The organism is Roseibium sp. RKSG952 (genome assembly GCF_009711355.1).
This window is the reverse complement of record NZ_SMMF01000915.1, coordinates 1-56,771: the sequence shown is the minus strand read 5'-3', so window position 1 is coordinate 56,771 and position 56,771 is coordinate 1. Positions and strand designations below refer to the sequence as shown.

At 57.1% G+C, this 56,771-nt stretch carries 58 protein-coding genes; 43 read left to right on the top strand and 15 right to left on the bottom strand.

All coding sequences use genetic code 11. The features are described from left to right. The first annotated feature begins 285 nt into the window (after positions 1–285). The 7 genes from E1297_RS20035 (at position 286) to E1297_RS20005 (ending at position 8,110) form a co-directional block, all read left to right on the top strand. Positions 286–1,347 (top strand): flagellin, encoded by a 1,062-nt coding sequence (locus tag E1297_RS20035; protein ID WP_155141547.1) that lies wholly within the window; start codon positions 286–288, stop codon positions 1,345–1,347. Positions 1,348–1,475: 128 nt separating this feature from the next. Continuing rightward, the gene (gene fliF / locus E1297_RS20030) at positions 1,476–3,119 is read left to right on the top strand and encodes a flagellar basal-body MS-ring/collar protein FliF (protein WP_155141545.1); all 1,644 of its coding nucleotides are present in this window, start codon (positions 1,476–1,478) and stop codon (positions 3,117–3,119) included. After that, entirely contained in the window at positions 3,119–3,751 is a 633-nt protein-coding gene (locus E1297_RS20025; RefSeq protein ID WP_155141543.1) for a hypothetical protein, read from the top strand. The genes fliF and E1297_RS20025 overlap by 1 nt, the downstream gene beginning before the upstream one ends. A 5-nt stretch (positions 3,752–3,756) precedes the next feature. Continuing rightward, positions 3,757–5,163 carry a MotB family protein gene (locus tag E1297_RS20020; protein WP_155141541.1) on the top strand — a complete coding sequence of 469 codons (1,407 nt, stop codon included), beginning with the start codon at positions 3,757–3,759 and terminating at the stop codon, positions 5,161–5,163. Beyond that, positions 5,160–6,371 (top strand): chemotaxis protein, encoded by a 1,212-nt coding sequence (locus tag E1297_RS20015; RefSeq protein ID WP_155141539.1) that lies wholly within the window; start codon positions 5,160–5,162, stop codon positions 6,369–6,371. Before E1297_RS20020 ends, E1297_RS20015 begins: the two co-directional genes overlap by 4 nt. A 1-nt stretch (position 6,372) precedes the next feature. Then, entirely contained in the window at positions 6,373–7,578 is a 1,206-nt protein-coding gene (locus tag E1297_RS20010) for a flagellar hook-length control protein FliK (protein WP_155141537.1), read from the top strand. Further along, positions 7,532–8,110, top strand: coding sequence for a transglycosylase SLT domain-containing protein (locus E1297_RS20005; RefSeq protein WP_155141535.1), 579 nt, complete (start codon positions 7,532–7,534; stop codon positions 8,108–8,110). Before E1297_RS20010 ends, E1297_RS20005 begins: the two co-directional genes overlap by 47 nt. A gap of 64 nt (positions 8,111–8,174) precedes the next feature. Here the strand turns inward: E1297_RS20005 and E1297_RS20000 are convergent, their stop codons facing one another. After that, positions 8,175–8,807: a heme-binding protein gene (locus E1297_RS20000; protein WP_155141533.1), complete on the bottom strand. Its 633-nt coding sequence runs from the start codon at positions 8,805–8,807 to the stop codon at positions 8,175–8,177. A gap of 189 nt (positions 8,808–8,996) precedes the next feature. On the opposite strand from E1297_RS20000, the gene E1297_RS19995 reads away from it, so the two are divergent. The 13 genes from E1297_RS19995 to E1297_RS19935 all read left to right on the top strand — a co-directional run bounded on the left by E1297_RS19995 (position 8,997) and on the right by E1297_RS19935 (position 19,023). Then, complete coding sequence (locus E1297_RS19995; protein ID WP_155141531.1) at positions 8,997–10,214, top strand: flagellar hook protein FlgE; 1,218 nt, start codon at positions 8,997–8,999, stop codon at positions 10,212–10,214. A 34-nt stretch (positions 10,215–10,248) separates the two neighbouring features. Continuing rightward, entirely contained in the window at positions 10,249–11,727 is a 1,479-nt protein-coding gene (gene flgK / locus E1297_RS19990) for a flagellar hook-associated protein FlgK (RefSeq protein WP_155141529.1), read from the top strand. Between the two features lie 6 nt (positions 11,728–11,733). Then, entirely contained in the window at positions 11,734–12,783 is a 1,050-nt protein-coding gene (locus E1297_RS19985; protein WP_155141527.1) for a flagellar hook-associated family protein, read from the top strand. Positions 12,784–12,809: 26 nt separating this feature from the next. Then, on the top strand, positions 12,810–13,169 hold the full coding sequence (gene flaF, locus E1297_RS19980) for a flagellar biosynthesis regulator FlaF (protein WP_155141525.1): 360 nt from the start codon (positions 12,810–12,812) through the stop codon (positions 13,167–13,169). Continuing rightward, positions 13,166–13,612: a flagellar biosynthesis repressor FlbT gene (gene flbT / locus E1297_RS19975; protein WP_155141523.1), complete on the top strand. Its 447-nt coding sequence runs from the start codon at positions 13,166–13,168 to the stop codon at positions 13,610–13,612. Before flaF ends, flbT begins: the two co-directional genes overlap by 4 nt. 20 nt (positions 13,613–13,632) lie before the next feature. Continuing rightward, a complete protein-coding gene (gene flgD, locus E1297_RS19970) occupies positions 13,633–14,040 on the top strand; it encodes a flagellar hook assembly protein FlgD (protein ID WP_155141554.1) in 408 nt (135 codons plus the stop codon). A 2-nt stretch (positions 14,041–14,042) separates the two neighbouring features. Next, a complete protein-coding gene (fliQ, locus tag E1297_RS19965; RefSeq protein ID WP_155141521.1) occupies positions 14,043–14,309 on the top strand; it encodes a flagellar biosynthesis protein FliQ in 267 nt (88 codons plus the stop codon). A 102-nt stretch (positions 14,310–14,411) separates the two neighbouring features. Further along, a complete protein-coding gene (gene flhA, locus E1297_RS19960) occupies positions 14,412–16,502 on the top strand; it encodes a flagellar biosynthesis protein FlhA (RefSeq protein WP_155141519.1) in 2,091 nt (696 codons plus the stop codon). After that, positions 16,499–17,275: a flagellar biosynthesis protein FliR gene (gene fliR / locus E1297_RS19955; protein ID WP_368669621.1), complete on the top strand. Its 777-nt coding sequence runs from the start codon at positions 16,499–16,501 to the stop codon at positions 17,273–17,275. The genes flhA and fliR overlap by 4 nt, the downstream gene beginning before the upstream one ends. A gap of 4 nt (positions 17,276–17,279) precedes the next feature. After that, the gene (locus tag E1297_RS19950) at positions 17,280–17,669 is read left to right on the top strand and encodes a flagellar biosynthesis protein R (protein WP_155141517.1); all 390 of its coding nucleotides are present in this window, start codon (positions 17,280–17,282) and stop codon (positions 17,667–17,669) included. An 88-nt stretch (positions 17,670–17,757) separates the two neighbouring features. Then, complete coding sequence (locus E1297_RS19945; protein ID WP_155141516.1) at positions 17,758–18,177, top strand: rod-binding protein; 420 nt, start codon at positions 17,758–17,760, stop codon at positions 18,175–18,177. 98 nt (positions 18,178–18,275) lie between these two features. Next, positions 18,276–18,578, top strand: coding sequence for a hypothetical protein (locus E1297_RS19940; RefSeq protein WP_155141513.1), 303 nt, complete (start codon positions 18,276–18,278; stop codon positions 18,576–18,578). Beyond that, positions 18,571–19,023: a hypothetical protein gene (locus tag E1297_RS19935; RefSeq protein WP_155141511.1), complete on the top strand. Its 453-nt coding sequence runs from the start codon at positions 18,571–18,573 to the stop codon at positions 19,021–19,023. Before E1297_RS19940 ends, E1297_RS19935 begins: the two co-directional genes overlap by 8 nt. Before the next feature lie 172 nt (positions 19,024–19,195). Here E1297_RS19935 and E1297_RS19930 read toward each other — a convergent pair whose 3' ends face one another. From E1297_RS19930 to motA, 7 genes are read right to left on the bottom strand one after another with little or no spacing between them, the layout of a single operon-like run. Continuing rightward, a complete protein-coding gene (locus E1297_RS19930) occupies positions 19,196–19,654 on the bottom strand; it encodes a hypothetical protein (protein ID WP_155141509.1) in 459 nt (152 codons plus the stop codon). Positions 19,655–19,678: 24 nt separating this feature from the next. Continuing rightward, a complete protein-coding gene (gene flhB, locus E1297_RS19925; RefSeq protein ID WP_155141507.1) occupies positions 19,679–20,755 on the bottom strand; it encodes a flagellar biosynthesis protein FlhB in 1,077 nt (358 codons plus the stop codon). Positions 20,756–20,814: 59 nt separating this feature from the next. Further along, positions 20,815–21,855 (bottom strand): flagellar motor switch protein FliG, encoded by a 1,041-nt coding sequence (locus E1297_RS19920; protein ID WP_155141504.1) that lies wholly within the window; start codon positions 21,853–21,855, stop codon positions 20,815–20,817. 17 nt (positions 21,856–21,872) lie between these two features. Beyond that, positions 21,873–22,286, bottom strand: a complete 414-nt coding sequence (gene fliN, locus E1297_RS19915) for a flagellar motor switch protein FliN (protein ID WP_155141502.1) — start codon at positions 22,284–22,286, stop codon at positions 21,873–21,875. Further along, on the bottom strand, positions 22,286–22,834 hold the full coding sequence (locus tag E1297_RS19910; RefSeq protein WP_155141500.1) for a hypothetical protein: 549 nt from the start codon (positions 22,832–22,834) through the stop codon (positions 22,286–22,288). The genes fliN and E1297_RS19910 overlap by 1 nt, the downstream gene beginning before the upstream one ends. Beyond that, positions 22,815–23,771, bottom strand: a complete 957-nt coding sequence (locus tag E1297_RS19905; RefSeq protein ID WP_155141498.1) for a flagellar motor switch protein FliM — start codon at positions 23,769–23,771, stop codon at positions 22,815–22,817. Before E1297_RS19905 ends, E1297_RS19910 begins: the two co-directional genes overlap by 20 nt. Before the next feature lie 3 nt (positions 23,772–23,774). Continuing rightward, on the bottom strand, positions 23,775–24,677 hold the full coding sequence (gene motA, locus E1297_RS19900; protein ID WP_368669620.1) for a flagellar motor stator protein MotA: 903 nt from the start codon (positions 24,675–24,677) through the stop codon (positions 23,775–23,777). 196 nt (positions 24,678–24,873) lie between these two features. On the opposite strand from motA, the gene E1297_RS19895 reads away from it, so the two are divergent. From E1297_RS19895 to paaZ, 13 genes are all read left to right on the top strand, one after another. After that, a complete protein-coding gene (locus E1297_RS19895; RefSeq protein ID WP_155141496.1) occupies positions 24,874–25,662 on the top strand; it encodes a DUF1217 domain-containing protein in 789 nt (262 codons plus the stop codon). A 6-nt stretch (positions 25,663–25,668) separates the two neighbouring features. Then, positions 25,669–26,397, top strand: a complete 729-nt coding sequence (gene flgF / locus E1297_RS19890) for a flagellar basal-body rod protein FlgF (RefSeq protein ID WP_155141494.1) — start codon at positions 25,669–25,671, stop codon at positions 26,395–26,397. Further along, on the top strand, positions 26,394–27,131 hold the full coding sequence (locus tag E1297_RS19885) for a hypothetical protein (protein ID WP_155141492.1): 738 nt from the start codon (positions 26,394–26,396) through the stop codon (positions 27,129–27,131). The genes flgF and E1297_RS19885 overlap by 4 nt, the downstream gene beginning before the upstream one ends. After that, a complete protein-coding gene (locus E1297_RS19880) occupies positions 27,100–28,440 on the top strand; it encodes a FliI/YscN family ATPase (RefSeq protein ID WP_155141490.1) in 1,341 nt (446 codons plus the stop codon). Before E1297_RS19885 ends, E1297_RS19880 begins: the two co-directional genes overlap by 32 nt. Positions 28,441–28,849: 409 nt before the next feature. After that, complete coding sequence (locus tag E1297_RS19875; protein WP_368669619.1) at positions 28,850–29,623, top strand: response regulator transcription factor; 774 nt, start codon at positions 28,850–28,852, stop codon at positions 29,621–29,623. A gap of 118 nt (positions 29,624–29,741) precedes the next feature. Then, entirely contained in the window at positions 29,742–30,593 is an 852-nt protein-coding gene (locus E1297_RS19870) for a PaaX family transcriptional regulator C-terminal domain-containing protein (RefSeq protein ID WP_155141486.1), read from the top strand. A gap of 275 nt (positions 30,594–30,868) precedes the next feature. Continuing rightward, positions 30,869–31,855, top strand: coding sequence for a 1,2-phenylacetyl-CoA epoxidase subunit PaaA (gene paaA / locus E1297_RS19865; protein WP_155141485.1), 987 nt, complete (start codon positions 30,869–30,871; stop codon positions 31,853–31,855). Positions 31,856–31,859: 4 nt separating this feature from the next. Continuing rightward, entirely contained in the window at positions 31,860–32,324 is a 465-nt protein-coding gene (locus E1297_RS19860) for a DUF3291 domain-containing protein (RefSeq protein ID WP_209015881.1), read from the top strand. Between the two features lie 11 nt (positions 32,325–32,335). After that, entirely contained in the window at positions 32,336–32,620 is a 285-nt protein-coding gene (paaB, locus tag E1297_RS19855; RefSeq protein ID WP_155141481.1) for a 1,2-phenylacetyl-CoA epoxidase subunit PaaB, read from the top strand. Beyond that, positions 32,620–33,396: a 1,2-phenylacetyl-CoA epoxidase subunit PaaC gene (gene paaC / locus E1297_RS19850; protein WP_155141479.1), complete on the top strand. Its 777-nt coding sequence runs from the start codon at positions 32,620–32,622 to the stop codon at positions 33,394–33,396. Before paaB ends, paaC begins: the two co-directional genes overlap by 1 nt. Positions 33,397–33,400: 4 nt before the next feature. Beyond that, on the top strand, positions 33,401–33,913 hold the full coding sequence (gene paaD, locus E1297_RS19845) for a 1,2-phenylacetyl-CoA epoxidase subunit PaaD (RefSeq protein WP_155141477.1): 513 nt from the start codon (positions 33,401–33,403) through the stop codon (positions 33,911–33,913). Between the two features lie 27 nt (positions 33,914–33,940). After that, positions 33,941–35,017, top strand: coding sequence for a 1,2-phenylacetyl-CoA epoxidase subunit PaaE (gene paaE / locus E1297_RS19840; protein ID WP_155141475.1), 1,077 nt, complete (start codon positions 33,941–33,943; stop codon positions 35,015–35,017). An 81-nt stretch (positions 35,018–35,098) separates the two neighbouring features. Then, complete coding sequence (gene paaZ, locus E1297_RS19835; RefSeq protein WP_155141473.1) at positions 35,099–37,174, top strand: phenylacetic acid degradation bifunctional protein PaaZ; 2,076 nt, start codon at positions 35,099–35,101, stop codon at positions 37,172–37,174. A gap of 121 nt (positions 37,175–37,295) precedes the next feature. Here the strand turns inward: paaZ and E1297_RS19830 are convergent, their stop codons facing one another. From E1297_RS19830 to paaG, 4 genes are read right to left on the bottom strand one after another with little or no spacing between them, the layout of a single operon-like run. Continuing rightward, on the bottom strand, positions 37,296–37,898 hold the full coding sequence (locus E1297_RS19830; RefSeq protein ID WP_155141471.1) for a TetR/AcrR family transcriptional regulator: 603 nt from the start codon (positions 37,896–37,898) through the stop codon (positions 37,296–37,298). A gap of 54 nt (positions 37,899–37,952) precedes the next feature. Next, a complete protein-coding gene (paaK, locus tag E1297_RS19825) occupies positions 37,953–39,266 on the bottom strand; it encodes a phenylacetate--CoA ligase PaaK (RefSeq protein ID WP_155141469.1) in 1,314 nt (437 codons plus the stop codon). A gap of 29 nt (positions 39,267–39,295) precedes the next feature. Further along, positions 39,296–39,739, bottom strand: a complete 444-nt coding sequence (gene paaI, locus E1297_RS19820) for a hydroxyphenylacetyl-CoA thioesterase PaaI (protein ID WP_196223368.1) — start codon at positions 39,737–39,739, stop codon at positions 39,296–39,298. 5 nt (positions 39,740–39,744) lie between these two features. Next, the gene (gene paaG / locus E1297_RS19815; protein WP_155141465.1) at positions 39,745–40,539 is read right to left on the bottom strand and encodes a 2-(1,2-epoxy-1,2-dihydrophenyl)acetyl-CoA isomerase PaaG; all 795 of its coding nucleotides are present in this window, start codon (positions 40,537–40,539) and stop codon (positions 39,745–39,747) included. A gap of 212 nt (positions 40,540–40,751) precedes the next feature. Here paaG and E1297_RS19810 point away from each other — a divergent pair, with 212 nt between their 5' ends. The 3 genes from E1297_RS19810 to E1297_RS19800 all read left to right on the top strand — a co-directional run bounded on the left by E1297_RS19810 (position 40,752) and on the right by E1297_RS19800 (position 45,439). After that, a complete protein-coding gene (locus tag E1297_RS19810) occupies positions 40,752–42,857 on the top strand; it encodes a 3-hydroxyacyl-CoA dehydrogenase NAD-binding domain-containing protein (RefSeq protein WP_368669623.1) in 2,106 nt (701 codons plus the stop codon). Between the two features lie 166 nt (positions 42,858–43,023). Continuing rightward, the gene (locus E1297_RS19805; RefSeq protein ID WP_155141461.1) at positions 43,024–44,424 is read left to right on the top strand and encodes a cytochrome ubiquinol oxidase subunit I; all 1,401 of its coding nucleotides are present in this window, start codon (positions 43,024–43,026) and stop codon (positions 44,422–44,424) included. A gap of 4 nt (positions 44,425–44,428) precedes the next feature. Further along, on the top strand, positions 44,429–45,439 hold the full coding sequence (locus tag E1297_RS19800) for a cytochrome d ubiquinol oxidase subunit II (RefSeq protein ID WP_155141459.1): 1,011 nt from the start codon (positions 44,429–44,431) through the stop codon (positions 45,437–45,439). Positions 45,440–45,460: 21 nt separating this feature from the next. Here the strand turns inward: E1297_RS19800 and E1297_RS19795 are convergent, their stop codons facing one another. After that, entirely contained in the window at positions 45,461–46,276 is an 816-nt protein-coding gene (locus tag E1297_RS19795) for a lytic transglycosylase domain-containing protein (RefSeq protein WP_155141457.1), read from the bottom strand. 223 nt (positions 46,277–46,499) lie between these two features. On the opposite strand from E1297_RS19795, the gene E1297_RS19790 reads away from it, so the two are divergent. From E1297_RS19790 to hflX, 6 genes are all read left to right on the top strand, one after another. Beyond that, positions 46,500–48,749 (top strand): PAS domain-containing sensor histidine kinase, encoded by a 2,250-nt coding sequence (locus E1297_RS19790; protein ID WP_209015880.1) that lies wholly within the window; start codon positions 46,500–46,502, stop codon positions 48,747–48,749. Continuing rightward, positions 48,739–50,106, top strand: coding sequence for a sigma-54 dependent transcriptional regulator (locus E1297_RS19785; protein ID WP_155141455.1), 1,368 nt, complete (start codon positions 48,739–48,741; stop codon positions 50,104–50,106). Before E1297_RS19790 ends, E1297_RS19785 begins: the two co-directional genes overlap by 11 nt. 58 nt (positions 50,107–50,164) lie before the next feature. Then, the gene (trkA, locus tag E1297_RS19780; protein WP_155141453.1) at positions 50,165–51,541 is read left to right on the top strand and encodes a Trk system potassium transporter TrkA; all 1,377 of its coding nucleotides are present in this window, start codon (positions 50,165–50,167) and stop codon (positions 51,539–51,541) included. A 141-nt stretch (positions 51,542–51,682) separates the two neighbouring features. Then, on the top strand, positions 51,683–52,552 hold the full coding sequence (locus tag E1297_RS19775; RefSeq protein WP_155141451.1) for a D-amino-acid transaminase: 870 nt from the start codon (positions 51,683–51,685) through the stop codon (positions 52,550–52,552). A 149-nt stretch (positions 52,553–52,701) separates the two neighbouring features. Continuing rightward, positions 52,702–52,962, top strand: a complete 261-nt coding sequence (gene hfq, locus E1297_RS19770) for an RNA chaperone Hfq (RefSeq protein WP_155141449.1) — start codon at positions 52,702–52,704, stop codon at positions 52,960–52,962. A gap of 27 nt (positions 52,963–52,989) precedes the next feature. Continuing rightward, positions 52,990–54,336, top strand: coding sequence for a GTPase HflX (gene hflX, locus E1297_RS19765; protein ID WP_368669622.1), 1,347 nt, complete (start codon positions 52,990–52,992; stop codon positions 54,334–54,336). A gap of 185 nt (positions 54,337–54,521) precedes the next feature. On the opposite strand, the gene E1297_RS19760 is transcribed toward hflX, so the two are convergent. Then, positions 54,522–55,412, bottom strand: coding sequence for a DMT family transporter (locus E1297_RS19760; protein ID WP_155141447.1), 891 nt, complete (start codon positions 55,410–55,412; stop codon positions 54,522–54,524). 73 nt (positions 55,413–55,485) lie between these two features. Between E1297_RS19760 and E1297_RS19755 the strand changes: the two genes are divergently transcribed. Beyond that, positions 55,486–55,815, top strand: a complete 330-nt coding sequence (locus E1297_RS19755; RefSeq protein ID WP_155141445.1) for a helix-turn-helix domain-containing protein — start codon at positions 55,486–55,488, stop codon at positions 55,813–55,815. A gap of 179 nt (positions 55,816–55,994) precedes the next feature. Here E1297_RS19755 and E1297_RS49205 read toward each other — a convergent pair. Then, a partial coding sequence (locus E1297_RS49205; RefSeq protein ID WP_196223366.1) for a vanadium-dependent haloperoxidase occupies positions 55,995–56,771 on the bottom strand: 777 nt, incomplete at its 5' end.

Sequence of the window (56,771 nt, the reverse complement as noted above, 5' to 3'; positions counted from 1 at the left end):
GAGTGGCCCTGAAAATCGGGGCAGGTCACGCGTTAGCCGATTATTGTAAGCTCCTGCTGCCATTGAATTCAGATGTATCTATTATCAATGTACTGGACATCGGGAAAACTGGGTCGTATCTCTAACGTGCAAGTTTCGGGCAAGGTGGTTCGTATAACTTGCAGATTACACGGCGGGTTGAGCCCCCACCTCTATGGCTCAAAAGCATGATGCTGCCCTGCCGTTCCGGTGAAATTCCGGAATGTCCCACCGTCAATATCACTTTGGATTTGAAAGGGACATATAATGTCTAGCTTGCTTACAAACAGCTCTGCAATGACTGCTCTGCAGACATTGACCTTGACCAACAAGAACCTTGAAACGACCCAGAACCGCATTTCCACGGGTCTGCGCATCAACGATGCTTCCGATGGTGCTGCTTACTGGTCGATTGCGACAACCATGCGCTCTGACAATGAAGCTCTTTCGGCTGTGCAGGATGCTCTTGGCCTTGGTGCCGCGACTGTTGATACCGCGTTCACTGCAATGAACAATTCTATCAGTCAGGTGAATAGCATTAAGAAGCTGGTAACGGCAGCGTCAGAGGGTACACTGGACAAAAGCGACCTGCAAAAGGAAATGACGCTGACGCAGGAGCAGCTTCGGACCAATGCGGAATCCTCAAGCTTCAATGGCGTGAACTGGGTTGCCCAGAACACGGATGATGCTTCCAACAACACTGTCAAGGATGTTGTCGGTGGCTTTACCCGTGACACTTCCGGTAATGTTGCTGTTCAAAAGATTGAGGTTGAAACCGAGAACTCAATCCTGGTCGATGCCGCCAGCCTGACCGGGACGGGTACCAACATCGGTATTCTTACTAGGGATGTGTCCGCCGATTTGCAGACTTTGGCTAATGCAAAATTGCATGAGCTGAATGGTACAACCACAGCGACCGCCGATTTGGCGAACCTGCAGTTTCTGAGAGACGGTTCTCTGGGCTCCGTAATGAGCGGTACGACTCTGCAAGAGTTCTCCTTCCTCGAAATGGACATTTCGGGTCTGGATGTTACGGACAACGACAAGGCGGTTCTGGCCGCCGTCAGCCAGTTGGTGGATGATACCTTGTCCGATATGACGGATGCGGCGACGAACCTTGGTTCGACCAAGTCCCGGATTGATGCTCAGGCAACGTTTACCCAGGCTCTGATGGATTCAATCTCTCGCGGCATCGGTCAGCTGGTTGATGCGGACATGAATGCTGAATCAACCCGTCTGCAGGCGCTTCAGACCCAGCAGCAGCTCGGCATCCAGGCTCTGTCGATCGCCAACCAGGGTGCGTCCAACATCCTGTCGCTGTTCCGTTAATTCCTCTGGTTTTTCAGAAGGATGGAAGCCGCGCTCTTCGGAGCGCGGCTTTTTTCATGCGCAACCCTCGCGCAAGCTGAGGTCCCGATAGTGAGCCTCGACGATTTCTGCTCTTCAAGGGGTGTTACATGCCTGGCCGCGAACAAGCTGAGAAAATTTGGGCGAACCTGATGGAACTTGGGGTCAAGCGCCTGATTGCCTTGGCCTTTATCGGACTTGCGACGATCCTGACCGTCGGCCTCGGCGCCTACTATCTGAGCCGTCCGGAACAAACGGTCCTTTATACCGGTCTGGATGCCGAGGACGTGACCCGCATTGGCGCGGCGCTGCAGGATGCCGGTCTGTCCTACGACATCAGTTCCGATGGTACGGCCGTCATGGTCAACCATGCCGCAGCCGCAAAGGCGCGGATGCTGCTGGCCGAGCGCGGTTTGCCGCGTGGCGCTGATGCAGGATATGAGCTTTTTGACGAACTCGGATCGCTGGGTCTGACGTCCTTCATGCAGGAGGTCACAAGGGTCCGTGCGCTCGAGGGTGAACTCGGGCGGACCATTCAGTTGATGCAAGGGGTGCGGGCCGCGCGCGTTCATATCGTTTTGCCTGAAAAGGGGTCCTTCCGGCGTGACCAGCAGCCGCCGTCTGCTTCCGTTGTCATCCGGTCGGATTCGCCCGACGATGTGCGAACGGCGGAAGCGATCCGGCATCTGGTTGCGGCCGGTGTGCCGGGGATGACTGCGGACAAGGTGACTGTGCTTGACACCACAGGCGGGGTGCTGGCGGCCGGTGACGATCCGTCAAAGGCCGGGGCAGGGCAGCTCGCCAATCTTGAGTCGATTGTCAGCAACCGGATCCAGGAGAATATCCGAAAGACACTGACGCCTTATCTTGGGCTGCAGAACTTTCAGGTAAGTGTGGCTGCGGATCTGAACACCGACCGCAAGCGGATCGCGGAAACGATCTATGATCCGGATTCCCGGATCGAGCGGTCGGTCAGAACGGTCCGCGAAAACGAGAACGCCCAGAATTCCAGTCTGCAGGCGCCGACCACCGTGGAGCAGAACCTCCCCGAAGAAGAGGTCAATGCCGACAATGGCGAGCGTTCCAGCGAGGAGAACGAGCGGCGTGAAGAAACCGTCAACTACGAAATCTCGTCCAAGCGCATTGAAACGTCTCAGGACGGATACAAGGTCGAGCGCCTGTCGATTGCGATTCTGGTTGATCGGTCAAGGCTGTTCGATTCCCTTGGCGGGCAGCCGACCGACCTTCAGGTCGAAAACCAGTTGACGGAAATCAGCGAACTCGTCGCGTCTTCGGCCGGGGTGAACGTGGCGCGTGGCGATACGGTCAAGGTTTCGGTGCTCGACTTTATCGATGGTGGCCGCAACATGCAGCCGATCCCGCCACTCACGATCTCGGAATACTTCCTGCGCCAGTCCGGCAACCTGATCAATGCAGCCGCCATTCTGGCGGTCGCAGGGCTCGTGGTCTGGTTCGGGCTGCGGCCGGCAATTCAGGCGCTGGTCCCGCAGGTTCAGACGGCGGAAGTCGAGACAGGCAATATGGAGATGATTGCCGAAGCCGCCGAGCATCCGGAGGCCTCCTTCAGCACGACGAACATGCTGATGGCCGCCAATCACGAGGACATGATCAAGGAGCTCACGAGCAAGTTCAACGAGTCGCCTGTACGCAAACTCGAATCCCTTCTGGAACTGAACGAGGAACAGTCGGCCGCTATCCTGAAGCAGTGGCTCTATGAAGGGGAAAATGCCTGATGACGAGCCCGGTCGCATCTCATCTCAGGCGGCTTCATCATCCGCAACTCCAGGATTTTGACACCAAACAGGAGCAGCTGGTTCCGATCGTCCTGGAGGAGGTTTCCGAAGAGGAGGCTCCTTCTGTCGAGGAGCAACTCGCAGACGCCTATCAACGTGGTGTAACCGACGCTGAAGCTGCGGCTGCCGAGCGTGAAAGGGTGGCGGCAGAAAAACGGGCGGCAGATTATGAGGCCGAAAGTGCCGCGCTCCGCAACACGCTGATGAACGAGCAGGCCGTTCAGTTGGCTGGTCAGGTCCGCGAAGCGGTCCAGGCACTGGAATCCAGGCTGGCTGAGTCGGCGGCAGCGGTGCTTTCGGAAGTCGTCGAAGACGGGGTGCGTCAGCGCATGGTCGTTTCGTTTTCCGAAACCGTCAAAAGCCTTCTGGAAGATGAAGAAGACGGGGTGCTGGAGATTTCGGGACCTGCTGTCTTTCTGGGTTCGCTCAAGGACGCCTTGGGGGCATTGGCGGGCAGGGTCAGGCTGCAGGAAGCGGATACTCCCGAGCTTCAGGTCAAGATTTCCGATACGCGGATTGAAACGCGTTTTAACGATTGGATGGCGCAAGTGCGCCAGGTGCGTGAGGGCTGAAAGTCATGCAAGAACCTCTTGCCGGTGATGTTGTCGTTGTCCGCCGGAAGAACGCCTGGGAGCACGACGAGCATCCGCATGGCGTCTGGAAGATCGCCTACGCCGACTTTATGACCGCGATGATGGCGTTTTTCCTTGTCATGTGGTTGATCAACGTGACCGATGACAGCGTCAGACGCGGTGTTGCCCAGTATTTCAACCCGGTCAAACTTGCCTCCACGGCCCCCAACCAGAAGGGTCTGAACGATCCGAGCATCAATGGACCGACCAATGAAGCGGGCAGCGGTCAGCAGGTTGGCGATCTTGCACCTCCGGTGCGCGAAGGTGACAGGCCGGATGCGATGGGCAACCTGAAGGTTGCCACCGATCCGGCTACCGGTGGCGGCGGTGGCGAAGACCGGACGGGCCAGTTCACGCAAGTCCATTCCGAAACCCAGATTTTCATCGATCCCTATGCCGTGCTCGACCGGTTGGCGCAAAAGGCGCATATGCGCGATGCGGATGAAATGGGCCAGAGCGCAATTGGCTCGGGCCTCGACAAGGAAGCGGGTGCAAAAGGCGGAGAAGCTTACCGGGATCCGTTTGACCCGCTTTACTGGCAGTTTGTACCCAATCGGGGGATAGAGGAAGCCAACCGCGTCGAGCCGCTCCAGCAGACCCGAAACATTGAAATCGACACGGATCTTGCGTCCGGCGGTATCGGTGAAAGCCAAACGGCGGACGGTCTGGTGCGGGCTGCTCAGGAGAACGGTCAGGACGGTTCATCCAAAACGGAGGCAGCCGAAAACGCGGAGATGGCCGGGACCCCGGGCGAAGCGTCTGAAACGGCCCAAGACGGCAGTGCCGGTAGTGCTCAGCCGGCGGGCCACGGCGGCGATGTGACACAGCAACAGGCCGCTCGGGAAATGCCGCAAAACGGCGAGGTTCCGGAAACTGCCGGCAACGACAACACAACTGTCCGGCAGATCGAGACGGAACTCGCAGCCGCAAAGGGAACTTCCCTTGAACAGACCGCTGCGCGTGTCAACGTGCGGCAAACGGCTCAAGGCGTACTGCTAAGCCTGACGGATGACCAAAGCTTTGAGATGTTCGCGATCGGGTCGGCGGAGCCGCGTGCGGAGCTTGTTGCGCTGCTTGAAAAACTCGGCAAGATTCTTGCCGAAAAGCCGGGTCAGATCATCATCAAGGGGCACACCGACGCGCGCCCATTCCGTTCCAGGACTTATGACAACTGGAAACTGTCGACGGCGCGTGCGCACATGGCGCTCTACATGTTGACCCGTGGCGGAGTTGAGCAGGGCCGGTTCGGCAGGGTGGAAGGCTATGCCGATCGGGAGCTGAAGGATGCCGGGAACCCGAACGGGGCTGTAAACCGGCGCGTCGAGATCCTGCTTCTGGAGCCAGAACAATGACAGCGCAATTCATGATGCGGATCCTGTTCCGTGCGATCGCTTTGGGAGTTTCGTTTGTGGCATTGCAGTTGCCTGTAAGTGCACAGGTTCTGCCGGAGAAACAGCCCTACGAGATGGTGCGAACCCTTCAGTCGCTTCAGGCGGAAGTGGCTCAGGGAAACACGCACGCGCTAGCCGCACAAAGAGCGCTTCTGCTTACGATGGATGAAGAATTCCTGCTGATGCCGAAGGAGTGGTGGCAGGAACCGCGCAACGCACGGGCTGCCGTCATCCATCTCCTGAGCGGCGGTCACCCGAAAGTCATGCGGATGTTGATGGTGCTTGAACCGGCGCCGAACATCGACCAGCGTCTGACGAAGGCGGCTCTGGCGTATGTCGAGGGCAGGGAGCAACAGGTTCTCGACAACCTGAAGGACATTGATCCGATCGATTTGCCGCCAAGCCTCGGTGGTCATGTGGCCGTGATCAAGGCCGCGGTGATCCTGCAGACCGATCCGCCTGCGGCACTCAAACTTCTGTCGACAGCCCGCTTGCTGATGCCGGGCTCCCTGGTGGAGGAAGCGGCACTCCGGCGCGAGGTGTTTGTGTCTGCGTCGCTTGGCGATGTCGAACGGTTCAACATGCTCTCCATGCGGTATCTGCGCCGTTACGGCAAATCCCTCTATGCCAGTGATTTTCGCCGCCGGTTTGCCCATGCAATCGATACACTCGGTTTCGGGCAGAATCCGGAGCGCTTCGTCATCATCGAAAGCCTGATTTCCGAATTTGACCGCGATACCCAGCGCAATCTCTATCTCAGACTGGCCCGGTCGGCTTTGCTGAGTGGCAACCTCTCGATCGTCGAAAAAGCGACCGCGAGAGGTATGCCGCTTGCCATAGCGGAAACCCATGAGGCGGAGGTGTTCAAACTCTATCGGGCGGGCGCCCTGATTGACGTCGAAAACATCAAGAAGACCCGCGATTTGCTGTGGTCCATCGATCAGAAGAAGCTGACAGAAAGCGAAAAGAAGCTGTTGGAGATGGTCTATTCCGTCGTGAACAATATACGGCATTTCCCGGATCCGCCGGAGAATGTCATCGGCGATTTTTCGATCTATCTGCGGATGGATGACCCCAGGGATCCCAACTGGGTGACACCGGTCATGAGTGATGCGGCAACCATATTGCGTTCGTCCGGGGCATTGATGGAACGGATGGGGAGCAACTGACATGGCGATGAGTACTCCAGCCTTCCTGCAGTCGCTCAAGACCGCAGCCAAGCCGTCAGCCGGAGGGCAGAGGTCGGGCGACGCCGGCAATGCGGCGTCACCGGATCAGGAAAATGCGTTCAAGGATCTGGTAAAGGGCATGGGAAAGCCCCGTGAGGGCATAAAGACTTCCGCTGGGGGCGATGGCAATGCTGAGGCGTCCGGGTCCGAATCGGCGGGACAGGCCAAGGATAGCACTATCAGTGCTGCGCAAGGTGCGAAGCTGAAAGAAGGAGAGGAGACGGTTCTCTCGCTTCTGAATGGTTCTGGTGGCAACAGCGTGCAGGGAACGCTGGAGCAAGCCCTGGAGCGTTTGGCCGGGGCCGTCATGCCGGGGAATGGCGCACCGGTAAAAACCATCCATGGGCAAGGCGTATCCGCAAACGGGCAGGCGGCAGCAGGCTTGCCCCAGGCCCAACAATTACTATCCCAAGCCGAGGCTGCGGCGGCAGGACGCGATGGCAAGACCGGCCTTTTCGCAAAATTCGCAGTTGAGCCTGAAACCGCCGGAGATGGTACAAAAGCAAAAAGCGGAGTTGCGGGAAAGCTTGCCGTTGATATCGGTACGATCACGGTTCTGAAGCAGGAAACCCATTTTGCGCCAACCTTGCGCCTGTCGCCCATTCAGCAGATCGGTGACGCACTGACAACAGTCCTGAAAGAGCAGGCGGCGGAAATGCGTCAGGCTTCCTCCGCCTTTTCAATAAAGTCCGAAGGACCGGTCCTGAAGACGCTCGAAATCCAGCTGAAGCCAATCGAGCTCGGCACCGTCAAAGTGTCCCTCAAGATGATTGGTGATCAGGTAGAAGTCACACTGAAAGCGAGCAATCCGCAAACCGTAGAGCTTCTGAAAAGCGATCGCCAGCTGCTCGACCAGATGTTGCGCGCAACCGGCTACAAGCCGGACATGATTGCGATTCAGGCAGCAGATGATCGGCCGCTCACTCAAATTCATCCTGCCTCTTCGTCGCAGAACGCACAATCTGGACAAATGGATGCCCAAACACAGGGACAGCATTTGGCCAATGGCGGTCAACCGGGTGGCGAAGGCCGGGCAGGCAATGGGGGGCAGGATGTGTTTGAGCTGGAGCCGGGAGACGACTTTCAACGGAGCGAACGGGATGCCGGCGAAAGCGATACGCACCGCGGTGGCGATCTGTATCTTTAGCATTCTGGGTGTGCTTGGTAGTCTTGGAACGCGAGCCCAGGCCGCCAACATCTGCGAAGGTGAAATGACCGCTGCGGCCGCTCAATATGGCGTGCCTTTGGGTGTTCTCTATGCGGTCGGGTTGACCGAAACCGGCCGCCGGAATTCGCTCCATCCTTATGCACTCAACATAGAAGGCAGGCCTGTATTTGCTGCAAACAAGCGTGCCGCGATCAGGGAATTCGAGACTGCACGGAAGGAGGGGAGGAAACTGATCGACATTGGCTGCATGCAGATCAACCACCACTACCATGGGTCCGAGTTTGTGTCCGTGTCTCAGATGTTTCAGCCGCGTGCCAATGTCCAATATGCAGCCCGTTTCCTGAAGCAATTGAGGTCCAGCCATGGATCCTGGACGATGGCTGTCGCCCGTTATCATGCCGGGCCGGACAATGACCCTGCCCAAAAACGGTATGTCTGCAAGGTGATTGAAAACATGGTCGCAAGCGGTTTTGGCAAGTGGACCGGCAACGCACGCGCATTCTGCAAATAGAGCGCTGGCACCTCGCCACTTTCAATGCCCTTTCCTTCGGGTTTTGGCTGTTGGCTATGCAATTCTATTGGGCAATGGGTATCTGCACCTCGTTATGGCGGAAGGGCGGCGGCATAAAAGGTGCATTGAAATAGGCGTAAACGGCGGGGCCGGAAGGTTTGTATGACTTCTCCTTCAAATAGGCCTCCAGTTTGCGTGCATGACTTTCGAAATTTGCGTTCGTCCACCGCCCGGAAAACGAGATGGCCGCGATGCGCTGAGCCGGTTTGGTAACGATTGAGATCTCCGGATTATCGGGTTGCGGAGCCGTTTTGGCTGTGTATTGGGCAGGCAGGTAAAAGGCGATGCTCCATTCATCGTCGCCGCGCGCCGCCTGGGTTACCGTTGCAGTCATCGGGATTTCAACCGGGGCCTGACTGACAGGCGCGGTCATTGCGATTTTGGTATTCGCCTTGTTCGCTCCGGAGATGTATTTGAAAAGAATGTTGAACGCCTGACGCGACGTCTCGGAACGTGTTCCCTTGAGCGTAACCTCAGCCGCCGTCACAGGGCCATACTGACGGATTTCGATGCTTTCATCCTTTGCAATGACACGGTGCTCCACCTGTTCGAGACTGTCTGCGGTCTTGGCTGGCAGGACAGACAGCAGGATGGTTGTGACTGGCAACAGCGCTGTCGTTCGAATGATGCGGTTCATGGCGTTCCTTCCCTGGCCCGGTGGTCTACCGGTCAGATAGAGCAACCCAACATTCGGAAAAGGAGCGGTACGCGGTCAGATCAGGAGACATGCTCCAAGCGAAATTGCCATCCGGCCCTGGCAACAGCCTCGCGCAAGATAGGTCCGATTGAATGGTCTCCAATAAGGTTTGGCAACTGGAGACGGTCCATGGGTCTTTTCGGCGTAATGCGCACTGGCGTATCAGGAATGAACGCACAGGCAAGCAAACTCGGCACAGTCGCCGACAATATCGCCAATTCCGCTACCACCGGTTACAAGCGGGCAGAATCCGAGTTCAGCTCGATGGTGCTCTCACAGGGCAAGGGAGGGTACAACTCCGGCGGCGTTGAGGCTCACACCCGTTATGCAATCTCGGATCAGGGGCCAACGAGCTATACGACCTCAAGCCTCGATCTTGCTGTTCAGGGCAACGGGTTTTTCGTTGTGGCCGATTCTGCCGGAACAGCGACATTGACCCGGGCCGGTGCCTTTGTTCCCACAGGAGAGGGTTACCTCGTCAACACCGCCGGTTATCGTTTGCAGGGCTATCCGATTGCAAATGGCACAACGCCGAATCTCGTTGCCAATGGTCTTGGCGGGCTCGAAGACGTCAATGTGTCACAGAACAAGCTTGAGGCGACGGCAACCGACGCTGCGACATTCTGGGCGAATATCCCCGACGACGAAAATCTGGCAATCGGCGACAGTGTGCAGACGTCTCTGGTGGTTTATGACAATCTCGGCAACGAGAAGAAGCTGGACATCACCTATACAAAGCAGACGGCTACAAATGTCACGCCGATGCCGGCAACCGTGGATTGGGATGTCACGGTAACAGGTGATGTTACCGGTGCGCCGACCGCGACGCTGGTATTTGATACCGCGACCGGTGAGCTAGCAGCCGGTAGTCCTGACAGCGTCAACGTAACAGTAGAAAACGGTTCAACATTTGATATTGACCTAAGCGGGTCAACATATCTTGCGGCAGGCTTTGAACCGACTGAAGTGGCTGCAAACGGCAATGCGCCAAGCTCTGTCGAAAACGTCGAATTCGATACGGACGGTACGCTTTATGCCGTCTATGAAAACGGCGCCCGCAAGGCGATTTACAAGATTCCGCTTGCCGATGTCGCAAGCCCCGACCGGTTGCGCCCTGCCTCGGGCAACACTTTCGAAGTCACCACCGATTCCGGTGATGTGCGTGTGGGGTTCCCGGGGGATGCGGGTCTCGGCAGCCTCGGTGTCGGGCAGCTTGAAAGTTCCAACGTGGATCTGGCGACCGAGCTGACAGCGATGATCGAATCGCAGCGAACCTACACCGCCAACTCCAAGTCCTTCAAGGCCGGGTCCGACCTGCTGCAGGAACTGGTGAATCTGGTGCGTTGATGGCGGCCATGCCCAATAAGGTGAGAAAAGAATCATGAGCCTTTCCGTTGCGCTTCAGGTTGCGCAGTCCGCTCTTTCTGCGCGGCAACTGGAAACCTCCACGATTTCCCGCAACATCGCGGGGGCACAGCAAGCCGGGTATTCTCGTAAATCGGTTTCGCTCAGTACCCAGGTGAACGGCTACGGACAATCCGGCGGTGTCCGGATCGACGGAATTGCGCGCATGACGGACAGCGCGCTTTACGGTTCGTTGAGGTCGTCGACGGCCATAGGAACGTCGCAGGAATCCGTTCTGGATGGGCTGACGCGCATGGCCGACACGATCGGTGACACGGCGCTGGAGATGTCTCCCGTCGCTCAAATGGGATTGCTCAAACAGTCGATCCAGACCTATTCGGCCGAACCCAACAATACGATCCTCGCAGCTGATTTCCTGCGCTCTGCCCAGGATATGGCACGGTCCCTGAATGATGCGTCCAGCGTTGTTCAGGAAGTCCGTGCAGATGCCGATCGTGATATCGATCTGAGTGTGTCTGAAATCAACAAGTTGCTCGGGCAACTTGAAGGGTTGAATGATACGATCGTCAAAGGGTCCCAGTCCGGTGCGGATGTCACCGATGCGCTCGACAGCCGGGATCAGGTGTTGTTGGCCCTTTCGGAAGAGATCGGTATCAAGACACTTGATCGTTCCAATGGGGATATTGTCGTCTACACAGACAGCGGCGTGACGCTGTTTGAAACATCGGCCCGGGTGGTCGAATTCGCACCCACTTCGACCTATTCAGCGGGCACAATCGGAAACGCAATTTTCGTTGACGGGATCCCGGTGGCAGGGCCGGGGGCCGTGATGCCGATATCTTCGGGCCGGATACATGGTCTGGTTCAGATCCGGGACGACCACTCTGTGACCTATCAAAGCCAGCTGGATGAGATGGCGCGCGGGTTGATCGAAGCATTTGCCGAGAGTGATCAGGTCGGGACCGGCGCCGACCAGACCGGGATTTTCACTTACACGGGCGGTCCGGCCGTGCCTGCTGCCAGCACACATGTGGTGGGTTTGGCTTCAGAAATTTCAGTAAGTACAGCGGTTGACCCGGACCAGGGCGGGAGCTTGGATCTTCTGCGCAATGGCGGTATTGCAGGTGCAAGCTATGACTACAACCCATCCAATCTTGGTGGGTTCAATGATCGCCTCAATGGTCTCTTGACCGAAATGGACGCCCAGCGGGTGTTTGATGGTTCGGTGGGTCTGGATCCGACCGACAGTCTGACCGGGTTCGGGGCCTCGTCCGTCAGTTGGCTGGAATCCTTGCGCAAAAGCACCACCAGTGACCTTGAGGTTCAGGCGATTGTCGTTACCCGGACAGCAGAAACCCTTTCCAACACAACCGGTGTGAACATCGATGAAGAGATGACCCTGCTCCTGGACATTGAGCGGGCATATGGCGCTGCGGCAAAGCTGATTACAGCGGTTGACGCAATGCTCAACGATCTCATGGCCGCAACGAGGTAATCAAAGATGAAGACATCCTTTATTTCCACGCTGACGCTCTCAAACACTGCGCGGTCCCAGATCATGTCGCAGACAGCGACGGTCAACAAGCTTCAGTTTGAGCTGGCATCCGGGCGGAAGGCGGATGTAGGTCTCGATCTGGGGGGGCGAACCGGTGAAACCGTATCACTGCGCAGCGAGTTCAATTTCCTGAACGCGATAGTCGATACCAATGCGCTGGCCAAGGCCCGGCTGGACATCGAGCAGGCTGCGCTGACCGATGTCAGGTCAAGTGCGGAGAATTTGCAAGGGACCCTTCTCGCCGTACGCGATGTCAACGGATCTGCCGGGAGTGTTCTCGCCGAGGCCGAGGCGAGCCTCGAGCTTCTGGTGTCGCGTTTGAACACACAGCTCAATGGATCCTATCTGTTTGCCGGTCAGAATACAGATCAGCCGCCCCTGACCCCATACGAAGCCGGTTCGCCGAATAAAGCATCGTTGGACACCGCTTTTTCGACCTTCTTCGGTGTGACGGATCAAGATGATCCCGCCGTTGCGAACATCTCGGCAACTGACATGGATACCTTCCTGAATGGCGGGACCTTCGATGCGTTGTTTGCGTCGCCGGACTGGGAGGCGGATTGGTCAAGCGCTACCGATGAAACCGTTTCAACCCGCATTTCCACACGCGAAGACGTGTCCACGTCCGTAAGTGCGAATGAACAGGTGTTTCGCGACCTGGCAGCCGTTTACACCATGCTCAGTGAGCTGGGTAACGAGCAACTAGATCACGAGACCTACAAGGTCGTCGTCGACAAGGCTTCCGAGATGCTGGGCGGGATCACAAGCGATTTGGCTGACCTTCAGGGAAAGCTTGGCGTATCCCAGGAGCGTGTGACCTTGGCAAGCGAACGGCTGGACATTCAGACCAATCTGCTGAACGAGCGGATCAACGGCCTTGAAAACGTCAACAAGGAAGAAACCGCTGTTCGGCTGAATTCGGCAATTACCCAGTTGGAAGTGTCTTACTCCATCAGCGCCCGGATCCAGCAGCTCAGCATCATGAATTTCCTGTAAAACGCATCAGCTCTTCGTGAGGACAAATGTATAGTCAATCCTATGCCGAAACCGCTGAAGAGTTCGGCGCGAATGATCGGCAAAATGAAGCAGAAGCGCTGAACATAGTCATTTCAAAACTTGAAATGGCAAGGGCGAGCGGTGCCAATTCACCGGAAGCGGCGGATGCGCTGTTTTATACCCGGCGTTTATGGGCCTATTTTCTGGAAAATCTTGCAGGCGAGGAGAATGCTCTCCCGGAGAACACCCGTGCCGAATTGATTTCCATCGGGATTTGGGTGCTCAAGGAGGCAGAGAGGTTGAGGCAGGGCGAAGTAGAGAGCTTTGATGGCATCATCGATATCAATGAGATCATCCGCGACAGCCTGAGCGGGAAGATCGCATGAAGATCGGGCTCAAAGCAGGTGAGCGGCTTTTCATAAATGGTGCGGTCTTGCGTGCTGACCGGAAGACGAACATCGAACTCATGAATGATGCGGTGTTCCTTCTTGAAGGGCATATTTTGCAGGCAGAGGATGCCACGACACCATTGCGTCAGGTCTATTTCATTTTGCAGACGATGATTATGGACCCGGCTTCGGCAAAAAACGTGAACGGGCTGTTTGAATCCGTCATGGGATCGGTTCGTCAGGCCTTTTCGAACCCCAATGTTCTTGAGCGTCTTGAGGTGGTCGACAATCTTGCCGCATCGGGAAAGTGGTTCGAGGCGATGAAGGTCATTCGAAGTCTTTACCCGATTGAAGAAGCCTTGATGTTTCGTCCGAAGAAAAGCGGCGGCCAAGCGGCGCAAGCAAGTGAAACCAGTGAACCGCAAGCGGCGGTGGGATAAGTGGAGTACAGCTCATGAGCATGGAAGTTCCGACAGCCACTGCGGTGAACGTTGACAGTACCTATACCGGTTCCAAGGCAGATGCGGCCCGGGACAGCCTGACAATGGATTACGACGCCTTTCTGAATTTGATGATGGCGCAAATGCAGAATCAGGACCCAACTGATCCGGTGGATGCCACCGAGCAGCTGTCCCAGCTGGCCAGTTTTTCGCAGGTCGAGCAGGCAATTGAAACCAACGCGAAACTCGAATCCCTTCTGGCCAACATGGCGTTCGGTCAGGTGGATGATCTGATCGGGCGCACGGTGACCGATCAGAACGGCACCACAGGCGTCGTTACGTCTGTTGAAGTCTATAGCGACGGGACATTGCTCGAACTCGACAGCGGGCAGGGGATATTGCTGGCCCCAGGCGTTAAAATCTCCTGACCATGAATGAAGTTGATGCACTTGATCTGGTGCGGTCGGCGATGTGGACGATCCTCATCGCCTCCGCGCCGGCAATCGTCCCGGCGATGGTTGTCGGGATCGCCATTGCTCTCCTGCAGGCGCTGACGCAGGTGCAGGAGATGACGCTGACCTTCATTCCCAAGATTGCGGCGATCCTGATCATGATCATTGTGGGTGGCCCGTTTATCGGCAGCCAGATGCAGGTCTTGACGACCCTGATTTATGGCCGGATCGAAAACGGCTTCTAAAGCTCTGGCGGCCTGTTAAATCAGCGCGGGCCGCTTTGCTCCATCCTCGGACAAGCTTCAAGAGCGAATTTAAGGTCAACCAGATCCTCATCGAGAGTAGGCATGACCGACGTTCTTGCACCCGTCTCCAGTTCCGACAGCCCTGAAAGCCGCCGTGATATCGGATTTGCCGTCGGCATCGTTTTGATACTGGCGGTCTTGTTCTTGCCGATCCCGCCATTCCTGATCGATATGGGATTGGCGTTGTCGATTGCCTTGTCGGTCCTGATCCTGATGGTTGCCTTGTGGATCCAGAAACCGCTGGATTTTTCATCCTTCCCGACGATCCTCCTGATTGCGACCATGCTCCGGCTGTCGCTCAACATCGCCACGACGCGTGTCATTCTCGCCAACGGGAATGAGGGGTTGAATGCGGCCGGCTATATCATCAACGGGTTTTCCCAGTTTGTGATGAGTGGTGACTTTGTCATCGGCCTGATTGTCTTTGCGATCCTCGTGACCGTGAATTTTCTTGTGATTACCAAAGGCGCGACCCGGATTGCAGAAGTCGGTGCGCGCTTTACGCTTGATGCCATTCCGGGCAAGCAAATGGCGATCGACGCGGACCTTAATGCCGGCTTGATCAATGAAAAGGAAGCTCAGCGCCGGAGGGCCGAGCTTGAAGAGGAAAGCTCGTTCTTCGGGGCAATGGATGGCGCCTCGAAATTCGTGCGCGGCGATGCGATTGCCGGTCTGATTATCACCGCGGTCAATATCCTTGGCGGTATCATTATCGGCGTGACCCGGCACGACATGTCTGCTGCCGATGCTGCTGATATCTTTACGAAACTGTCGGTCGGTGATGGTCTGGTTTCCCAGATTCCTGCCCTGATCGTTTCGCTGGCGGCCGGTCTGCTTGTCTCGAAAGGCGGAACGCGCGGATCGGCTGACAAGGCCGTCCTGGGGCAGTTGAGCGGTTATCCGCGGGCCTTGTTTGTCGCCGCAATTTTGATGGGTATTTTCGCGATCATGCCGGGGCTCCCGCTGCTGCCGTTTGCGCTGCTGGCTGCGGTGCTCGGGTTCGTGGGATACATCATTCCAAAACGCATCGCGGCCAAAAAGCGTGTGGAAGACGCCAAGGTCGAGGAGCAAAAGGCGATCGCCCAGGCCGAAAAGAAAGATTCGGTCAAGGAAAGCCTCAAGACTGCCGAAATCGAATTGGTTCTCGGGAAACAGCTGTCCACCCGGCTGATGATGAATCAGGGCGAGTTGTCTCGCCGGGTTGCGAAAATGCGCCGGAAATTCGCTGAGCAATTCGGCTTTGTCGTGCCGGAGATCAAGGTCACCGACAGCTTGATGATCGAACCGAAATCCTATCAGATCAAGATACATGGCACGATTGTCGCCTTGTATCAGATCCGGATCGGCGAGTTGCTGGTGATCCCGAATACCGAAGAAAAACTGCCTTTTCCGGCTGACGAGACCAAGGAACCGGCGTTTGGAATGCCGGCCTTCTGGGTGCCGATGGCCTACAAGGAAGACTTGAAGCGGGAAGGGCTGATACCGGCAGAAAACGAGACGGTGATCCTGACGCATCTGAGCGAAGTGATCCGGAACAACCTGCCGCAGCTGCTATCCTACAAGGACATGCGCAACCTGTTTGACCGTCTGGACCCGGAATACAAGAAGCTTCTGGACGACATTTGTCCGGCGCACACGTCCTATTCCGGCCTGCAGGCTGTTTTGAAACTGCTGTTGTCCGAGCGGGTGTCGATTAGAAACCTTCATCTGATCCTTGAGGCGATCGCTGAAATCGTCCCGCATGTCCGCCGTTCGGAGCAGGTTGCGGAGCATGTCCGCATGCGCATTGCGCAGCAGATTTGCGGCGACCTTTCGGAAGGTGGGCCTCTCAATGTCCTGAGGCTTGGCAACCGGTGGGACCTGGCGTTCCATCAAAGTTTGAAACGGGACGCGAAGGGAGATGTCATCGAGTTCGATATCGAGCCGCAACTGGTTGAGGAATTCGGCAAGGAAGTGTCGGATGCGGTCAAGAAACACATGCGTGGCGGGAAACGGTTTGCCATTGTGGCAGCCCCCGATGCGCGCGCATATGTCCGGATGATTGTCGAACGCATGTTCCCGAACTTGCCCGTGCTGTCGCATCTCGAGATCGCCCGCGGTACCGAAATCAACGCTTTGGGCAGCGTGTCGTGAACCCGGGAAGCCTGTTTCTGGCGGAAACGGGGTCGACCATCATCTTGTCCGTTTTCCTGCTGTTTTGCCGGATAGCCGGGTGCTTGATGATTATCCCGGGCTTTGGCACGACGCGGGTGCCGGCGCGCATCCGCCTGTTTGTTGCCCTCGGGGTGACTCTCGCCTTGTCGCCGGCGCTCGTTCCGGAGATGCAACGGGCCTTGCCGGATGAAAAGCTCGGGACTGTGTTTCAGCTCATCATAAACGAGGTGGTGGTCGGTCTTCTGATCGGTCTGCTTGGCCGCAGTTTCCTAGCAGCGCTGGAGACACTTGCAACATTGGTCTCAATGGCGATCGGATTGTCGAATCTGCCGGGTGCTGCGGTCGAAAGCAACGAGGCTCTCCCGCCAATCGCAAACCTCTTGACGCTGACAGCTACCGCAATGGTTTTCATTACCAATCAGCATTGGGAAGTCCTGCGCGGTTTGGCGGCATCCTATACGGCAATTCCGCCTGGTGCGGGTATCAGTACCCTTGGCGCGGTCGAGCGCTTTGCACAGCAACTCGCCGACGCCTTCCTGCTTGCGCTCCGCGTGGTCAGCCCGTTCGTGATCTATACGGTAATCATCAATCTGGCGATCGGGTTGGTGAACAAGCTAACGCCCCAGATACCTGCCTATTTTGTCGGTATCCCGTTTATCATCGCGGGGGGGCTTTATCTTCTATTTCTCATTTCCAGCGAAGCAATCGCCTTGTTTCTCGACGGCTACTTCGTCTGGTTGCAGCAAGGGTAGTGCCATGGCGCGAAATAGTCAGGAAATAGAGCGGATCTTGCGCCTGCAAAAACAGATTTACCTGTTTTCTTCATGGTTGATGCAAAAACTGGACTCCCAGGCGCACGAGCTGTCCGAACGCGAAAAGCGCATCCTTGATGCGTTGTCCAACGGCGACTTGGCTCAGCACGACAGATTTATTGCGAATGCGGCAGGAAGACTGAGGCGCATTCTGGATGAGCGTAGCGAATTGCGTGATGCGCGCGAGAAAATGGCCGGGGAGTTTGCGCGCCAACGCCAAATGCTCCGCTTGATGGAAAAACGCCTTGAGCACGTGCGCGGTATTGAAAACCGGAAGACGCAGGACCGCAATCTCGAGGACCTTATCGAGATACAATTGCGGCAGCACGCGTAAGCCTGCCGCAAGCTGGAACCCTTAGCCTTTCCGGTAATCTTCCACCTGATACGGTTCTGAGCCGAAGGCGAAACAAGGAGTGGACTTCATGGCGATTTCGCCTCCGTCTGATTTGATCATGGAGGTCGCTCATGCGGCCGACCCGATGGCCGCACGGCAAGCGGAGAGCCACTTGCTGAAACTGGCTTCTGCCGGCGGAACGTCGGATTTCACCTTTCAGGAGGTGTTTTCCAGCACTACGGGCCGGGCAGGGGCACAACCGATGCCGTCCGCTCCCCGGTTTGAAGCCGTCCAGTCTCCTGCTCAAAAGTTCGAGGCTGTCATCCTCCAGCAGTTTGTAGAGACCATGTTGCCTGACGATGCGTCCGCTGTATTCGGTGAAGGTGCGTCCGGTGAAATCTGGAAGTCGATGATGGCGGAGCAGGTTGCAAACCAGATTGCGGCGAGCGGTGGTGTCGGGATAGCCCAACTCTTGCCTGAAGGTCTTCAGAAAGGAGCACAAGCGTGAGTGGAGGAATGGACTTGCAGTTGGTCCCGGATGCTTCGGAAAGCCCTTATCGGACAGCGCCCCTGGCTATGGCTATTCGGCGCGCCCTGGATGTTGTGATGAGCGAAACACTCGCGCTGAGAGACAATCCTGCGACCGATGTTCAACAATTTGAGCATCGGAAAAGTCAGGCCCTGCTGGACCTGACAAAGGCGCGTCAATCTATCCCTGTAGAGGCATTTGATGCGGACATTGAAGACCTTTTGAAACAGCTCCGTCTTGCGCTGGACGACAATATGAGCCTGCTGAGCCGCCATCTCAGTGCGGTCGGAGAGATCACCGACATGCTCGCGGAAGTCATCCTGGAGCAGGATTCCGATGGGACCTATCAGCAGATCGTTCCGGAGCCGGTAAATGATTAGGGTCATTGCCTTGGGGGTCTGGATGCCGCTGGCAACCATCATGTCGGGTCTGATCACCGTGAACTGGCTCAATGAGGAAAAGCCCGCTGAAACGGCCAATGCGATAGGCGGGCTGGACTACGAAAACGTCCAGCCGGTCAATGTCCCCATGATCAAGGATGGGGTATTGCAGGGATATGTGGTCGCAAAACTAGTTTTTACCGCTGATGGCGATGCGCTGAGGTCCTTGCCAGTTCCGCCTCATCCCTTTTTGATTGACGAAGCCTTCCGCCGGCTCTACGCGGACGAAACTCTGGATTTCAGTTATCTCGGCCGCTATGATCTGGATAGTCTGACCGTCGACCTTCGCGATGCAACAAATCGGCGTCTTGGCAAAAAAGTTGTCCATGAAGTGTTGGTCGAGGAATTCAACTACTTCCCCAAGGATGTCGTGATCACCCATTGAGGGGCGATACAGAAGATTCCGGAGGCGGGCCTGACGACGGCTGTCAAACAGCTCGGCCTGCCATCGGCTTCAGGTATGTGCATCACTGTGCTGAAAGGGGCCGGGAGGTCCTTCAGAAAATTGTGGAATTCCGTCCTGGCAAGCGGAGCTGCCCACTTCCGGCAAGTGGAATTCACGAATCGGAAGGTGCTCGGGCATCTTCCAATGCATCGACCAGCCTGCGGATAGTTTCATCCTCATCCTTGGTGGAATTGGTCATTTCGATGCAGGACACGTTGATTGCGTTTTCCGGATTGGCCAGGATGAGCGTGAAGTAAATCCATACGCCGTGATGGTAGAATTCCAGATCAAGAGAAATAGTTGGGGGCCGGTCCCAGTCCACATCGACACTCGCGGCCATTCCATACCGCAGCGTATCCTGTTTGAAATAAAGTTCTGATGAGGATTTTACGAGATCGGATATGTTTGCGTGATGGTCTGTACGTATGTATGCGATCAGATCTTCGACATCAATCAGCTTCAGTTCGTTGATGACATCTTTCAGAGCGCGCGCGATTGCTTTCTTTTGCTGTTCTTTCAAACTTCGTTTTTTGGAGGTCGACCTGTCGTCCTCGCTCGACTGATCCTGCATGCGCACGGTCCCTAGGGCATCGAGTTATGTAGTACTGCTCGAGTTTCGCGAGTATACGTAACAGATAATCTCGGCAACGGCGCGGTAAAACTGTGGCGGAATCATGCGGTCGAGTTCTGTCGCTGCATAAAGCGAGCGGGCCAGATCCCGGTCTTCGATCACCGGAACCCCATTTTCTTCGGCGATTTGCCGGATTTTAAGTGCAATGAGGTCCTGGCCCTTCGCAACAACCACAGGCGCGGCTGTTTTCTCTGTTTCGTACCGCAGAGCGACTGCAAAATGGGTCGGATTTGCCACGATCAGAGTTGCGTCCGGAACGGCCGCCATCATCCGGTTACGGGCGCGATCGCGGGCGAGTGACCGCTGGCGTGCCTTGACGATCGGATCGCCTTCCATCTGCTTGTGCTCGTCCTTGATTTCCTGCTTGGTCATGCGCAGGTTTTGACGCCAGTGCATTCTGGACCACAGGATATCGACCGCAACGAGAACGATTGTCACGATGCAGACGCCGCCGACGAGCTTCATCGAAATCTGGAGTATGGTTTCGGGCAGGGCGCTCGGATCGGTGAACATGGCGCTTATAAGCTCGGCTTCGCTCGACTGAAACTGGATGAACGCGACAATTGAGACCGCGCTGAATTTGAACAGGGCCTTGAGGAACTCAACAAGCCCCTGTACTCCGAAAATCCGCTTCCAGCCTTTGAGCACGGAGAGCTTCGAAAGATCCGGCTTGATGCGATTTGCAACAAGCCTTGGTTTGTTTTGCATGAATGCGGCTGTGAGCCCGGCCACGGCCAGGGTGACAACAATGGGGGCGAGAAAGAGGCCGACGTCGAGTGCCAGGACATGGGTAAGAAGAATTGCGTCAGCGCCATTGCCAAGTACGAAGCCTCCCGCATTGTCGACCAAGTGCATCAAGCTGGAACTGAGCCGGGATGCGCCTGTGCTGATCATGAAAACTCCGATCAGCAGAACGGCCACGAACGACGCGAGAACAGGCGCTTCTTTGGAAGTCGGGGTGTTTCCCTTCTCCAAGGCATCCTGGATCTTTTTCTCGGTCGGCTCCTCCGTTTTGGAATCTTTATCTTGATCGTCTGACATCTGGGCGCCCGGTCCGGTGTTTTCCCGGCCGGACCATCAGTCCGGCCGGGAAACTGCTGTTAGTTGAAGTAGGCGCCTTCGTCCTGTTTCGTGTTCAATTCGATCTCGCCCCGACCGGCCATTTCAAGCGCAAGATTTGTAATCGTGCTGCGTGCCTGAAGGACATCGCGTTGTGCTGCAGGCTGCCCGGCGTTGAGTTCGTGTTCGCAGATCCTGCGTGCGCGGGCCGTGAGAGACGACAGGATGACTTCCCGGAACCGGCCGTCCGTGCCCTTGAGCGCCATAACGATCTGATCTGTCGGGATCTGATCGAAGATCGCCATCCGGGTACGCGGGTTGAGCTTGACGATATCGTCGAACGTGAAGAGAAGACCCTTGAGCATTTCAGCTGTCTTCGGCCGCACCTCGTTGAGATTGTCGAGCGCCTCTTCCATATGATCCCGGTCCATCTTGTTCAGGATGTCTGCCATGCGAGCGTAAGAATCGGCTTCCCGGGTCCCGGAAAGATTGAGCATGAAATCCTCATGCATGGTCTTTTCGACCTCACGCATGATTTCCGGTACGACCGCCTTGATCGTGAGCATCCGGCGGACCAGCTGATTGCGAAGGGGAGGATTGATCTGACCCAACACCTTGGCTGCAGCCGCGGGCTTGATCTTGGTGAGGATAAGCGCCGCCGTTTGCGGGTGCTCGTTCATCAGGTAGTTGGCGAAAACCGTTTCGGAAACAGTCGCCAGGCGGTCCCAGATCGAACGGTTGGAGTTGCCCAGGACATCGGACATGATGTCGGAAAGCTGATCTTCCGGCAAAACACCGTTCAGCATTTTCTCGACCTCGTTGGCCGTACCGAAAAGCGAGGTTCCGCTGGAAAATTGCTCGATAAACTCTTCAGCCAATCGGTCCAGTTCTTCAGCCGCCACGGTCCCGAGCTGAGCCGCGCTGACGGTAATGGCGCGAATTTCCTCCTGGTCGAAGTGCTTGAGCAGCCGGCTTGAGCTTGTTTTGCCCAAGCACAACAACAGCGCGGCAACTTTCTCCACACCCTTTAGAGGTTTGGCCGGAAGTGTTGGCGGCGACGAAATAGAGGCTGATATGCTCATGACCCGTGTCCCAAACCTTATGCGTCAATCGGGCCGCTTTGCGGGCTTATGATCTCGGTGAGAGAGACACCGAAGCGGGAGTTGTCATCTTCAACGACAACCACCTCACCACGTGCGATCACCCGTCCGTTCACGACGATATCGATCGGTTCGCCGACGCGATGATTGAGCGGAATCACAGCGCCCCGGCCAAGCTTCAAAAGGTTTGAAACCAGCATTGTTGCCGAACCGAGCACAACCTGAATATTAACGGGGATACCAAGGATCGTGTCAAGGTTGCGTTCGTCGCCGAGAAGGTCAGAAGCAGGCTGCGCATCCTCTGACGGGTTTTGTGTCTCTACCTTGGCGAAATTCGCTTGCGCCGCCGGATTGGCATTGTGCTGCCCCTGGTCCGTGGCCTTGTCGATAACGATATCTTCGTTGTCACTCATCAAAGATCTTCCTTGTGGTTCAATGAAACCGATCGGAACGGGCTTCCTGAGGCCTCGTCAATCCGGTGAATGCGGGTCGGCTTTTTAGAAAGTGCGGTCTCTGGCTGGTCGGAAGCTTGCGTTTCCGCGGTATTCACAAGTCCGGAAGACAATGTGTGCCCGGAGTTCGGGGCAGGGCGGACTTCCGGATCATTGAACCTTTCAGGAACACTGAGATGTGCTGCGGCCCGCGAAATTTCCTTCAGCTCGGCTTTCAGAATTGCCTGTTGCCGCTTTGCCTCACGCATCACGGTGTCGATTTCGGCAATGAGTTCCCGGGCATCGTCCATACGGGACCCGAGAGCATTCAGCAGCTGTGAACTCCGGACATTGATCTCCTGAACCGAGACCTCAATCCCGTCGAGAGCGAGAGAGGTTTGATCAAAAATCCGCTTGTAGTCTTCATGATAGGATCCGAGCCGCTTGAGCTCCCGGTACATGGAGATCATCCTGATTGTCGTGACAATCAGTGCCAGTAGCAAAACGCCGTCAACGATTGCGGAGGTCATCAAGCAGATCCTTTTCTTCGTGGATCAGGTCTTCGATCTGGAGTGTGTAGGAACCGTCCAATTGGCCCAACTGACAGGTAAAGACCGGCTGATGGTTGCAGGACAGAGTGACCGGTGTCCGGGAAGTGGCCTGTAACTCAATTACCTGTCCGACTTGCAGGTTCGATATCTCGTCCAGTGTGAGTTCCCGCTCTTCCAGAATGGCTTCAAGTTTGACTTCCGTCTTCTGGATCTCGTGATGGAAGTGTTGTGTCCATTGCCGGTCCCGGTTCGTCATCTCGCCCGACAGGACCTGTGACAGTCTTTGACGCAACGGATTCAGGGTCGCGTGGGGCATGATCACGAAAACCTCGCCGCCGCGGCCGATGGCCTGCAGCAACAAACGTCCGATCACGGCGGGGTTGTTGCGCCGGCCGATGATGGCAAAGTCCATTCGGCTTTCGATACGTTCAATCTTGAAAGATGTTTTCGAAATTGGTTCGAAAGATTCTTCCAGGGCCTTGGCTGCGACTTCGAAGACGATGCGCGCGATTCTCGTCTCGATGTTCGAGAATGTCCGTTCCTCGTCAATCGGAGGTTCGGTTCCGTCCGCGCCCAGCAAGACGTCTGCAAGCGTGAAGATGAAATCGCGATCGAAGCCGATCAACACTCGGGCATCCCATTCGGGCGAATAGAGAACAGCAACAAGGGCGTTTGCTTCGTAGTCGTCGAGAACGTCGCCTATCCTGCTGTTTTCGACATAACTCACGGAGATATAGGAGGGCGACGCCGATTTTTGCCGCATGGAATCTGCCATGACGCGCGCCATCCGGTCGAAAACCACGGGCAGCATCGGGAGGCGGTCAACCGAAATGCCGGCTGCATCCAGAAGGCGGTCGGCGATCATGGCCCGTTCAGAGCTTGTGCCGGCGGTGAAGGCGGAAAGTGCTTCAAACATGGCTTAGGCAGCTCCCCGGTTTTGAAGTTCCTGAACATTGTCGGCGGCAACACCGCTTGTGTTCATTGTTTCGCTTTCGACCTCGTCAATGGTCGGGCGGTCATGCTCGGAGATGGTTTTGCGGCCATGTTCCAGAGCGATTTGCGGGGCTGCGCCATTCATGAAGGCGAGCAGCGTTTGCTTGACCGCGATGTATGGCCGAAGGCGCTTTTCCCGCACGGATTTGATCTTTTGTGCAAGCGGTCCGACGATCGCATATGAACTGAAAATGCCGATAAATGTTCCGACGAGTGCGGCGCCGATCAGGGAACCGAGAATCTGGGGGGATTGATCGATAGCGCCCATCGCCTTGATAACACCGAGAACGGCGGCGACGATGCCGATCGCAGGAAGAGCTTCGGCCAGAACCGAAAGGGCACCGAAAGGCTTCATCTGATCCCGATGGATGGTGTGTAGTTCTTCATCCACCAAAGCCTCGATTTCGTGTGCCCTGGCGTTCCCGACGATGATCAGCCGGAAATAGTCACAAATGAATGTGGTCAGCCGCGGGTTGTCGAGAATTCCGGGGAAGTTCTGGAAAATTGCCGAGCTGCGGGGATCTTCGATATGCGGTTCGACTTCGTTTCTGCCCTTGGCCCGCAATTCGCGCATCAAACCGTAGAGAAGCGCCAGGACATCCAGATAGTCGCGCTTTTTGGGAACTGCGCCACGCAGGGCTTCTCCTATGGCACGGGCGGTATCAAGGATGGACTTGAACGGGTTGGCGACAACGTAAGCGCCGAAGCCGATGCCGAGGATGATGACCAGCTCCCAGGGCTGCCAGAGCACAGAAACCTTGCCGCCGAGCGCTGCAAATCCGCCTATGAGAGAGATGCTTACGATTATAAGGCCAACGATAATTGTCACCTTGCAGCTCCTGGATGGTGCGTTTGAACTTTTGTTTGGGCGACGCTAATCGGCGAGACTTGCCCGAAGCTGTTCGGTCGCTGGCATTGGAGGCGGTCAGCCCGGCGCAAGGTGATGAGCTGATGCTATTCGTAAATTTCTGTCGCTGGAATGCGGCTGCTTCAGTCTTCAGCCGATAAGGAAAGGTTGGTTATCAATGCTGAGTACACTAGCGCAATATCAGCTGGTCACGAACAATATCGACCGGTCCCTGAAAATTGTCGGGGCAGATCCGACTGTTGAACGGCAAAGCGAGTACTATCTCGAAAATATCGAAAACATCAAATCCATCGACGAGTTTTTGGCCGACGACAGGGTGTATTCGTATGCAATGAAGGCAATGGGTCTTGAGGATATGATCTATGCCAAGGCTTTCATGCGGAAGGTCCTGGAGGAGGGAGTGGATATATCCGACAGTTTCGCGAACAACCTAACCGATCAGCGGTACAAGGAATTCGCCGAAGTTTTCAATTTTGCGCGTAATGGTGAAGCGACGACCATTTTCGAGAAAACCCGGCAGCCCGTGGTTGATAACTTCATGCGACAGACATTGGAGGAGAGTGAGGGTGCTCAGAATGAGGGTGTGAGACTCGCTCTCTACTTTGAGCGTAAAGCGCCTGAGATTACAAACGTTTACGAGCTTCTTGCGGATCGTGCTCTAGCTGAAACCGTTTACACGGCGCTGGGGGTCCCGGATGAGTTCGCAATGTCGGACATTGACAAGCAGGCTGCCTTTATTGAGGAGCGGGTAGATGTCGAGCAATTGACCGACCCTGACTATCTCAGCCGTTTGCTTGAGAGATTTTCGGCGCTGTATGATTTGAAATATGGGTCGCCAGCAGCATCGCTGACACCATCGTTGATGGTTGCAGGCAGCGCGGGTGGTGTCATCGGTATAGGTGAGAATCTCCTGTCAAGTATCCAGAACCTCAAACTCGGAGGGTGAGGCGTCATGCAGTCTGCTCTTTATGTTGCGCTGTCTGCGCAAGTCGCCCTTTCGAACCGGCTTGAGACTGTTTCGCGAAATGTTGCGAACATGAACACAGCCGGTTACCGGGCTGACGAGATCAATTTCGCCGAACTTGTTTCGCAGGCCGGGCAGCAGAAGGTGAGCTATGCGTCGGCGGGAGAGGTTTTCATTTCGCGTCAGGCTGGGAGCATAACGAAGACGGACAATCCGTTGGATCTTGCTATCGAGGGCGATGGCTGGTTTGCAATTCGCGCGGGCGAGGGGCTGGCTTATACGCGCGACGGGCGTTTGCGCTTGGATGAAAACGGCGTGCTCGAAACCGTGAATGGATACGAGATTCTCGATAATGGCGGACTGCCGATCCAAATAGACCCCGAGGGCGGTGCTGTCAGGATTTCCCAAGCTGGCGAAGTGTTTCAAGGTGCCGACAACCTGATTGGGCAGATTGGGCTCTTTAGTATTCCCGAAAATGCAAAACTTGCACGGCTCGATAATTCCGCTGTCGTCCCGGACTTGCCGGCTGAACCCATTCAGATATTCACAACGGACGGTATCCGGCAGGGATATGTCGAAGGTGCGAACATCAATCCCGTTCGCGAGATGACCAAGCTGATCATGATTACCCGCGCTTTCGAAAGTGCTACCAAAATGATGGATGGCACTGGAGAAAGTCAGGAAAAGGCAATTCGTGAGCTCGGGAAAACATCATGACGGTGCTGCCGACGGATCTTTCGACCCGGCCACCGCTTGATCTGGCCGAAGTGGCGCGGCAGTCCGCAGCTGCGCATAAAGCAGAGCCCGGCCAAGTCGAAAGCACAGGCTTGTCGCGATTTGCTGACTTGGTTGATGTCCTTAATCCGCTTCAGCATATTCCGGTGATTTCGCATGTTTACCGGGCAATCACGAACGATCAGATTTCTGACGGTGCACGCTATGCCGGACACGCGCTCTATGGCGCAGCCTTTGGAGGCCCGATCGGAATGAGCGCGATGTTGGGGTATTCGCTTGGGCAGGATGCTGTTCAGCAGGTTGCTTTCGCGGGCTCCGCGCCGCCTTTACCCGAGAGCGGGCCAAGTGCAAGTGGCGGCACGCCGGTTGATCTCCAAAACCTCCTTCAAAAGGCCACTATAGCTGTTCCAGCCGCAAAGCCCGATACTGCGGTATTCCAGCGTACAAGCGATACGGTCCTCGGTGCGGATACGGGCAAGGCGACCGAGCGCTCTGAGGGTGGCGTTCGCGATATGATCCGGTTGCTGAGCGATGTTGGTGTGAAGCCCTCGGAAGCCGTCATTTCAGGGTCTGAAAGCGATACCGATCCGGAACCGATAAGTTCCGCTGAAAAACTGGAAGTTATTGCAGCGCATCATGCAAACCGTCTGCCGCTTGATGTCTTAAAGGCTCTGCAGGAACGACATGCCGACCGAATACATGCTGAACAGTCTTGACCGGCTTGCAATAACGCTGGAATCTGCCCGGAAGGAAATCGGCACGGTAAAAATCAGTGGCAGAGTCACGCAGGTTTCGGCTGATTCTGTACGGATTTCCGGATTGTCGAAAGCGGTTTGCCTTGGGGACCTCGTTGTTCTTCAGGGCCGCGACGCGCGTCGGCAAAGCGAGGTGATCCGTCTTGACCAACAGGATGTGATCGTTAAGCCGTTTGAGCGCAGCAACGACATCGGTATTGGTGCTGCGGCCGATCTGATGGGCGGCTTGGCCATTCACCCGGATGACAGCTGGAAAGGTCGGGTCATTTCCGCACTTGGGCGCCCGATGGATCGGCGCGGCAGTCTGCGTCCTGGTCCGGCGGCCTTCCTGCTTGACCGTGAGCCGCCGCATTCCATGGAGCGGGGACGCGTCGATACGCCTGTGCGCACAGGTGTGCGCGTGATCGATTTGTTTACGCCGATGTGTATCGGCCAGAGACTGGGGATTTTTGCCGGGTCTGGTGTCGGAAAGTCAACACTGCTCGGGATGCTGGCGGGGTTCGGGCAGTTCGATACGGTCGTGGTCGGATTGGTCGGCGAACGTGGACGGGAAGTCCGGGAATTCATCGATGACATCCTTGGCGAGGCGTTGACTAAAACCGTGGTTGTCGCGGCAACAGGAGACGAAAGCCCCATGATGCGGCGCCTGGCGCCGCGGACAGCAATGAGTGTTGCGGAGTACTTCCGCGATCGCGGCCAGTCGGTGCTGTTGATCCTTGATTCGGCAACCCGTTTTGCACATGCAGCACGTGATGTTGCAATGGCGGCAGGTGAGCCGCCGGTCGCCCGCGGATACACGCCTAGCGTGTTTTCCGATCTGGCCCGGCTGCTCGAACGCGCGGGTCCGGGATTGAGCGGGAAGGGCAACATTACCGCAATTGTCTCGGTCCTGGTTGATGGTGATGATCACAACGATCCGGTTTCCGACACCTTGCGCGGATTGCTGGATGGTCATGTGATTCTCAGTCGTGAAATTGCGGAAAACGGCCGTTATCCGCCAGTGGACGTTCTCAAATCAACCTCCCGGCTTGCAAACCGCGCCTGGACGGATGACCAAAAAGAGCTGATCCTCCGCCTCAAGGGGCTCATAGCCCGCTATGAAGATACTCTCGATCTCAGATTGATGGGGGGGTATCAGGCTGGCGCGGATGAGACCACCGACAAAGCTTGCCAATTGGTTCCAAAAATATATGAGAACCTGCGCCAGACTGCCAATTCGCGCGATCTGGGTGATCCGTTCATGGAGCTGGCGCGCGCACTTTACGCTTAACAATTTTACGACCGGTCATTGATTCGCTCATCGGCGAACCAATGACCGGCGCGCATTCGCTGCCTTGCAAATGACCCCGGTATGAACAGAGTTTTTTCTGTGGGTCAAATTTTTGCCAAATTGTTTCTAAGTGTAACAATTGTCCATAAAACCGTTAGGGATTATCGATAAGAAACTGACATAATTTACCATACATTTTATAATTATGTAATTATATAATAATATTAAGAGTTATTGAGAAATATAATAATAAAATTTCATAAATTCAATCTCAGGTTTTTGTACAGCGTGTTGTGCTCATGTGGTTCACCGCTTTTAACCGTCAGAACGGGTAGCCCGGTTTCTGCCGTTGACGTTCGCGGCATGCGCTTTTACTCAGTTGGTAACAACTACTGGCGGAGTGGGCACGGTGTTTGTAATCGTTGATGAAAGAGAAATTGTAACCTCTGGCTACGCATCTGCGTTCGAACGGGAGGGTTATGCATCTCTGGAGCTGCATCCGTCCGAAGTGCTGGACTGGTTGTCGATTGCGCCCGACAGCGACCTGCTTGCTGTAGAGGCGTTTGTCATAGGGGCCTGTGCGGAGCGGCTAAGCTTTCCGCACAATATCAGAAACAAGTGCCGGGAGGCTCAGATTTTGGCCTTGGAGGACAAGGCAACGCTTGAGACGACGCTGGAGTTGTTCGCTGCTGAAGTTGACGACGTTCTTCGCAAGCCTGTCCATGTCAAAGAAATCCTTGCGCGTGTAGGGGCACATCGCAGACGCAAGACATCGGGGCAAACGGCGGCCGACGAGGGGCATATACAGGTTTTCTTTGATGGCCGGGACCCCATGATTGCTGGCGAGGTTATGGCTCTGCCGCGCCGCGAACGGCGTATCCTTGAATATCTTGTCCGCAACAAGGGGCGGCGGGTTACTAAGACCCAGATTTTTAATGCGGTTTACGGTCTTATGAATGATGGTGTTGACGAGTGTGTGGTCGAAAGCCACATCTCCAAACTCCGGAAAAAGATGCGTCAACGCCTTGGATATGATCCGATCGAATCGACCCGTTACATCGGGTACATGCTGAAGTTGCCGTCGATGCAGGACGGCAACAAGCGGGATGCTTCTGAAGTTGTGCGTGCTGAGGCATCCGCGAACTGGGCACTTGCGAACGCAACCAGCAAAGAGCTGGTCTGAAGAAGGGTTCCAGTGTTCATCTTGAAGCGCTGGACCGCTCTGGCCGCGGGCGGCAAAGTGGCTCCATAAACGATTTGTATCGTTTGCTGTTTTGCAACGGTCTGGAGTGGGCCAGATAATGTGTGATGTGTTCGCTTCGGGGCTAACGTTATTCCGCCCTCGGGCGGCGGGGTTGGTCGTGACCGTTTATGGCGATGTCGCCCAGCCTCGCCAAGGCGTCTTGTGGATGGGCAATCTCATCCAGATTTGTGGCCGTTTCGGATTTTCCGAGACCAATGTCCGGACAGCTGTTTCGCGCCTTGTTGCAAACGGGCAGTTGGTTGGGGAGCGGGTCGGCCGAAAAAGCTATTACCGGCTGACCGACGATGCGGGCCGGGAATATCTGCAGGCCGCCCGACAGATCTTTTTATCAGAACCGCGCGCCGATAAATGGTGTTTTGTCGCTGCTAGCGATAAGCAGGATCGATGCTTGCAAGCCTTGGGGTTTGCCAGGTTGTCTGACACTCTTTGGGTGGGGCCGGACAAACCGGAGCAGCGGGTTCCGGGCAAGATCTGGAATGATGCTGCGCCGGGCGATCCGGTGGCGCTGCGCGAATTCTCTGAAAGGTGTTGGGATCTCGGTGAGATACGCAGCAGGTATGCCGAGTTTGTCCGGTGCTTTTGCACTCTTGGGGGCGCTGATCAGCCCATAGCGGGTTTGACTGCCGAAGAGAGCTTCACCCTCCGTCTTCTGCTGGTTCATGCGTGGCGGGGTGTGGTTTTGAAGGATCCGATGCTGCCATTGGAGGCGCTTGGGGCGGATTGGCCCGGCCATGAGGCCGAAGCCCTGTTTGCAAAAACCTACCTGCGGCTGTCGGATCAGGCGGATCACTATATTTGTCAGAAGCTTGAAGACATGGATGGTCCGTTGCACCGGCAATCTGCAAGTCTCAGCCGCCGCCAGAATAGCCTTCGCGCTATTTTGAGTTAAGAAGCTACCATTCCTGGCGCAGGCAAGTTGACGTTAAAAATGTCACTAAAAAAATTACAATTCGACTTTTTCTGTGACATGTTTTGGGGTATAAGTGACCGGTCGGTCGATGAATGCCATTGGCTGGGGAGCGGCCTTGCACGGCGTCCGATACCGGCGGCGCAGGTTGGGCCGGTCGGCCGGGCATGCTGGATTGCTGCGGCAAAGCATGACGATATGAAAGCGCTGGTTTGGCGGTTATACGGCCGCAGGAAGTGACACGAGGAGAAAGTGTCATGTACGCACAATTGGTGAAGTCGGAAGGTCTGAAAGCACGCGAAGAAATGTCCGGGGAGGAGCGGGCGTTTCAGGAGCGGATTGATCGCGGAGACAAGATCGAGCCCAAGGACTGGATGCCGGAAGGCTATCGCAAGACCCTGGTCCGGCAAATCGGGCAGCATGCCCATTCGGAAATCGTGGGACAGCTTCCGGAGGGCAACTGGATCACCCGCGCACCGACATTGGAACGCAAGGCCATTCTGCTGGCCAAGGTTCAGGACGAAGCCGGTCACGGGCTCTATCTCTATTGCGCAGCGGAAACTTTAGGTGTGAGCCGGGATGAGCTGGTCGAGAAGCTGCATTCAGGCCGGATGAAATACTCTTCGATCTTCAACTATCCGACACTGACATGGGCGGATATCGGTGCGGTTGGATGGCTCGTCGATGGGGCGGCGATCATGAACCAGGTTCCGCTTCAGCGCACCTCCTACGGCCCCTACAGCCGGGCCATGATCCGGATCTGCAAGGAAGAGAGTTTTCATCAGCGTCAGGGCTACGACATCATGATGAAAATGGCGTCCGGGACGGCAGACCAGAAAGCCATGGCGCAAGACGCCCTCAACAGGTTCTGGTACCCTTCACTGATGATGTTCGGGCCGTCGGACAAGGATTCCATCCATTCGGCCCAATCGATGGCCTGGAAAATCAAGATCAACACCAATGACGAGCTTCGTCAGAAATTCGTTGACCAGACGGTGCCGCAAGCGGACTACCTTGGTCTCACGATCCCGGATGATCAACTCAAGTGGAACGAGGAAAAGGGCGGGCATGACTTTTCCGAGCCGGACTGGACGGAGTTTTTCGAGGTCATCAAGGGCAATGGGCCTTGCAACAGGGAGCGGCTCGGGGCGCGGATCAAGGCTTGGGACGATGGTGCCTGGTTCCGTGACGGATTGATGGCGCATGCCGAAAAGCGCAGGGCCATGAATACAGCGGCGGAGTAGGATGATGGACGGGTATCATGTCGCCCAGCTGAATGTCTCCCGGCCGAAATACGACCTGAGCGATCCCCGATTTTTTGATTTCTTCCAATATGTCAACCGGGTCAACGCCGCAGCCGATCGTTCTCCCGGGTTCGTCTGGCGTCATATTGATGCCGATGCAGAGCCGGGCTACGCCAGTGTGTTTCCTTATCCCGATGTCATTGCGAATCTATCGGTTTGGGAGACCGTGGCCGATCTCGAGGACTTTGTTTTCAAAACGGTTCACAAACGGGTTCTTGTCAGGGGCGGTGAGTGGTTTTCAGCCAAAGCTGCCGGCCATTCGGTCATGTGGCGGGTGGCAAAAGGTCAATTGCCAACATTCGGGGAAGCTGCGGCAAGACTGGAACATCTCAACATGCATGGGGCGAGTGAGTTCGCTTTTGACTGGGACCATGCCAGGCAAATGAACGCGAACCGTCAGGTCATCTGAAGGAGAGACGCATGTCGCAGGAATGGCCGCTTTGGGAGGTGTTTATCCGGGGGCAACATGGCCTCAATCACCGGCATGTGGGCAGTCTGCACGCACCTGATGCGGAAATGGCGCTCAAGAATGCCCGGGATGTCTACACCCGGCGGAATGAGGGCGTGTCGATCTGGGTGGTGGAATCCAGACACATCACCGCCTCGGCGCCGTCCGACAAGGGGCCTCTGTTCGAGCCGTCCAACTCCAAGGTGTACCGGCATCCGACCTTCTTCGACATTCCCGAAGACGTGGGGCACATGTGATGACGGTCGCGGTCGAGATGGATGTTCAGGCGGCCCTGTTTGAGTGGCTGCTTCGCATGGGGGACAATACACTCGTTCTCGGGCACCGCGTGTCCGAGTGGTGCGGGCACGCCCCGGTCCTGGAAGAGGATATCGCGCTTGCCAACACCGCGCTCGACCTGATCGGGCAGACGCGAGTTTGGCTGGGTCTGGCTGCGGAAGTTGAAGGGCAGGGACGAAGTGCCGACGATCTAGCCTATTTGCGCGATGCGTCCGGATTTCGAAATGTCTTGCTGGTCGAACGGCCCAACGGCGATTTCGGGCAGACCCTGATGCGTCAATTCCTGTTTGATGCCTGGCATCTTCAGATGCTCGAAGTGCTTGCGGCGTCCACCGAGGGGCGCATCACCGAAATCGCGGCAAAAGCCCGCAAGGAAGTGGCCTATCATCTGGAGCGGTCCGCAGATCTTGTGATCCGTCTGGGTGATGGATCGGCCGAAAGCCATCGCCGGATGCAGTCCGCTCTCGATGATCAATGGTGCTACACGGGCGAGTTCTTCATCGGCGATGCGGCCGACAGGCTTCTGGCGGACAAAGGCATCGCGCCCCATCCCGAAAGCCTGAAAGAAAGCTGGATTGAAACAGTCAGCGAGGTCCTGCACGTTGCGACCTTGGATATTCCCGACAATAGCTATGCGCAGAAAGGCGGCAAGCAGGGCATCCACACCGAACATCTCGGATACATCCTCGCCGAAATGCAGTTTCTTCAGCGCGCCTATCCCGGCGCGGTCTGGTGAGATCATGTTTGCACCCACCAGCACCATATGGTCATGGCTCGAGGAGGTTCCCGACCCGGAAATTCCGGCGATATCCCTGGTCGATCTCGGTGTTATCCGGCGGGTCAAATGGGATGGAAACACGCTTGTGGTCACGGTGACGCCGACCTATTCCGGTTGCCCGGCCACAAGTGTGATCAATCTCGACATCGAAACTGCCTTGCGCAGCCGCGGGGTCCAGGAGCTTCGATTGGAGCGGCAACTGTCCCCGCCCTGGACAACCGACTGGATCACTGCGGAAGGGCGCAACAAGCTGAGGGCCTACGGCATTGTCCCACCGATGCCGGGGACGTCAGCGAAAAGCCGGGCAGGTGGTTTGATAGGCCGCCTGTCCGGCTCTGGAGATATCAGAATTGAGTGTCCGCGTTGCGGGTCTGCGGATACTGAAAAGGTCAGCCAGTTCGGATCGACGCCCTGCAAGGCATCCTACCGCTGCAGGGCCTGTCTCGAACCGTTCGACTACTTCAAGTGCATATAACGGCAGATCCTGCGGAGGACCGAGTTCATGGCGCGTTTCCATCCCCTGGAAGTTACCGAGATACACAAGGAAACGCGTGATGCAGTCGTTGTCACATTGCGGCCAAAGGAGTGCGACCGCGCCCGGTTTGACTTCATTCAGGGCCAGTATCTGACGTTCCGAAAGGAATTTGACGGCGAGGAGTTGCGCCGGTCCTATTCGATTTGCGCGGGCAAGGATGACGGCATCCTGAGGGTTGGCATCAAGCGGGTGGACGGCGGCACATTTTCGACATGGGCAAACGAAGAGCTGAAACAGGGCGCTATCCTGGAAGCCATGCCGCCGATGGGCAACTTCCACACTGGCCTCGAGCCGTCAGAGAAAAGGCATTATGCCGCCTTTGCCGGCGGTTCGGGCATCACACCGGTCTTGTCAATCATCAAGACGGTTCTGGCCCGGGAGCCGAAATCGCAATTCACCCTCGTCTATGCCAATCGCCATGTCCGTTCGATCATGTTCCGCGAAGAACTGGAAGACCTGAAAAACCTGTATCTTGGCCGGATCAGCGTCATTCATGTGCTCGAAACCGAGGCGCAGGAGATCGATCTATTCACCGGGCGGATCGATGAGGCCAAGATGCGGATGCTGTTGTCGGGCTGGATCGATCCGCAATCCATCGATACCGCCTTCATCTGCGGGCCCGAACCGATGATGCTGACGATTGCCGGGAGCTTGCGGGAACACGGGTTGAAAGACGCTCAGATCAAGTTCGAACTGTTTGCCTCGGGCCAGCCGGGCAGGGCCAGGCAAAAGGCGCTCAGCAAGCATCAAACCGAACCGGGCGCTGTCACCGAGGTGACCGTGTCGCTGGACGGGACGGCCCGCAGCTTCCAGATGCCCCGGCAGGGGACCAGTTTGCTGGACGCTGCCTTGGACAATCAGCTTGACGTTCCCTACGCCTGCAAGGCGGGGGTGTGTTCGACATGCCGGGCCAGGGTGCTGGAAGGGGAAGTCGAGATGGCGGTGAACCATGCACTTGAAGACTATGAAGTGCGCCAGGGCTACGTGCTGTGCTGCCAATCGACCCCGCTGACCGACAGGGTCGTTGTGTCCTACGACGAATAACCGGTTCGGACGAAGCGCGGATGATCAGGATCGGGCCTTGTCTGAAGGCCGGTCTCACACACGATAAAGGGACGTAGTGCGATGAGCCAGGGAAACAGCAGCCCCCGCCAGCTTGAGAGCTTTGTCAGTGGCGCCTGGAGGAAGGGCGGCGAGAACGGCAAGACACTCCTTAACGCGGCCACAGGAGCGCCGGTCGCCCTGATCGATTCAAGCGGACTGGATTTTGCCGGGGCGCTCAACTGGGGCCGCAGCGTTGGCGGGGCAAACCTTGGAAAATATTCCTTCCATGAACGCGCGGCCATGCTCAAGGCCTTGGCAAAGGCCTTGATGGCGCAAAGGGAAGAGTTCTATCAGGAGAGCCTTGCAACCGGCGCCACCCGCAAGGATGGATGGATCGATATCGAAGGCGGCATCGGGACGTTGTTCGCCTATTCCTCGAAAGCGCGCAGGGAACTGCCGAACACAAGGGTTCTGACCGATGGCGCGGTCGAGGCCTTGTCGGGCGATGACAGCTTTTCCGCCCAGCACATTTTCACGCCGCTGCGCGGGATAGCCGTGCACATCAACGCCTTCAACTTTCCGTGCTGGGGCATGCTGGAAAAAATCGCACCGTCCCTGATCGCCGGTGTGCCCTGTCTGGTGAAGCCGGCAAGCCAGACCGCTTATCTTACCGAACTGATGGTGCGGCGGATCCTGGAAACCGGGATCCTGCCGGATGGTGCCTTGCAGCTTGTGTCCGGGTCGGCCGGTGATCTTCTGGATCATCTGACCGGTCAGGACGTTCTGACCTTCACCGGATCTGCGGCGACCGGGCAAATGCTCAAGCAGCATCCGGTGGTGATCGGCAACACGGCGCGCTTTTCGATGGAAGCCGACAGTCTCAATGCATCGATCCTGGGCCCGGATGCAGGCCCCGGAGCCCCGGAGTTTGATCTGTTCATCAAGGAAGTGGCCCGGGAAATGACCGTGAAGGCGGGGCAGAAGTGCACTGCGATCCGCCGGGTGATCGTTCCCGGCGGGTTACAGGAGCCGGTCATTGAGGCCCTGAAAGCCCGCCTTGCCAAAACGGTCGTGGGGGATCCCGCCCAAGAAACCACGCGCATGGGACCGCTTGCATCTCTGGATCAGCGCAATGAAGTGAGAAACTGCATTCGCAAATTATCTCAAGGTGCTGAAATTGTTTTTGGAAATCCGGATGAATGCATCATCGAATCCGGGGATGCCGACAAAGGTGCATTTCTAAATCCGGTCCTGCTCCATGCGTCTGCTCCCAAGGAAGCCGCAGTGGTTCATGAAGTGGAAGCGTTTGGACCGGTTGCGACCGTCATGGCTTATGAGACGCCAGAGGACGCCGTTGACCTTGCACAGCGCGGCAAGGGATCGCTCGTGGCATCCGTTTTCACCAATGACCGTAGCGTAGCGGAAGACATTGTGCTAGGAATGGCGCCCTATCACGGCCGTATCCTGATCGGAAACCGGGAGAGTGCTGGGGCATCGACCGGCCATGGCTCGCCCTTGCCGAGCCTTGTTCATGGCGGACCCGGCCGGGCCGGTGGCGGTGAGGAACTCGGTGGCATGCGCAGCGTCAAGCATTACATGCAGCGCACCGCCGTTCAGGGCGATCCGGAGTTGCTTTCGGCTGTGACTGGCCGCTGGATGCCGGGTGCCAATCCCCATGCTGGCGGCATTCATCCGTTCCGCCAGTCGCTGGAAACGCTCCATGTCGGCGAACAGTTCACGACTGCCGCTCGTGAGGTGACGCTGGCCGATATCGAGCACTTCGCCGATTTTACCGGCGATACGTTTTACGCACATATGGATGAAGCTGCGGCCCGCGCGAACCCGTTTTTCAACGGGCGTGTGGCCCATGGCTATTTGATCCTGTCCTTTGCAGCCGGGCTTTTTGTCGATCCGGCACCGGGCCCGGTGCTTGCCAATTATGGCGTCGACAACCTGCGTTTTCTGACGCCAGTCAATCCGGGCGACTATTTGAAGGTCCGGCTCACCTGCAAGGAAATCAATCCGCGCATCAATGCCGACTACGGCGAGGTGCGCTGGGATGCCTCCGTCACCAATCAGGACAACGAGGTGGTCGCGCACTATGATGTACTGACCATGGTTGCCAAGGTCTGGCCGCAGATGATGGCGGCCGAATAACCGGCTGCCAGCCTTCCCTTGGTGATTGGTGGGCGGTCGTTTTCGGAAAAAAAACCACATGGACGGAGTTGGGATGTTGCCACTGCAGGCTTTGCCCAGAAGCGCGGCTCCGCCCGAGAAGTCAGTTCCGAACCGCATTGACCCCTTCAAGGATCAGGGTGGTTGCCACGTCGGCATAGTCCTGCCGGGACACCGGCCCGCCTTCGCGGAACCACATATAGACCCAGTTCAGCATGCCGAACAACGACATGGTCACAGGCATCAGCAGCGGTTTGGCGCCTGCCGTCAGGTTCGGGTTGATCTCGTCGATCAGGGCTGAAAACCGCCGAACGATCTGGCGTTCAAGAGCCTGGATATCGGACTTTTGGGCATCGCTCAGCAGGGGCCCCGCATTGAGCTGAACCTTGTGCTGGTTGTCCGCATCCCGATAGTTTTCAAGGACAGCCCGGACAAGGGCCTTCAGTCGGGCTTCCGGTTCGAGGGCGGGATCATCAGCGGCCGAGATATCTGCGTCGAGCTCTTCCAGATGGGTACGGATAATCTCGAAAATCAGCCCGTCCTTGTTCGGGTAATAGTGATAGAGCAGGGACTTTGAGACCCCGGACGCATTGGCGATGGCGGACATGGACGCCTTTTCCATGCCCTGTGCGGCAAAGACCGCAGCGGCCTTGATCAGGATGTTGCGTTGCTTGTCCTCAAAATCTTCGGCGCGTGTACGGGCCATCGGTCCTGTTCTTCCGGCTTCTGGAGCGTGTAATGTTCATTTTCGTGCATGGCTCTATTCGGCTTTGGGACGGTTGTCGACCACACGTTTTGCCTTTCCCTCGGACCGGGCCACGCCACCGGGGGCGGTCACATCGATCAGGGCTGTAATTCCGATCACACTCTTGATGTGATGCCCAAGCTCTGCCGCTGATGCCGTGCGCTGGTCCGCAGCGGCAGCCCGCCCGGTGCTCTCCACATGAACGGTCAGGTAATCCAGCCGGCCGTCGCGGGTCAGTTCGATCTGGAAGTGGGGGGTGAGGCCGCCGCATTTGAGGATCTGCTCCTCGATCTGGGTCGGAAACACGTTGACCCCGCGCAGGATGATCATGTCATCCGACCGGCCGGTGATCTTTTCGATCCGCCGCATCGAGCGGGCCGTTCCCGGCAGGATCCGGGTGAGGTCGCGGGTCCGGTAACGTACCATCGGCAGGGCTTCCTTGGTGAGCGTTGTGAGGACAAGTTCCCCCATCTCGCCGTCCGGCAAAACCTCTCCGGTTTCCGGGTCGATGATTTCCGGGTAGAAGTGGTCTTCCCACAGTGTCAGCCCGTCTTTGGTCTCGACGCATTCGTTCGCCACCCCGGGACCGAGCACTTCCGAGAGCCCGTAGATGTCGACCGCATGCATGTCGAAAGCCTGTTCGATCTCCCGGCGCATGGAATTGGTCCAGGGCTCCGCCCCGAAAATGCCGACCGAAATTGAACTTTCCCTTGGGTCCAGCCCCTGTTTGCGGAACTCGTCCAGAATGGACAGCATGTAGGACGGGGTGACCATGATGATTTTCGGCTTGAAGTCGGAAATCAGCGTGACCTGGCGTTCGGTCATGCCGCCGGACACCGGGATCACCGTACAGCCGAGCCGTTCGGCCCCGTAATGCGCGCCAAGCCCGCCGGTGAAAAGGCCATAGCCATAAGCAATGTGGATCATGTCGCCAGCCCTTCCGCCGGAAGCCCGGATCGAGCGCGCCACCAGATCAGCCCATGTGTCGACATCGTTCAAGGTGTAGCCCACGACCGTGGGCTTGCCGGTGGTTCCGGAGGAGGCGTGGACGCGTGCGAGCTTGTCACGCGGGACGGCAAACATGCCGAAGGGATACGTGTCCCGCAGGTGCTGCTTGGTTGTGAAAGGGAACCTTGCAAGATCCGGCAGCGTGGTCAGATCACCGGGGTGAACACCAACCGCATCAAATCTGGACCGGACAAATGGCGAATTTCCGTAGGCATGCGCCAGCGTCCATTTCAGGCGGGTGAGCTGCAAGGCGGTGATCTCGTCGCGCGAGGCGGTTTCGATCGGGTCGAGGTCTCCGGGACGCGGTGACAGGGTCAGCATCAGGCATTCCTCCCAAAATGTCTGCAGGATCAAACCGGCAAATGCGTGTCCTTTGTCGTGCGTGAATGTCCCCTGAATTCCGCAACCCGGTCTCCGTTCTGGTTGGTCACCCGGACATCGTAGATGCCGGAGCGGCCTTGACGGGACACCTCATGGGCCGTTGCCGTCAGCCGGTCGCCGACACGGCCCGGGATCAGGTAGGTGATCCCGCAGTGCTGCGCGACCGTGATCTGGTTGTAGGTGTTGCAGGCAAAGGCGAAGGCACTGTCGGCGAGCGTGAAGATATAGCCGCCGTGGCAGTTGCCGTGGCCATTCGCCATGTGCGCCGTGACTGTCATCGAAATGCGGGCCTCGCCCGGCGTGATGTAGTCCAGCATCATATCTAGGCCTTGCGAGGCATCGTCCGTTGACCACATGACACGTGCACAGGCCTCGGCAAGCTCCTGAGCCGACATTTTCGCAACCGGTTTCATATCGCTCATCGTCCCTTGAACTCCGCAGGCCGTTTTTCCAGGAAAGCCGCCACGCCTTCGGCATAGTCGCCGCTACGCCCGGCCTCGCGTTGATAATCGCGTTCCAGATCAAGTTGTTGGTCGAAGGTGTTTTCAGCGGCTGCCTGGATCGCGAGTTTTGTCATGCCAAGTCCACGCGTGGGGCCTGAGGCCAGCTTGCTTGCCAGAAGGTTTGCCTCCTCCATCAGGAGGTGATCGTCGACCACCTCCCAGATCAGGCCCCATTCAAGGGCTTTTTCCGCAGTCAGGGGCGTTGCCGTCATCGCCAGCGCTTTGGCGCGGGGTTCTCCCAGAATGCGGGGCAAGGACCATGTGCCACCGGAATCGGGTAGGAGACCGAGGCGGGAAAAGGCCTGGATGAATTTGGCCGAACGGGCAGCAAGAACAATATCGCAGGCCAACGCGATATTGGCGCCCGCACCCGCCGCAACACCATTGACCGCGCAGATGACAGGTTTTGCAAGAGTGCGGATCAGGCGCAGGGACGGATTGTAAAATGTCTCCAGCGTATGTCCAAGGTCCGGGGGCGGGGCGTCATCGCGCGGGTCCCGGTCTCCCAGATCCTGTCCGGCACAAAAGCCGCGTCCGGAGCCGGTCAGAAGAACGCATCTAATCAGGTCATTATCATGTGCTTCCTGCAAGGCGGTGCGGAAACCCAGATGCATGTCTTCGCTGAACGCGTTGAGCTTTTCGGGGCGGTTCAGGGTAATTGTCTGTACGCCTTCAGCTGCCTGGGTCAGTACTGCTTCCGTTTCCTGCATCAGATCCTCCCGCCGGCTTTCTTCCTTGCATTTCCTTCGTAAAAGACCAGCTTAAAAGCGTTGCATGGACCGAACGGTCAGTCAATCTTAAGAGCCTGATTTCTGAAGCGGCTATCCCTGCTTGGATTGTTGAAGTGACCCTCGGGTTGCGCAAGCTCGCAAAGGTCAGCGGCCGGGCCACGTGCGTGAACAACACCCGGCTTGCCACGGAAATGTCCAAGGCGAGCGGTAGTGTTGATCAATCGAAATTCATAATCTGGTTGAAAATAATGACTGTTCGCATTGAACGTAATGGGAAAATAGGAATTGTAACGGTCGGAAATCCTCCGGTGAATGCATTGTCTCGGTCAGTGCGTCAGGGGTTGTTGGATGCGGCGGAAGAATTTGACCGGGATCCGGACATCTCCATTGTTCTTCTGACATGCGCTGGACGGACCTTTATTGCCGGTGCGGACATCTCCGAGTTTGACCGGCCTCCCGTAGAGCCGCACTTGCCGGATGTTGTGCGGAGGATAGAAACAGCCGAGAAGCCCTGGATTGCCGCTATCCACGGAGCCGCTCTGGGAGGCGGGCTGGAGCTCGCGCTCGGATGTGCATGGCGCTTGGCAGCGGCCTCCGCCTCGCTCGGATTTCCGGAGGTCAACCTTGGTCTTGTTCCGGGAGCTGGTGGATGTGCCCGCGCGCCACGGCTCATTGGCGCAGAGCAGGCGCTTGAACTTGTTACAAGCGGGCGTCCGGTCTCGGCGCTCAAGGCGCGCGAACTCGGTCTTGTGGATGCAGTCGTTGAAGGCGATTTCAGAAAGGGTTTGCTGTCCTTTGCAAGGGCGAAACTCGACGAAAAACGGCCTATCATCTTGTCTGAGACATCTATTGAATATGTTGCTCCAATAGACTGGAATGCAAAGGAGAACTCGATCAAAAAGAAGGCGCGTGGTGCCATTGCGCCGTTACGTGCCCTTGAGTGCATCAAAGCAGCAGTAACGGTGCCGGTGAATGACGCCCTGGATATTGAGCGAGAGACCTTTCTGGAGCTTCGTGAATCGGCTCAAAGCCGTGCGCTCCGGCATGTATTCTTCGCTGAGCGGAATGCGCTGAAGCCGGATGATCTGAAGGGGGCCATCCAGAAGCCGGTCAAGACCGTCGGTGTCGTTGGTGCAGGAACCATGGGAACGGGTATTGCCTGTTGCCTTCGGGATGCAGGGTTTCAGGTGGTTTTGCTGGAACGAGACCGCGAAACACTTGATGCCGGGCTCAAGCATATCCAGTCGATCTACGAAGCAGCAGCAAAGCGTGGACGAATGACAGAAGCGGCGGTTTTGGCCCGCATGGCGGGTGTTCGTGGCGTGTTGTCTGCAGATGGCATGGCCGATACGGATCTGGTAATTGAAGCCGTGTTTGAGGACCTTGATTTAAAGCGTTCTATTTTCAAGGAAATATCGGATCATTGCCACGAAGACACGATCCTTGCCACTAATACGTCCTATCTTGATTCTGATTTGATATTCGAAGGCGTCACAAATCAGGACCGGACACTTGGGTTGCATTTCTGCAGTCCGGCGAATGTCATGAAACTGGTTGAAGTCGTGCCCACCCGGGGGACTTCCCGGAAAACCGCTGCCACCGGTTACGCTCTTGTCCGCGCGCTGCGGAAGATCCCCGTCCGGTCGGGCATCTGTGACGGCTTTATCGGCAACCGTCTCCTCAAGATCCTGCGTCTTCAGGCAGAGAAGCTTCTGCTGGCAGGAGCGAAAGCCTCTGAAATTGACAGTGCCATGAAGGCCTATGGTTTGGCCATGGGGCCTTTTGAAGCTCAGGACCTTGCTGGCCTCGATGTCGCGGCCATGCAACGCGCGGCTGCTCGTGAAAGACGTGAAACGGTTTTTGCTCCGATTTCCGACCGGCTGGTGGAAGAAGGCAGGCTGGGTCAGAAGTCTCGGGCAGGTTGGTACGACTATCCCGATGGGAGCCGCTTGCCCAATCCGTCAAATCATGTCCAGCAGATCGTGGCGGAAGAGCAGGCGAGGTGCGCAACTGGAACCCTGCCTGCCGGTCTGGCACTGGCCGAGGCAGTGATCTTGCCGATGGTGAATGAGGCGGCGCAAATTCTGGAGGAAGGCGTTGCGTCTTCTGCAAGCGATATCGATCTGGTGATGATCCACGGTTATGGGCACCCGCGGTGGCGGGGCGGCCTTTTGTTCGATGCGGAACAGAACGGGTTGGATGATACTGTTAGAAAGCTCGAAATACTGAATGCCGCGGGCCTTGCGGACGGGCCATGCGAACGCTTGAAAGCGGCGGCGAAAATGGGGCATTTCTGAGCCCTGCGACAGTTCGCCATATTTCCATAACGCATTGAAAAGAAAAGCGGCCTTGCTGTGACCGCCTGCCGCAGGGCATGGCGCCGCACCTGGCCGCTTTTGCATTGCAACCTATCCGTAAAAGCCCATATGCCTCGGCGAAACATGGTGTCCGTAAGGTAGGGTTATGGAAGAGCTGCTCCTAAGCCGGATACAGTTTGCTACGAACATATCGTTCCACATACTGTTCCCGACAATCACAATTGCCCTTGGTTGGGTCCTTCTTTTTTTCAAGCTCCGGTTCAATGCCACCGGAGACGAGCGGTGGATGACTGCCTACCAGTTCTGGGTCAAGGTTTTCGCCTTGGCCTTTGGGTTGGGTGTCGTCAGTGGCGTTACGATGAGTTTCCAGTTCGGGACGAATTGGTCCGGTTATATGGAGAAGGTGGGCAACGTCGCGGGGCCGTTGCTTGCCTACGAAATCCTTACGGCGTTTTTTCTTGAGGCTGCGTTTCTTGGCATCATGCTTTTTGGTGCACGCAAGGTGCCGAGCTGGCTGCACACGCTCGCGACAGTTCTGGTTGCATTCGGAACCACACTGAGTGCGTTCTGGATCCTGGTGCTGAACTCCTGGATGCAGACACCGGCCGGGTTTGAAATCCGGGACGGGGTGGTCCATGCGACCAATTGGCTGGAGATTATCTTCAATCCGTCCATGCCCTACCGGCTAGTGCATGTGCTGCTTGCAAGCGGATTGACCGTCGCGTTCCTGATCGCGGGCGTTTCCGCCTACCGCCGTCTGATCGGCGACCGGTCGGAGGCTGTCCGGCTGACGTTCAAGACCGGCATCATATTGGCGGCGATCCTGATCCCTTTGCAGATCGTGGCCGGCGACCAGCACGGGCTCAACACGCTTGAGTACCAGCCGCAAAAGATTGCGGCCATGGAAGGCAACTGGGACACAGGCCCGAACAAGCCGTGGCTCCTGTTTGCCGTGCCGGACGCTGCGCTCAAGACAAACCACTACGAGTTCGGCGTGCCGAACGGGACGTCACTGATCCTGAAGCATGATCCCGACGGCGTTATCCCCGGTCTGAAAGACTTCTACGCCGAAGACGGCACGGCTTTGCATCCGCCGGTCACGCCTGTGTTCTGGTCGTTCCGGATCATGGTCGGGATTGGCACTTTGATGCTCCTGGTGAGCTGGGGCACGCTGGTCGCCATGCGGCGTTACAAGGGGATTGACAACCTCAGTCCCTGGGTGTTCCGCGGTGTCCTGGCTATGACCTTCTCTGGCTGGATTGCGACACTCGCCGGTTGGTATACCACTGAAATCGGGCGCCAACCCTGGTTGGTCGAAGGCGTGCTGAAAACCAAGGATGCGGTGTCGCAAGTGCCCGCCGGAATGATCGCCACCACGCTTGTCGCTTATCTGGTGATTTACATTGCCTTGATCTCCACGTTTATAGCGGTGCTCTTCGGCCTTGCCCGCAAGTATTCAAAGTCCGATTCACAAAACGATCAGAAGCCGACACGCTTGCCGGATCACGGCGCAGCCCCGGCCGGTCCCTTATTGCCTGCGGAGTGAAGTCATGCACCTTTTCGGAGATCCCACAATCTGGTTGCCGGTCGCCTTTGCCGGACTGATGGGGCTGGCCATACTGGCCTATGTGATCCTGGACGGCTTCGATCTGGGTGTCGGTATGCTGTTTCCTCATGCCGATGATGCGGAAAAGGACCGTATGGTCGCAGCCATCGGGCCGTTCTGGGATGCCAATGAAACCTGGCTGGTGCTTGCGGTCGGTCTTTTGCTTGTCGCTTTTCCCTTTGCGCAAGGCGTGATCCTGACCGCCCTTTACATTCCCGTGGCCGTTATGCTGATCGGGCTGATCCTGCGCGGGGTTGCTTTCGAATTCCGGGCAAAGGCGTCCGGTATCACGAAGGATCGTTGGAACCTTGTGTTTTTTTCCGGGTCGCTCGCGGCCTCGCTCGCACAGGGTTACATGCTGGGCATCTACATCATGGGTCTTGAGCAAACGCCGGTAACGATCGCTTTTGGCGCATTGACGGCTGTTTGCCTGACGGTTGGCTACAGTTTCATCGGCGCGACCTGGCTGATCATCAAGTCCGAAGGCGATCTGCAACTGAAAGCGGTTCGCTGGGCCCGCCAGCGCTTGTGGGGCGTGGTGGTCGGTCTGGCTGCTGTCTCCGTTGCAACACCCTTGGTCAGTGACCGGATCTTCGAGAAATGGTTTTCGATCCCGTCGATCATCCTGTTGGCGCCCTTGCCCTTCATCTCGGCGATGCTTCTGTTTGTGCTCTGGATTGCCTTGAAGCACTTGCCTGCCCGGAATGACCGCTGGAACTGGGTGCCTTTCCTGACAACGGCAATCCTCTTTGTTCTGGGGTTCGCCGGAATGGCCTACTCGTTCTATCCCTATGTCGTGCCTGACAAACTGACGATCTATGCGGCTGCGAGTGCTCCGGAAAGCCTGTTCATTATCCTGCTGGGGGCCTTGTTCGTTCTCCCGGTCATCATCGCTTACACGGTGCTGGCCTACACGGTGTTCCGAGGCAAGGCGACCGAATTGCGCTACGATTGACGCAGGCAGAGGGCGCGCAAGCTAGTATGCGATCTTGTCGGCCATCACCGATATGGTCTGAACATAGACACTTGCCTTGTTCCAGCGCCGGATGACTTCGTAATTTGCAGTACCCGGGCCCCACGGCTGGCCCGGGCGCCACCCCTTTTGCCGCAGATAATTGGCGGTCGAAGCCAAAACGTCGGGCACAGACCGGATGAGGTCACGCCGTCCGTTGCGGTCAAAATCCACTGCATACTGAACATAGGATGAGGCGAGAAACTGGGTTTGGCCGATTTCCCCGGCCCAGGCGCCGCGCATTTCGGACGGCTGCATGTCTCCACGCTGAACGATGATCAGGGCGGAGACGAGCTCATTGGTAAAAAACTGCGTCCGCCGGCAATCATAGGCGAGGGTTGCCAGCGACCGCATCACGGACATGTTTCCGATATATCCGCCAAAATTGGTTTCCAGGCCCCAAATCGCCAGGATCACGGGGGCCGGGACGCCGTATTTTCTCTCGATCTGGCTGAAGAGGCGTGCGTGTTGCTGGCCGAGACGTTTGGCCTTGCGGATCATCGCATTGTTGACCCGTCTTGCGTAGAACTCGTCAAATGACAGCCTGAAGGATTTCTGGTTCCGATCCAGCTGGATCACCTTCCGGTGATAGGTCACACCGCTGAGGGCCTTGTTCAGTGTGGCCGGACGAATGCCGTATCCTGGAGCTTCACGTTTAAACTCGTTCAGCCACTGACCAAATCCGGCGGCGGTGTTGCCGCATGTTGCACCGATAGCAATGGCTGGAACACAGGCGCTTAAAATCAAAACAAAAAGTGATTGAAACACATTGCGTATCATGGGGCGTCTCCGTCTCTGACACGGTAACCATAAGAAGACCTTACGTCACTTTTGGGTGAGTTGCATCTCAAACCCGCGAATTGTTTCCCCATGTTAATGGATTGTTTTCCATAATCATGTTCGGTGCGTGTCGCAATTTCGCAACATTGTGTGGTAAGTCTGCCGCAATTCCGCACCCGTTAAGCGCGTAGGTCCGGGTGCGAAGTTTCGATTATGGGGTGTCATGATACTCAGCAGCGTACAGGCCGGTGCGGTCGCCCAGGTCCCCGGAGGCAAGTTTGGCAGGCGTGTCGGCCTCGCCATCATGCTTGTCGCTCTGGTGTCAATCGGGGTAACTTTTGCCATCCTCATGGGTTTGACGCCGATTGCGCCGACGCGCGATGTTGCCTTCCTCGCGATGACCGTGAACGGCTTGCTCGCCCTGTGTCTGATAGCGGCGATTTCATGGGAGATCGGAAAATTATGGACTGCGCGGCGCAAGGGCCGGGCAGCGGCGCGTCTTCATGTTCGGATTGTCGCCCTGTTCAGTGTGATTGCCGCAGTTCCGGCCATCCTCATGGCATTGCTCGCGACGTTTACGCTGGATCGCGGACTGGACCGCTGGTTTGAAGACCGCACACGTCAAATCATCGACAACGCATTGACAGTTGCTCAGGCCTATTTGCAGGAACATGCGCGCGTGCTGCAGGGCGATATCATTGCCATGGCCAATGATATCGACCGGGCGCGGGCCGTGTATGATTTCGAACCGAGCCGCTTCGACAGTTTCTTCTCCGCTCAGGCTTCTGTGCGGGGATTGCTTGCAGCCTTTATTGTTCGCGGCGACGGAACCGTCGTGACGCGCGTGATCCTTGATCCGAACGTGCAAATTCCAGCCGCCCCGCCGGAAAGCCTCAAAAAGGCGGCAGACGGTCAGCCAATCCTGATCGCGCCGGGCAAATCCAATTTCGTCGGCGGAGTGATGAAGCTGTCCGCCTATAACGATTTCTTCCTTTATGCCACCCGCGCGATGGACCCGCGCGTCGTCGAGTACATGCGATTGGCGGAGATTGGCGAGACCGAATACAGCGATCTGGAAAACAGCCGGTTCGGCGTTCAGGTCGCCTTCGCGCTTGTTTACCTCGGCGTTGCGCTGGTCTTGTTGCTGTCGGCGATCTGGATCGGCTTTGGCTTTGCAAACCGGCTGGTCGCGCCGATCCGGACCCTGATATCTGCGGCAGACGAGGTTTCGAAGGGCAATCTTGCGGTTAAGGTCGAGACCACAAAATCGGGCGGCGATCTTTCCAATCTGGGCGCGACCTTCAACAAGATGACCGGCCAGCTGCTCGGGCAGCGTGATGCTTTGCTGGCGGCCAACGAACAGATTGACCGCCGCCGCCGCTTCAATGAGGCGGTGTTGTCAGGTGTTTCGACCGGTGTGATCGGGATCGATGACGAAGCGTCAATCATGCTGGTGAACAGGTCTGCCCAGGCCCTGCTGGGGGTCACCGAGGTGGAAATACTCCACAAACCACTCGGGGAAGTGATCCCCGAACTGGAAGAGGCGCTTGAGCTGTGGTTGCAGCGCGGCAACGATCGGGGCCAGGAGGCGCAGATCGAAATCAAGCGCGGCGGCCGGATCCGGACCGTGAATGTCCGGATTACCACCGAGCAGTCGACGCGCCGCGAACATGGCTATGTCGTGACGATCGATGACATTACCGATCTTGTTTCCGCGCAACGCAATTCCGCATGGGCGGATGTGGCGCGCAGGATTGCCCACGAGATCAAGAACCCGCTGACGCCGATCCAGTTGTCGGCTGAACGCATCCGGCGCCGGTACGGCAAGAAGATCGAAGAAGACAGGACCGTTTTCGACCAGTGTATTGACACGATCATTCGCCAGGTCGGAGATATCGGACAGATGGTTGACGAGTTCTCGTCTTTCGCCCGGATGCGAAAGCCGAACAAGCATCGCGCGGACTTACGCAGTTCCGTGCGTGAGGCGGCATTCATGCAGACGGTGGCCAATGAAGCGATCCGGATTGAAACCAAAATTCCGGACGAGCCGGTTGAAGCGGTGTTCGATGCAAGGCTTCTGGGGCAGGCGCTTACCAATGTGATCAAGAATGCGACGGAAGCCATTACCGGCCGGCCGGACGGAGACCACCCGCCGGGTCATATCGAGGTTGCCTTGCGCGCGGAGGGGGGCCGTATTGTGATTGACGTGACGGATAATGGTGTGGGCTTGCCCCAGGAACAGCGTAGCCGGTTGCTGGAGCCCTACATGACGACAAGAGAAAAGGGGACGGGCCTGGGATTGGCGATCGTCCGGAAAATACTGGAAGACCACGGCGGAGGCATCGAGTTGCTCGATGCGCCACAGGTTGCCGAAGGCGGTACCGGTGCACGGGTCAGATTGACCCTCTCTGCTCATTCCGAAGAAACTGCCGAAAACGGCACTAACGAAGAAGATGCACCCCATGGCTCATGATATTCTGGTCGTAGACGACGAAGCGGACATTCGCGATATGATCGCAGGTATCCTGGACGATGAAGGGTTTGGAACCCGAACGGCCAGCAATTCCGATACCGCAATTGCCGCGATCAACGAGCGCCGGCCATCGCTGGTCGTGCTCGACATCTGGCTTCAGGGCAGCCGGCTCGACGGATTGGAACTGCTCGACGTCATCAAGGATACAGACCCGGATCTGCCTGTGGTGATCATTTCCGGTCACGGCAATATCGAGACGGCTGTCTCGGCGATCAAGCGCGGGGCGTATGACTATATCGAAAAACCGTTCAAGACCGACCGGCTGATCCACATTACCGAACGGGCTTTGGAGGCTTCGAGCCTCAAGCGGGAAATTCGTGATCTCAAGCAACGCACCGGTGAAGTCTCGGAGCTTATCGGCCAGTCGAGTGCTGCCAATAACTTGCGCCAGACGATCCAGAAAGTTTCCGGGACCAATAGCCGTATCCTGATTACCGGACCGTCAGGTGCGGGAAAGGAGCTGGCAGCCCGGCTGATCCACAACATGTCGCCGCGCGCGAAAAGCCCGTTTGTCGTTATCAATGCCGCAACCATCACGCCGGACCGAATGGAGGAAGAGCTGTTCGGCATTGAGGACGAGCAGGGTAACCTAAGGAAAGTGGGGGCTTTCGAAGAAGCGCATGGCGGCACGCTGTACCTCGACGAAGTCGCTGACATGCCGCTTGAAACCCAAGGCAAGATCCTGCGGGTGCTGGTCGAGCAGAGTTTCGTTCGTGTTGGCGGGGCGGCCAAGGTGCAGGTCGACATCAGGATCCTATCTTCCACTGCGAAGAACCTTGAGGAACATATTTCCGCGGGTATTTTCCGTCAGGATCTGTATCACCGTCTGAGCGTGGTTCCGTTGCTGGTTCCAGGACTCGCGGACCGGCGCGAAGATGTGCCGATACTCGTTCACTACTTCATGGAGCAGATCTCTTCCGGCTCCGGCATTCCGCTTCGTCCGATCGGCGAGGATGCAATGGCGGTTCTTCAAACGCATGATTGGCCGGGCAACATCAGGCAGTTGCGCAACAACGTGGAGCGCCTGTTGATCCTGAGCCGGGGAGAGCCGGACAGTGTGATAACGGCAGATCTGCTGCCGGCGGAAGTCGGGTCGATGCTGCCGAACCTACCGACGACGGGCGGTGGGGAACATCTGATGTCGATGCCCTTGCGGGAGGCGCGCGAGATCTTCGAGCGGGATTACCTGCAGGCTCAGATCAAGCGTTTTGACGGCAATATCTCCCGCACGGCGGAATTTGTCGGAATGGAGCGCTCTGCTCTCCACCGCAAGCTGAAGTCGTTGGGCCTTTCCTAAATGTGTTCAAGGGTGTAGGAGCGGCTGTCATGTTCAAGCAAGGTCGAGGTCTTAACCCATGAAGGTCGTTATTTGTGGAGCCGGTCAAGTCGGTTACGGCATCGCCGAGCGGCTGGCCGCAGAGCAAAACGACGTTTCCGTCATTGATTCCTCGCCCAAGCTGATCAATGCAATCGGTGATCAGCTAGATGTGCGCGGCTTTGTAGGCCACGGTGCGCATCCGGATGTGCTGGCTCAGGCCGGGGCCCGGGAAGCCGACATGATCGTAGCCGTCACACTTTACGACGAGGTGAACATGGTTGCCTGCCAGGTGGCGCATTCCCTGTTCAATGTTCCGACCAAAGTTGCCCGGGTTCGCGCCCAGAGTTACCTCACAGGGCAGTATCGCAGTCTGTTTTCCCGGGAAAACATGCCGATCGATGTGATCATCTCGCCCGAAATCGAGGTCGGGGAGATGGTGCTACGGCGCTTGTCTCTCCCCGGGGCGGTCGAAACGGTCCGTTTTGCCGAGGATCAGGTGGTTGTCGTCGGCATCATGTGCGAGGAAGACTGCCCCGTCGTCGATACGCCGCTTCGGCAATTGACGGAACTGTTCCCGGATCTCGGCGCTGTCGTTGTCGGGATCTACCGGAACAACAAGCTCTTTGTGCCGAAAAGCTCCGATTCGATTATGGTTGGCGACCTCGCCTATGTGGTGGCGCGCCGGGATCAGGTGCGCCGGACCTTGGGCATTTTCGGACATGAGGAGCCCGAAGCGAACCGGGTCGTGATTGCCGGGGGCGGCAATATTGGCCTTTATGTCGCCAAAGCTCTCGAGAACCGGCAGACCAGCACGAAAGTCAAGATGATCGAGGCCTCACGCGAACGGGCAGTATCGGTCGCCGATGAACTCAAGCGATCGGTGATCCTGCACGGCAGCGCGCTGGATCAGAATATCCTGAATGAGGCCGATGTTGGCGAGGCCGATACGATGGTCGCGCTTACCAACGAGGACGAGGTCAATATTCTGGCGTCCGTGATGGCGAAGAAGCTTGGCTGCCGCCGCAACCTATCGCTGCTCAACAACCCGAGTTATCCTGCCTTTGCAAATGCCCTCGGGATCGACGCCTTTATCAATCCGCGCGCCGTGACAATCTCGCGCATATTGCAGCATGTGCGGCGCGGCCGTATTCGCGGGGTCCATTCCCTGCAAAACGGGGCCGCCGAAATCGTTGAGGCGGAAGCCCTTGATACGTCTCCGCTTGTCGGCCGGCCCTTACGCGATATCGATCTGCCGTCCGGAATCCGTATCGGTGCCGTTTACCGGCAGGGCAAGGTGCTTACGCCGAATGGTGAGTTGCAGATTCAGGCGCAGGATCGGATCGTGATCTTTGCTGTGGCAAGCCGGGTGCGGCAGGTTGAGCAAATGTTTCGGGTCAGTCTCGAGTTCTTCTGATCTCTTGCGCATTTGTGTGGAGCAATGGCGTTTTTGCACCACATCCGGATTAGTATCGATGCATGGTTGTCTTCAGTCATCTAGCCGGTTGGCAGGTGATGTCCTATGGTTTTCTCCGAAGAATGTGACAAGGAGTGCTTGATGAGCAGAGTCGCTTACGTGAACGGTCAGTACGTTCGTCACGGGGATGCTGCCGTTCATGTGGAAGATCGCGGCTACCAGTTTGCCGACGGCGTTTATGAGGTCTGTGAGGTGTGGAAGGGCAATATCGTTGATATGCCGCGCCATCTGGACCGCTTGGGCCGCTCCCTGGGTGAACTGCGTATCGACTGGCCGATGGCGCGCAACGCACTGGAGTTCGTGTTAACCGAGGTCGTACGGCGAAACAGAGTTGCCAACGGCATGGTATATGTGCAGGTGACCCGTGGTGTGGCAAGGCGGGATCACTTTTTCCCCTCTGATGATGTGGCGCCGTCCATGGTGGTTACAGCGCGGTCAACGAGTCCCAAAGCTGCCGAGGTTCAGGCCGCAAAGGGCATATCGGTCGTAACCTACCCCGAGAATCGCTGGCCGAGGGTGGACATCAAGACGGTTGCGCTGTTGCCGAATGTTTTGGCGAAACAGAACGCCAAGGAAAAGGGCGGCAAGGAAGCCTGGTACATTGACGTTAACGGAAACGTTACCGAGGGCGGCTCGACAAATGCGTGGATTGTTACAAGGGACGGGGTGCTGGTGACACGCCCTGCCGAAAACGGAATACTGCGCGGTATCACAAGGGCGGCGGTGCTGGATCTGGTTGCAAGGGAAGGGATTTCCTTTGAAGAACGGGCATTTAGCCTGGATGAAGCCCTTCTGGCGCGCGAAGCCTTTGTCACCGCAGCGTCAACATTGGTGATGCCGGTCGTTAAGATTGACGATACGATTGTGGGCAATGGGCATCCGGGTTCCGTTGCGACAAGATTGCGCGAAGCGTTCCATACTGCTACTGATCTGCAAGCGGTAGTGGCTTGACAAATCAGGGCGACATAGCCGGAGATTAGGAAGAATTTCATTGGGTAGGCTGCTGGGGGAGCGGAAGCGTTTGTGTTTAAGGCCCCGTTCGCAGGTGAAATGACAAATACCGGGCGCCCGGCCGTGCCCGGAAAAACAGGACAAAAAGACTGATGGCTGAGCGCGCACAAAACCTTCAAGACACTTTTTTAAATCACGTTCGCAAATCCAAGACGCCCCTTACCATCTTCCTCATCAACGGGGTGAAGTTGCAGGGCGTTGTCACCTGGTTTGACAATTTTTGCGTGCTGCTGCGCCGGGATGGACACTCCCAGCTGGTTTACAAGCATGCGATTTCGACCATCATGCCGAATGGTCCCGTCCAGTTGTTCGAGCCGGGCGAAGAATCAACCGAAAAGGCAGGAAGCTGATTGGAACCGAAATCTCGATCGGAAGACATTTCGATCAAGAAGGGCGCCGCCGACCAGGGAATTGACCGGCGCCCCCAAGCCTACCGGGCCATGATCCTGGAGCCGGTTCTCACCCATCGGCGCGAGGAGGAGGGCGACCTGCGCTCAAACCGCAGCCCGGAGGCGCGGCTTGAGGAAGCGGTCGGTCTGAGCGCCGCCATCAATCTCGAAATCGTCCATGCGGGTGTCGTAAAGGTTAACGCACCAAAACCTGCGACTTTGTTCGGAGACGGAAAGGTTTCCGAACTGGCGGGAATGGTCGCGGCCGAAGATCTGGATCTGGTGGTTGTAGACCATCCGCTGACACCCATCCAGCAACGCAATCTCGAGCGGCGGCTCAAGTCCAAGGTCATTGACCGGACCGGGCTGATCCTGGAAATTTTCGGCGACCGTGCGCGCACCAAGGAAGGCAAGCTGCAGGTCGATCTGGCGCATTTGACCTGGCAGAAGAGCCGGCTTGTGCGCTCCTGGACCCATCTTGAACGTCAGCGTGGTGGTGTCGGTTTCATGGGCGGCCCGGGGGAAACCCAGATCGAGGCTGACCGGAGACAGATCCAGGAGCGGATCATTGCGTTGCAAAAGCACCTGGAGCAGGTCCGCCGCACACGGGAGTTGCATCGCAAGAAGCGCAAGAAGATCCCTCAGCCGGTCGTGGCCCTTGTCGGCTATACGAATGCCGGAAAGTCGACCCTGTTCAATCGGCTGACCGAGGCAGACGTTTTTGCCAAGGACTTGTTGTTCGCAACGCTGGATCCGACCTTGCGCCGGATCAAACTGCCGCATGGGCGGGAGGTGATCCTGTCCGACACGGTGGGCTTTATTTCCGATCTGCCGACCCATCTGGTGGCAGCCTTCCGGGCAACACTCGAAGAAGTTCTTGAGGCCGACCTGATCCTGCATGTCCGGGACATTAGTCATCCTGATACGGACGCGCAGGCCGAGGACGTCAAGAAAACCCTGCATGACCTCGGTGTGACCGGAAGCCATGGCGCACCGGTCATTGAAGTCTGGAACAAGATTGACGCGCTCGATCCCGCTTATCGGGAGAAGCTTCTGGACAATCAGGGTGCGGACGGGCCGGTCGCCCTATCGGCCTTGTCGGGGGAGGGGCTGGATCAGCTCTCCGCGCGTATCGACACTTTCATGGCTCAGCATGATGATATCCTGTCGGTGCGGTTGCCGGTAATCGAGGGGGCTTTGCTGGCGCGGCTCTATCAGCTTGCCGAAGTCCTGGAACGCACGGATAGCGAGACGGAAATCACCGCCGAGGTGCGCGTATCCGACAAGCAGCGCGGTCCGTTCCGGGAGGTTTTCGGGTCTTATCTCGAAGGCTAGAGTGAACATCGGTCCGGTTGGGCATGTTCATTCTGCGTCTCGATTGCCCTCCCGGAAAAACCGCATGGTTTTATCCGGGACCGCAGAGCCACTGAAATCAGTGGCGTCCATGCTCACCGGTCCCCGATCGCGCTCACGCTTGTCCGGGATGACGGCCACGGGCCTGCTTTGGCTTCTGTCCATTGTCAATAAAGCAGGATTACGGCGATCCCGGAAACAGTGACGCTTGCTCCAACCAGCGCCTGCCGGTTCGGCATCCGCCTTTGCTTCAGCCACAACACAAACAAGACAAAGACCGGGGACAGCGACCCCAGAACGGCAGCTATTCCGGCATTGAGCGTTGCAAAGGCGTAGATCAAAAAGGATGATGCAACGACATATCCGATGATCCCCGGAACAAGCGTCTGCACAAGCAGTGGCGGGGTGAGTTCCGCTCCCCTGCGCACAGCGGCCGTCGGCCAGATCGACGCGATCGAAATGATGAAGGCAGCCCCCAAAAGCCGGAGCGCTGCGGCAGCAAGAGGCTCCGTGCCGGCGGCCATCGCGGGCTTGAGAAGCAGGAAACCAGCGGCCTGACACGCAGCGGACGCGAGCCCGAAGCCGATGATTGCAACAAGCCCTGCGGTGCCCGGCTTGGTTTCAAGGCCCTCGTCCCGATTGGCTTGCACCGCGATCACGACCCCCGACAGCGCCATGGCAATGCCCGCAAGGTCAGGCCCCGTCAAGACTTCGCCAAGCCACAGGAATGCGAGGACCACGGCAATCGGGGCCTTCAGGGCCAGTAGAAGTTCCGTCCGCCTGGCGCCGCCCCGGCGTAGACAGGCAATCATCGCCAGATTCGACAGGACGACGCCAAATGCCGAGCTCGCGGCAAAATGCGGCCAGTAGTCCCAGGCAATGGAGGGCCACAGATCGAAGACCGTGCATAGTGCGGCCATAACCGCGGAGCAGGCAATCAGTTGAATGCGCGTGAACTCAAAGGCACCCAAAGCCCGGGCCGGGGTCTGCGCCAGCACGATGCCGCAGGCCCAGCCTGCCGATGCGCCAATCGCAGTGAGAACGGGCAAGACGAACATGACAAGGCTCCATTTCTTCGCTACTTTAAATGTAGCAGTAGTGCGCTACTAAAAAGATAGCAATGGGTGTCTCATGTCTGAAAACACTCCAAGGCCGGGCAGCCCGGTCCGGGGATCCAGATCCGGCAAGCCGATCATGGCCTTGTTCGATCTTTTGGGGCGCAGCTGGGCGCTGGGGGTTTTGTGGCAACTCTCCGAAAGCGCTCTGACATTCCGGCAATTGCAGGAGCGGTGCGAGAGTGTGTCGCCGACTGTCTTGAACAAGCGTCTCAAGGAGTTGAGAGCGTCGGGCCTGATCAGCCATGACGGCACAGGGTATTGTCTCACGGCCCTGGGCAAGGAGTTGTTTGAGCTGTTGAAGCCGTTTGGCGCATGGTCCGTGAAATGGTCAAGCGCGCTTTGACAAGTTGGGTCTGAACCGATCTGGAAAGCCTGCCAAGGCCGTTCTCCACAAGGAGGGCGGGTCATGCCGCATGAAACGGTGGGTTTTCACCGGACCGCAACTGTGTGCTGCCGCTCCTGACGAAAATGTCCCTGGCAGGCCGTGCCCGCCGGGGATGGCTTTTTGAGCGCTGCCCGGATTTAGGCGATCAGGTCATCGCCGAAGAACGGCCGGTCTTCATCCGTGGCTGTCCCGTCAAGGAAGGCCTGGGTCTGCTCGTAGGCGGCGAGGCCCACTTCGTCACCCAGCTCAAGCCCGTAGGTGTTGCCGTCTTCCCAGTGAACGCCGCCGTAAAGCCGCGACACGCCGTTTTCTTCAGCGGCTTGCGAGAACGTGTCCCACTCAAGCAGAACATCTGTCGAGGGGCCGCCATTTTCGAAGGTTGCATTTCCGGCTTCAAACAGGAATGACGCGCCGAACTCGTCCGACCCGGTGAACTGTTCCAGAACCGCAGCCCCGGCCGCACCGAAGGTCGAGTGTCCGGAGACATATTCGGCAAATGCGGGCGAGGGTTCGCCACTCGGCAGCTGATAGGTGATGAAGTTCTCGGCCAGAATGGTCTGGGTTCCGGTCGAGTTGCCGTTTTCGTCGCGGGTATAGGCTTCGATGACGTAGCCGGATTCACCGGTCACCTCGTCGACACCTTCTTCGCCGATCAGGCCGAGTTCGCCCAGATCACGGATCGCACGCACGGGGCGGGCATAGTCGAAGTCGGCCTTGGCATCCCAGGCAGCAATACTTGCGTCCAGCTGACCATTGCTCATGGCAAGGAACAGTTCGACATCATCTGCCTGCGAATTGTCATCGCGGGCCGACACATATTGGGCAAAGGTCATGAAGGTTCCAGGCGGCAGCGAGGTCCCGGCACCGTCTTCCCAGAACTCCGAAATCACCTTTTCCTCGTCGGTCAGGTTCGC

Excerpts from the sequence above, each read along its gene's own strand:
- paaG (WP_155141465.1), bottom strand. The coding sequence starts at position 40,539 with ATGCAGGAAACGGAAGCAGTACTGACCCAGGCAGCTGAAGGCGTACAG.
- E1297_RS19870 (WP_155141486.1), top strand. The coding sequence starts at position 29,742 with ATGTGTGATGTGTTCGCTTCGGGGCTAACGTTATTCCGCCCTCGGGCG.
- E1297_RS19940 (WP_155141513.1), top strand. The coding sequence starts at position 18,276 with ATGAGCGAAACACTCGCGCTGAGAGACAATCCTGCGACCGATGTTCAA.
- E1297_RS19950 (WP_155141517.1), top strand. The coding sequence starts at position 17,280 with ATGGCGCGAAATAGTCAGGAAATAGAGCGGATCTTGCGCCTGCAAAAA.
- E1297_RS19885 (WP_155141492.1), top strand. The coding sequence starts at position 26,394 with ATGACGGTGCTGCCGACGGATCTTTCGACCCGGCCACCGCTTGATCTG.
- fliQ (WP_155141521.1), top strand. The coding sequence starts at position 14,043 with ATGAATGAAGTTGATGCACTTGATCTGGTGCGGTCGGCGATGTGGACG.
- E1297_RS20000 (WP_155141533.1), bottom strand. The coding sequence starts at position 8,807 with ATGAACCGCATCATTCGAACGACAGCGCTGTTGCCAGTCACAACCATC.
- paaI (WP_196223368.1), bottom strand. The coding sequence starts at position 39,739 with ATGAAACCGGTTGCGAAAATGTCGGCTCAGGAGCTTGCCGAGGCCTGT.
- E1297_RS20025 (WP_155141543.1), top strand. The coding sequence starts at position 3,119 with ATGACGAGCCCGGTCGCATCTCATCTCAGGCGGCTTCATCATCCGCAA.
- paaD (WP_155141477.1), top strand. The coding sequence starts at position 33,401 with ATGTTTGCACCCACCAGCACCATATGGTCATGGCTCGAGGAGGTTCCC.
- paaA (WP_155141485.1), top strand. The coding sequence starts at position 30,869 with ATGTACGCACAATTGGTGAAGTCGGAAGGTCTGAAAGCACGCGAAGAA.
- E1297_RS19795 (WP_155141457.1), bottom strand. The coding sequence starts at position 46,276 with ATGATACGCAATGTGTTTCAATCACTTTTTGTTTTGATTTTAAGCGCC.
- flhA (WP_155141519.1), top strand. The coding sequence starts at position 14,412 with ATGACCGACGTTCTTGCACCCGTCTCCAGTTCCGACAGCCCTGAAAGC.
- E1297_RS19935 (WP_155141511.1), top strand. The coding sequence starts at position 18,571 with ATGATTAGGGTCATTGCCTTGGGGGTCTGGATGCCGCTGGCAACCATC.
- paaB (WP_155141481.1), top strand. The coding sequence starts at position 32,336 with ATGTCGCAGGAATGGCCGCTTTGGGAGGTGTTTATCCGGGGGCAACAT.
- E1297_RS19790 (WP_209015880.1), top strand. The coding sequence starts at position 46,500 with ATGATACTCAGCAGCGTACAGGCCGGTGCGGTCGCCCAGGTCCCCGGA.
- E1297_RS19760 (WP_155141447.1), bottom strand. The coding sequence starts at position 55,412 with ATGTTCGTCTTGCCCGTTCTCACTGCGATTGGCGCATCGGCAGGCTGG.
- fliF (WP_155141545.1), top strand. The coding sequence starts at position 1,476 with ATGCCTGGCCGCGAACAAGCTGAGAAAATTTGGGCGAACCTGATGGAA.
- E1297_RS19910 (WP_155141500.1), bottom strand. The coding sequence starts at position 22,834 with ATGACCTCCGCAATCGTTGACGGCGTTTTGCTACTGGCACTGATTGTC.
- flhB (WP_155141507.1), bottom strand. The coding sequence starts at position 20,755 with ATGTCAGACGATCAAGATAAAGATTCCAAAACGGAGGAGCCGACCGAG.
- flgK (WP_155141529.1), top strand. The coding sequence starts at position 10,249 with ATGAGCCTTTCCGTTGCGCTTCAGGTTGCGCAGTCCGCTCTTTCTGCG.
- fliN (WP_155141502.1), bottom strand. The coding sequence starts at position 22,286 with ATGAGTGACAACGAAGATATCGTTATCGACAAGGCCACGGACCAGGGG.
- E1297_RS19785 (WP_155141455.1), top strand. The coding sequence starts at position 48,739 with ATGGCTCATGATATTCTGGTCGTAGACGACGAAGCGGACATTCGCGAT.
- E1297_RS20020 (WP_155141541.1), top strand. The coding sequence starts at position 3,757 with ATGCAAGAACCTCTTGCCGGTGATGTTGTCGTTGTCCGCCGGAAGAAC.
- flgD (WP_155141554.1), top strand. The coding sequence starts at position 13,633 with ATGGAAGTTCCGACAGCCACTGCGGTGAACGTTGACAGTACCTATACC.
- E1297_RS20005 (WP_155141535.1), top strand. The coding sequence starts at position 7,532 with ATGCCGGCGAAAGCGATACGCACCGCGGTGGCGATCTGTATCTTTAGC.
- E1297_RS19800 (WP_155141459.1), top strand. The coding sequence starts at position 44,429 with ATGCACCTTTTCGGAGATCCCACAATCTGGTTGCCGGTCGCCTTTGCC.
- flbT (WP_155141523.1), top strand. The coding sequence starts at position 13,166 with ATGAAGATCGGGCTCAAAGCAGGTGAGCGGCTTTTCATAAATGGTGCG.
- E1297_RS19905 (WP_155141498.1), bottom strand. The coding sequence starts at position 23,771 with ATGTTTGAAGCACTTTCCGCCTTCACCGCCGGCACAAGCTCTGAACGG.
- flaF (WP_155141525.1), top strand. The coding sequence starts at position 12,810 with ATGTATAGTCAATCCTATGCCGAAACCGCTGAAGAGTTCGGCGCGAAT.
- E1297_RS19895 (WP_155141496.1), top strand. The coding sequence starts at position 24,874 with ATGCTGAGTACACTAGCGCAATATCAGCTGGTCACGAACAATATCGAC.
- E1297_RS19930 (WP_155141509.1), bottom strand. The coding sequence starts at position 19,654 with ATGCAGGATCAGTCGAGCGAGGACGACAGGTCGACCTCCAAAAAACGA.
- E1297_RS19810 (WP_368669623.1), top strand. The coding sequence starts at position 40,752 with ATGTCCAAGGCGAGCGGTAGTGTTGATCAATCGAAATTCATAATCTGG.
- E1297_RS19995 (WP_155141531.1), top strand. The coding sequence starts at position 8,997 with ATGGGTCTTTTCGGCGTAATGCGCACTGGCGTATCAGGAATGAACGCA.
- paaC (WP_155141479.1), top strand. The coding sequence starts at position 32,620 with ATGACGGTCGCGGTCGAGATGGATGTTCAGGCGGCCCTGTTTGAGTGG.
- E1297_RS19775 (WP_155141451.1), top strand. The coding sequence starts at position 51,683 with ATGAGCAGAGTCGCTTACGTGAACGGTCAGTACGTTCGTCACGGGGAT.
- E1297_RS19805 (WP_155141461.1), top strand. The coding sequence starts at position 43,024 with ATGGAAGAGCTGCTCCTAAGCCGGATACAGTTTGCTACGAACATATCG.
- flgF (WP_155141494.1), top strand. The coding sequence starts at position 25,669 with ATGCAGTCTGCTCTTTATGTTGCGCTGTCTGCGCAAGTCGCCCTTTCG.
- E1297_RS19860 (WP_209015881.1), top strand. The coding sequence starts at position 31,860 with ATGGACGGGTATCATGTCGCCCAGCTGAATGTCTCCCGGCCGAAATAC.
- paaE (WP_155141475.1), top strand. The coding sequence starts at position 33,941 with ATGGCGCGTTTCCATCCCCTGGAAGTTACCGAGATACACAAGGAAACG.
- E1297_RS20010 (WP_155141537.1), top strand. The coding sequence starts at position 6,373 with ATGGCGATGAGTACTCCAGCCTTCCTGCAGTCGCTCAAGACCGCAGCC.
- paaZ (WP_155141473.1), top strand. The coding sequence starts at position 35,099 with ATGAGCCAGGGAAACAGCAGCCCCCGCCAGCTTGAGAGCTTTGTCAGT.
- E1297_RS19920 (WP_155141504.1), bottom strand. The coding sequence starts at position 21,855 with ATGAGCATATCAGCCTCTATTTCGTCGCCGCCAACACTTCCGGCCAAA.
- E1297_RS20015 (WP_155141539.1), top strand. The coding sequence starts at position 5,160 with ATGACAGCGCAATTCATGATGCGGATCCTGTTCCGTGCGATCGCTTTG.
- E1297_RS19755 (WP_155141445.1), top strand. The coding sequence starts at position 55,486 with ATGTCTGAAAACACTCCAAGGCCGGGCAGCCCGGTCCGGGGATCCAGA.
- E1297_RS19945 (WP_155141516.1), top strand. The coding sequence starts at position 17,758 with ATGGCGATTTCGCCTCCGTCTGATTTGATCATGGAGGTCGCTCATGCG.
- E1297_RS20035 (WP_155141547.1), top strand. The coding sequence starts at position 286 with ATGTCTAGCTTGCTTACAAACAGCTCTGCAATGACTGCTCTGCAGACA.
- paaK (WP_155141469.1), bottom strand. The coding sequence starts at position 39,266 with ATGCTGACCCTGTCACCGCGTCCCGGAGACCTCGACCCGATCGAAACC.
- E1297_RS19880 (WP_155141490.1), top strand. The coding sequence starts at position 27,100 with ATGCCGACCGAATACATGCTGAACAGTCTTGACCGGCTTGCAATAACG.
- E1297_RS19830 (WP_155141471.1), bottom strand. The coding sequence starts at position 37,898 with ATGGCCCGTACACGCGCCGAAGATTTTGAGGACAAGCAACGCAACATC.
- E1297_RS19985 (WP_155141527.1), top strand. The coding sequence starts at position 11,734 with ATGAAGACATCCTTTATTTCCACGCTGACGCTCTCAAACACTGCGCGG.
- trkA (WP_155141453.1), top strand. The coding sequence starts at position 50,165 with ATGAAGGTCGTTATTTGTGGAGCCGGTCAAGTCGGTTACGGCATCGCC.